Origin of the sequence: Mycobacterium paraffinicum, from assembly GCF_025822865.1 — a bacterium.
Classification (GTDB): Bacteria; Actinomycetota; Actinomycetes; order Mycobacteriales; family Mycobacteriaceae; genus Mycobacterium; species Mycobacterium paraffinicum.
Window position 1 is genome coordinate 56670 of record NZ_JACKUR010000025.1, and the last position, 57671, is coordinate 114340.

Consider the following 57671-nt stretch of genomic DNA (forward strand, 5'->3'; position numbering starts at 1 on the left):
TGAAGGCCGCCGGGAACACCGTGGCGCTGTTGACCACGTCCGACATGCATGCCGCGCACCGCTCCGACGTGACGATCGGCCTGCTGCGGCCCGGGCATTCCCCGCCCTGGGGCGCCGACGTGATCGCGCAGGACCTGACCGGCGCCTGGCGGTTGTTGCACGCGCTGCCCGCCGCGCGCGCCGCCACCGACAACGCCGTCCGGTTGTCCGCGTCGGCTTCGGCGATCGGCGCGTTGATGCTGATTCCCGGTGTGCCCGGGCGAAGTTCGGCATCGGTCAACGTCGGCATGTTCGCCAGCCTGTGGTTCGGGTACCGGGCGGCTATCAAGACGCTGCGCGATCCGCTGCCGGAGCCCGAAACCAGCCACGACTGGCACGCGTTGCCGGTTGCCGAGGTGCAGCGGCTGCTGCCCCGCCCAACGGAGGAGGTGGACCGCGAGGAGACGGCCGCCTGGTGGCAGCAGGTGCCACCGGTTCGCGCGCTGCACGACGCGAGCGTGGCGTCGTGGGGAGTCGTCCGCGATTTCGCCGAGGAGATGCGCGGTGACCTCGCGGACCCCATCACCCCGCTGCTGGCCACCGGCGCGGCGGCCAGCGCGCTGCTCGGCTCGCCGCTGGATGCCGTGCTGGTGGGCAGCGTGCTGTTGGTGAACGCCGCCCTGTCGGCCGAGCAGCAGCTGCACGCGGAGAGCACCCTGAATCGCCTGCTGGCGGTGCAGGATCCGCCGGCGAGGCGGCGGGTGGGTGCGCTGGACGCGCACCGCCGCGAGAAGGTGCCGACCAAGCGGCTGCGGCTGGGCGACATCATCGAAGTCCATGCCGACGAGGTGGTGCCGGCGGACGCCCGACTGCTGCACGCCTCGAACGTGGAGGTCGACGAGTCGACGCTGACCGGCGAATCGCTGCCGGTGGCCAAGCAGACCGATCCCACGCCGGGCGCCCCACTGGCCGAACGGACCTGCATGCTCTACGCCGGCACGACGGTGGTCGCGGGCACGGCGGTGGCCGTGGTCACCGCCGTGGGATCGCAGTCGGAGATGCGCAGGGCGCTGGCGATGGCTCCGCGGAAGATGCAGGAGATCGGGCTGCAGCGACAGTTGCGGCACATCACCCGCCGGGCCCTGCCGTTCAGCGTGGCCGGCGGGGGCCTGGTCGGACTGCTCAGCATGGCGCGGGGCACCGGGTTGCGCGAGGCGGTGTCGAGCGCGGTCACGCTGATCGTCGCCGCCATCCCGGAGGGCCTGCCGCTGGTGGCGACGCTGGCCCAGCTGGCCGCCGCGCGCCGGCTCACCGGCGAGTCGGTGCTGATCCGCAACCCGCACTCGGTGGAAGCCCTGGCCCGGCTGAACGTGGTGTGCTTCGACAAGACCGGGACGCTGAGCGAGAACCGGCTGAAGGTCAAGGCGGTGCGCCCGATGACGGGCTACACCCCCGGTGCGCTGCTGGATGCGGCGTTGAGCACCAGCTACGCCAGGCACACCCACCGTGTCGACCACGCCACCGACGATGCGATCCACCGCGCGGCAGAAGACCCCGCCCTGCGCGGCGACGGCTCCGGGCCGCAGCGGCTGACCCGGGACGCCTTCCTGCCGTTCCAATCGGGACGCCCGTTCGCCGCCGCGCTCGTCGGCACCCGGCTGACCATCAAGGGCTCACCCGAGGTGCTCGCGTCGGCGCTCCTGCACGACGACCACCCCTTGGCGCAACAGGTCGACGAGATGGCGGCCAATGGGTTACGGGTGCTGGCGGTGGCCGAGCGTCAGCTCAGCGCGAGTGAAGCCGCTTCCGCGGCAAAGGATCCCGACCGCCTGGAGGCCCTGTGTGGCTCCGGCCTCACCCCGGTCGGCCTGCTCGGACTGGCGGACACCCCGCGGGCCGCCGCCCCCGCGGTGCTGAAGGAACTCGGCGAGCGTGGCATCGGCGTCCGGCTGATCACCGGCGATCACCCGGCGACCGCGGCGGCGATCGCCCAGGAGCTGGGGATCGACGTCACCGCCGACCAGGTGATCACCGGCAGCGATTGGGAGGCGCTGTCCGCCGACCAACGGGCCGACGCGGCGGCGTCGCGGGTGGTGTTCGCGCGGATGACGCCGGAACACAAGATCGACGTGGTGCAGACCCTCGAGCGGTCCGGGCTGGTGACGGCGATGGTCGGCGACGGCGTCAACGACGCCGCGGCGATCCGGGCGGCCAGCGTGGGCATCGGCGTGGCGGCGCGCGGCAGCGATGCGGCCCGCACCGCGGCGGACGTGGTGCTGCTCGATGAACGGATCGAGGCGCTGCTCGACGCGCTGGACGAGGGCGAGCAGCTGTGGCGGCGGGTGCAGTCGGCGGTGTCGATGCTGTTGGGCGGCAACCTCGGTGAGGTGTGCTTCGCCCTGATCACCACCGTCCTGACCGGACGTTCGGTGCTCAACGCCCGCCAGATGCTCCTGGTCAACATGCTGACCGACGCGCTGCCGGCCGCCGCCCTGGCCGTCAGCCCCCAGACGGGCACCGCCGACGTCGACCGCGACGAGGCGGCGATGTGGCGGGCGATCGGAATCCGCGGTGCGGCCACCACGATCGGCGCCACGGCCGGCTGGGCGATGGCCGGCGTGACCGGCCCACCGCGCCGCGCGGCGACGGTCGCGCTGGTTGCGTTGGTGGGTGCGCAGCTCACCCAGACGCTGGTCGACTCGCGTGCCCCGCTGGTGGTGCTGACCTCGGTCGGCTCGCTGGGCGCGCTCGCGGTGGTGGTCAGCACCCCGGGACTCAGCCAGCTGTTCGGCTGCACGCCGCTGGACCCGCTCGCCTGGGGTCAGGGGTTGCTGGCCGCGGCGGCGGCCAGCGGCCTGTCCGCGGTCGCACCCGACCTGATGTTGCGCGCGTCACACAGCGTGCAGCGGCGCTGGCTCGGCGTCGAGCCGGCGACCGAACCCGAAAGGGCACAAAGTCCCACCCCTTCGGTGCGGCCGACCCTGCCGGGTCCCGGGCGCGCCGACCACGATTGAGGCGTGCACATGCAAAATCGCTTACAGCTCAAGCCCTATCGGTCCGTATCGGAGCACATCGACGGTGCCTGGTGGCCGCGAACGACGAACCTGCTCGACGAGTTGCCGGGCCTGCTGACCGCGGTGTCCGAGCGGCTGGGCCCGGTCGTGATGGTGGGCTATCGCCGCAACGGCTGGCAGGACACCCCCGCGCTGGTGCAGATCGGCGGCCACACGGTCGAACTGCTGGCCTTCACCAGCGACGAGCCGTCCAGCGTCATCCTGATCGGGGAGAACGGCCACCACCTCACCCTGCACGTCATCCGCCCGGATGCCGGCGAAGAGGTGGCCCGTCAGGCGCTGGAGCAGGCGCGGGTGCCCGCCGACGACGGGGTTCCGTCGCGCAGCCGGTCAACCGTGGCGCGATCCGTGGCCGACGTTGCCGACAAGCTGGCCCGCCATGGGGGGCTCGGCGACGAGCAACGGACCGCGCAGATCAAGCGCTGGTCCGAGGAGGCCGCCGAGCAGTTCGTCGACGCGCCCGTCCAGACGTTCGTGCCGATCCTCGTCGAACACATCGTTCGCAACCGCATGATGGAGTCCCGCAGAGAAGCCCCGTCGGTGCTGCCGGCGAGCCACGCCTGAGCGGCTGAGCGCGTTCGGTGGATGCCGCGCTGATCGACCCCGACCCCGCGCTCCTCGACGCCACCGCCGTCGTCGAAAAGCTGTGTACCGACGCCGAACTCGGGCTGACCGCCGAGGAAGCCGCCCGCCGGCTCGCCGTCGTCGGCGCGAACGATATCGAGAGCGTTCCGCCGCCACCGGCCTACCGGAAGCTGCTGGCGCAGTTTCGCAGCCCCCTGATCTACCTGCTGCTCGCCGCGCTGGTCGCCTCCCTCGCGGTCTGGGTTGTCGAGGGGGCCGGCGGCTGGCCCGTCGACGCGGTGGTGATCGCGGTGATCCTCGTCCTGAACGCGCTTCTGGGCTACGCGCAGGAGACCCGTGCGGAGCGCGCGGTCAGCGCGTTGGCGCGGATGGCCGCTACCTCGGCGACCGTGCTGCGCGGTGGCGCGCGGCGCACCGTTCCCGCGAGCGAGGTGGTGCCCGGCGACGTGCTGCTGCTCGCCGAGGGCGACGCCGTGGCGGCCGACGCGCGGCTGCTCTCGGCCGCGGGGCTGGAGGTCTCCGAGGCCGCGCTGACCGGCCTGAGTGAGCCGGTGCTCAAGGACGCCCGGACGCTGGCGGAGCCATCGGCGCTCGGGGACAGAGCGGACATGGTGTTCAAGGGCACCGCGGTCAGCACGGGCGTCGGGCGGGCGGTGGTGACGGCCACGGGCATGGCGACCCAGACCGGGCAGATCGCCGGCCTGGTACGCATCGCCGACCATGAGCCGACACCGTTGCAGCGTGAGGTCGCCCGGGCCAGCCGGCTGCTGGGGATCGCGGTGCTGGTGATCGCCGTCGTCGTGATCGCGACGATTCTCCTGGTCTTCGGCATGCGGACCGCCCACGACGTGGTGACGGCGGCGCTGCTGGGCGTATCGCTGGCCGTGGCGGCCGTGCCGGAAGGGCTGCCCGCCATCATGTCGGTCGTACTCGCGCTGGGCATGCGGCGGATGGCGGCGCAGAACGCCGTCGTCAAACAGCTGTCGTCCGCCGAGACCCTGGGGTCGGCGTCGGTGGTGTGCTCGGGCAAGACGGGCACCCTCACCACCGGGGAGCTGACGATCGTGCGGGTCGTCACCCCCCTCGGGGAGGTAAGAGTCACCGGTGCCGGATACCGGCCCGAGGGGCACCTCGAGCGTGGCGGGGCGGCGCTGGACGAGGGCGACGGCCTGTGGCGGCAGGCCGCGCTGGTGGTCGACGGGGGCGCCGCGGCCGCCCACGCCACCCTCGAAGCGGACGACGGGCGGTGGACGATCCGGGGCGACCCCGTCGAAGCGGCCTTCCTGGTGGCCCACAAGAAGCTCGGCGGCGGGCCCCGCCCCACTCCGGCGGACGTGACGACGGGTGACCCCGACGAGGTGCTCGGCCACTGCACGCACCTGCGGGCCGGTGATCGGGTGGCTCCGCTCGACGACGCGACACGGGCCACGATTCGAAGCGCAGCCGAGCGGCTCAGGCTCGATGCCCTGCACGCCATGGCGGTCGCCTGCCGGTCCGATGGACACCTGGTCTACCTGGGCATGGTGGGCATCACCGACCCGCCCCGACCGGAGGCGGCGGCGGCGATCGCCGAGGCCCGGCGGGCCGGGGTGAGGGTCGTGATGATCACCGGCGACCATCCCCAAGCCGCGGCGCGCATCGCCCGGAAGTTGGGTATCGAAGATCGCGAGTCGGCCGTGTCCGGCACTCAACTGGCGACCCTGGATGACGAGCAGCTGCGCGAAACGGTGCGGCTGCACTCGCAGTACACCCAGGTGAGTCCTGCGGACAAGCAGCGCATCATCGACGCGCTGCAGGCCGAGCATGAGATCGTCGCGGTGACCGGCGAGGGGATCAACGACGCGCCCGCGCTGAAGGCGGCCGACATCGGCATCGCGATGGACCGAAGCGGCACCGAGGTCGCCAGGGAGGCTGCGGACATGATTCTCGCCGACGACAACTTCGCGACCATCGTCCAGGCCATTCGCGAGGGCCGGGGCATCTTCTCGAACATCAAGAAAACCCTGCGCTACCTGCTCTCCTCCAACATGGGCGAAATCTTCACCGTCTTCTTCGGCGTCGTGCTGGCCGGCGCGATCGGCCTGTCGCAGGGCCACACCGTCGCGCTGCCGCTGTTGGCCACGCAGATTCTGTGGATCAACCTGCTGACCGACGGCGCGCCGGCCCTGGCGCTGGGCGTCGACCCACACGCCGACGAGGTCATGAACCTGCCACCGCGCTCGGCGTCGGACCGGGTCATCGACGGCCGGATGTGGAACAACATCGTCGTGATCGGCGCGGCCGTGGCGGCCGCCACCCTCGTCACGATCCACCTGTACGCGCCCGGCGGGCCCCTGCCGTCGTCCCTGGACACCGCCCGCACCGCGGGCTTCACCGTGCTGGTGATCGCGCAGCTGATCAACACCATCAACGCCCGTTCCGAGACGCGGACCGCGTTCCACCGGTTTTTCGCCAACCGCTGGCTGTGGGCGGCGATCGGGTTATCGGCGCTGCTGCAGGTGGCCGTCGTTCAGCTGCCGGTCCTCAACACCGCCTTCACCACCACGCCGCTGTCCCCGAGCCAATGGCTGGTGTGCGTGGCCATGGCCAGCTCGGTCCTGTGGGTCAGCGAGATCCGCAAGCTCATCTTGCGCCACCGGACATCACGGTCGTGATCGCCTCCATGTCCGCCCGGCTCGGCAGTCCCCAGTCGGGCTGGTAGCCCAACAATTCGTTGACCCGCACCGTTTTCATGTCGATGTCGAGAAGTTCGATGGCTTCCAGCGGCACCAGCGCCGGGTGGACGTAGCCGCAGGTGCGGGCCAGCTGCAGCAGCTCGAAGCGCAGGGTGGCGAGGTAGTTGGCGCAGCGTACCGACTTCAGGTCCGGGTCGAGGCCGTGCTGCAGCCAAGGCGACTGGGTGGCCACGCCCGAGGGGCAGCGGCCGGTGTGGCAGCGCTGGGCCTGAATGCAGCCGATGGAGAACATGGCGGTTCGGCCGACGTTGATCATGTCGCAGCCGGTGGCCAGCGCCAGCAGCGCGTTCTCCGGGATGCCCAGCTTGCCCGACCCGACGAAGACCACGTCGTGGTGCAGCCCGTGCTCGGCGAAGGCCCGGTAGACCCGGGGCTGCGCCCATTTGAACGGCAGGGCGACGTGGTCGCTGAACACCAGCGGGGCGGCCCCGGTGCCGCCCTCGCCGCCGTCGACGGTCACGAAGTCGACGCCCGTCCCGGTGCGGGCCATGCGCGCGGCCAGGCCACACCAGAACCGTTCCTCCCCGACCGCCGACTTGATGCCGACCGGCAGGCCCGTCTCGGCGGCGATGGTCTCCACCAGCTCCAACAGCCCGTCGACGTCACGGAACGCGGAATGGCCGGCGGGGCTCCTGCAGTCCACCCCGACCGGAACACCGCGGATGGCGGCGATCTCGGCGGTGACCTTGGCGCCCGGCAGCACGCCGCCCAGGCCCGGCTTGGCGCCCTGGCTGAGCTTGATCTCGATGGCGCGGATCGCCGGCGTGGCCGCCACCCGATCGATCAGCCGGGGCAGGCTGAAGCGGCCGTCGTCGTCGCGGCAACCGAAGTAGCCGGTGCCGATCTGCCAGACCAGGTCGCCGCCACCCAGGTGATACGGCGACACCCCGCCCTCGCCGGTGGTGTGCAAGGCGCCGGCGATGGCCGCGCCCTTGTTCAGAGCGGTGACGGCCGCACCGCCGAGCGCGCCGAAGCTCATCCCGGAGATGTTGACCACCGACGACGGGCGGAAGGCTTTGGCGCGCCCCCGCGCGCCGCCGAGCACCTTGGCCGCCGGCAACGGCACCGCCGGGTCGGGGTGCTCGGGTTCGCCCACCGGCGCCGCGACGGGGAACGCCGCGTGCTTGATGATCGGATAGTTGTGCACCCGTTCCAGGTCGTTGTCGGTGCCGAAGCCGAAGTACCGATTGGCCAGCTTCGACGACGTGTACACCCAGCGGCGCTGGTCGCGGCTGAACGGCCGCTCCGCGTCGTTGTCCGTGACGATGTACTGGCGCAGTTCCGGGCCCACGGCTTCCAGCAGGAACCGCAGGTGCCCGATGATCGGGAAGTTGCGCAGGATGGTGTGACGGCGCTGCAGAAGATCCCACCCCGTCAGTCCGGCCAGGCTCCCGCCGACCAACGCGGCCACCGCCCGGGATTTCAAGAATCGAAATCCGTGTAGACGCCCAGCAGGTCGCGCGCCGACACGATGCCGACCAGCGCGCCGTCGCGCTCCACCAGGACGTGCCGGATGTAGCGGTCCATCATCCGGGCGGCGACCTGGTCGACCGACGCTTCGGTGTCACACCACACCAGTTTGGTGCTGGCCACGTCGGAGACCGGTGCGGTGGCGAGGTTTCGCCCGGCGGCTACCGCCCGCACGATGTCGCGCTCGCTCACCAGCGCGACCGGCCGTGCCTCGTCGCCGATCACGACGGCTCCCACATCGCAGGTCACCATGGCCCTGGCGGCGTCGGCGATCGTGGCGTCGGCCGGGACGCGGGCCACGGGGTCACCGGTGATGGTGGAGATCGGGATGGACCCCGGCGTAGATATCTCAGTCACGTCTCCATGCTCGCCAGAGGGCGGCCGGCCTTCTAGTGACCTGAGTCCTCAATCCGCGTCCATCCGGCCCTAGCCCATTTGGGAACGCGGGACCACGCTGGGACGCATGGGCGCTATGGCACGCCGGGGTTGGTCGCGGCCCGCTCAGTGGGTCGAGCCGATCCTTGCCGCGGTGACCGTCGTCGCGTTGGCGGCCGGGGGGATCGCCTGGCTTGCCGGGGCGCCGCGGGTCGCCGACGGCTGCTGGATCGCGGGCACGGTGGTGGCGGTGGTCCCCGCGGTGGTGTGGGTGCTGGCCGCACTGCGGCGGGGCCGATTCGGGGTCGATCTGATCGCCGTGTTGTCGCTGGTCGGCACGTTGCTGGTGGGCGAGTATCTCGCGGGCGCGCTGATCGCGGTCATGCTGGCCGGCGGGCGGGCGCTGGAGGCCGCGGCCGAACGCCGCGCGTCCCACGATCTGCGCGCGCTGCTGGAACACGCGCCGCGATTCGCCCGCCGCCGCGTCGGGTCGGCGGTGGACGTGATCGCGCTGGACGAGGTGGCGGTCAACGATCTGCTCGTGGTGGGCCCGGGCGAAGTGGTGCCCGTGGACGGGCGCATTTCCGGCGTGGTCGCGGTGCTGGACGAATCGGTCCTGACCGGCGAACCGCTGCAGGTGGAGCGCGGCGTGGGCGAGCCGGTGCGCAGCGGGGTTGTCAACGCGGGCAGCGCCTTTGAGATTCACGCCACCGCCACCGCCGCCGACAGCACCTACGCGCAGATCGTCCGCCTGGCCGCGGAGGCCGGGGCGGAGAACGCGCCGGTGGTGCGGCTGGCCGACCGGTACGCGGCATGGTTCTTGCCGTTGACGCTGCTGGTGGCCGGGGCGGCCTGGCTCGCCGGCGGGTCACCGGTGCGGGCGGTGGCGGTGCTGGTGGTGGCGACGCCATGCCCGCTGTTGCTCGCGGCGCCGGTCGCGATCGTGTCCGGGCTGTCGCGGGCGTCGCGGCGCGGCGTGGTCATCCGCAGCGGTGGCGCTCTGGAAAACCTCGGCCACGCAACGACTTTGGTGATGGACAAAACCGGCACCCTGACCATGGGGTGTCCCGTCGTCATCGACGTCGCGGCCGCGCCCGGCCGCGATGCGCTCGAGATCCTGCGGGTGGCCGCCTCGGTGGATCAGATGTCTCCACACGTGCTGGCCGAGGCGATCGTCACCGCGGCGCGGGCCCGCGGCCTGCCGCTGTCGCTACCCACCGAGGTGGTCGAGGAACCGGGCCGGGGCGTCACCGCCACCCTGGACGGACGGCGGGTCCATGTCGGCAAACTCTCGCACGACACCGCGACCGCGGAATGGGCCCGCGCGGTGGTCAATCGCGCCCTGCTGGACGGCGCCGCGATCGCCTGGGTCTGCGCGGACGGGCGGCCGACTGGCGCGGTATTGCTGCGTGACCCGTTGCGCCGCCATGCGCCGCGAACGCTGCGCCGGTTACGCGAAGCCGGGCTGAACCGACTGGTCATGCTGACCGGAGACCGCGCCGAACCCGCCCGCGAGGTCGCCGTCGTGCTGGGCTTGGACGAGGTGTACGCGGAACAGAGCCCGGCCGACAAGGTGGCCGCCGTGCGCACCGAGCGGGAGCGTGCGGTGACCGTGATGGTCGGCGACGGGGTCAACGACGCACCCGCGCTGGCAGCGGCCACGGTCGGCGTGGCGATGGGCGCCCGCGGTGCCACCGCGTCCTCGGAGGCCGCCGGCATCGTGTTGACCACCGATCGGCTGGAGCGGCTCGCCGACGCGATGGACATCGCCCGCTGGTCGCGACGCATCGCCGTGCAGAGCGCGGTCGTCGGCATGGTCCTGTCGCTGGCGGCGATGGCCGTCGCCGCCATCGGTTGGCTCCCACCGGCCGTCGGCGCACTGGTGCAGGAAGGCATCGACGTCGCCGTGATCCTCAACGCGCTGCGCGCCCTGCGCGGCAACCCGGACATCGAGGTCGACCTCCCTGCGTCGACCGAGCAGATGTTGCGCCGCTTCGACGCCGAACACGACGAGCTGCGCGACGCCGTGGACCTGCTGCGCGACGCCGCCGACCAGTTGGCCGCCGCGCCCGACCAGTCGGCGCTGGAGGCGATCAGCCGCGCGCACGCCGTGCTCACCGAGCGCATCATCCCGCACGAGCAGGCCGAGGAGACGCAGCTCTATCCCGCGCTGGCCCATCCGCTGGGCACCACCGAAGCGACCGCCCCCATGAGCCGCACCCACGCCGAGATCCAACGGCTCTCCGACCGGATCGGCGCACATCTGGCCTTGGCCCAGAGCAGCGGGACGATCGGCGCTGACCAGCTCGACGACCTGCTCGCCTGCCTATACGGGTTGCATGCCCTGCTACGCCTGCATTTCCTGCAGGAGGAGGAAAGCTATTTCACCCTCGCCGAGGACGAACCCGGCGAGCGAAAGCCAGATGGCCGGGATGCCTTGGCGGACAAGCTATCCCGCTGAAGGCGGCCGTTTCATGACGGTGCCGGGCAGCTCCGCGCCGATTTCGATGTCCTCGTAGTCGCGCCCGTCGCCCCGGCCACCCTTGCCACCCACCGGCGGCCGCATCGGCGCCACCGGCACGGCGGGGGTCTGCCCCGCCCCCGGCGGAAGCGGGGAGATCGCCGAGGCGAGCTGCACCGGCGGCTGCGCGCCGGGCAGCATCCCCACCGTCGCGGGCGGCATGCTCAGCTTGCCCACCAGCACGGAAACGCCCAGCGCGCCCCGGGGCGCCAGCGCCCCGGAACCGAGGGCGTTCATCAGGCTGGCATCCGCCGACGCCAGGGCGGCCCCGCCCTCTGCCAGCCCCTGGCCGATGTCGGCGCTGACACCTGAAAGCGCCTGGGCCGCATTGAGCTGCGCCAGGTAGCTGAGCAGGTTGACGGGGAAGCCGCCGGCGATGAACTGCCAGCCCCATGTGCTGTTGTAGAAGAACCAGCCCGACTGGGGATCGAAGGGAGTGACGCCGAGCGCGTCGATGATCGACGCCGTATCGGTCGAAGCCAGCGCGTTGGCGGCGGGCACCAGCGAGGCCTGGGTGGAGACGCCAGAGGGGTTGGCGACGGGCGGCGGCGCCGAGAGTGGCGAGAGCTTGACCGCGTTCAGCGAGGTCGCGCCGTAGCGATACATCGCCGCCGAGTTGTTGACCCACATGGCGTTGTACTCGGCTTCGGTCTCGGCGATGGCCGGAGCGTTGACACCGAAGAAGTTGGTGGCCAGCAACATCGCCAACCGCGCCCGGTTGGCGGCGACGACGGAGGGATGCACCACCGTCCAATGGGTCAATTCGAATGCGGCCGTGACGGTTTCGACCGATGCGGCGATTTGCTGGCATTGCGCCGCGGTGGTCCGCAACCAGGCCAGGTAGGGCTGGAAGGCCTGGGCCATCGCCACCGAGGACGGACCCTGCCACGTCCCCGCCAGCGACGCCAGCTCCGCGGTATAGCTGCTTGCCGCCGCCTCCAGTTCGGCGCTGAGCTCCTGCCACGCGCCGGCCGCTTCGATCATCGACCAGGCGCCGGGTCCGGAGTGGATCAGCGCCGAAGTGATCTCGGGCGGCAGCAGCCCGAAATCAATCACGTCTCGCCCAACCGAACGCGATGGGCACGACCACTTTGCTTGCGCGACAGAGTATTTGCGCCGCGATGAACCTATCCGGCGGCGAGAAGCGACTTCCGGAGTGGGGAGGCGTCATCGGCTCTCATCCCCCGCTTGGCGGTCGGTGAATCACCTTCTTCGGGAGTTCCGCCCCGTATTCAAGGTCCTCAAACTTCTGTTGCTTGCGCTTGCGCCAACCGCTGCCCGCCGAGTTGGTGGCCGGCGCCATCATCGGCATGAGCGGCATGCCGGTGAGCCCGGCGTCGGCGGGCAGGGGCGACACTGACGATGCGAGTTGCACCGGAGTCTGCGTCGCCGGCAGCAGGCCCACCACTGCGGGCGGGGCGGTCAGCTTGCCCAGCGAAACACCAACCCCCATCGCCCCTGCGGCCGCGCCGCCGGGTGCGGCTTGCAGGGCACTGGCCAGCCTGGTCACCGACGACGCCAGCGCCCCCTCGCCCTCCGAGAGCCCCAGCCCGATGTCGCTGCCCACGCCTTGCAGCGCCTGGGCCGAGGTGTTCTGCGCCAGGTAGCTGAGCAGGTTGATCGGGAACCCGGAGGAGATGAACTGGTTGCCCCAGGTGCTCCAATAACTGAACCAGCCGGCGTTGGGGTCGAACGGGGTGACGCCGAGCGAGTCGATGATGTTGCCCGTGCTCGAGGCCGAGCTGAGCAAGGAAGCATTAGACACCGCGGCGTTTTGGTTGAGCGTGCCCGTCGGGTTCGAGATGGCGAGCGGCGAATTGAATTGCGACAACGACGTGGTCGCTTGTGACGACGCCGCCTGATATCGCGTCATCGCCGCGGAATTGTTCGCCCACATGGTCTGGTATTCGTCCTGGGTCGCGGCGATCGCCGCGGTGTTCTGCCCGAACCGGTTGGTGGCCAGCAACTGCGCCAGCCGCGTCCGGTTGGCGGCGACGACGGAGGGGTGCACCACCGCCGAGCGGACGGCGGTGAATGCCACCGCGGCGGACTCTGCCGAGGTGGCCATTTGCTGGGCCTGCTGCGCGGTGGTGCGCAGCCAGATGAGGTAGGGCTGTACGGCCTGGAGCATCGCCATCGACGACGGGCCGTCCCACGAATCGATCAACGACGACAACGCGGACGCATACACGGCAACCGAATTTTCCAACTCGACGCCCAGGTTCTGCCAAGCGCCAGCGGCCTCGATCAGCGAACCCGCCCCGGGACCGGAATGGATGAGCGTCGAGGTGACCTCGGGTGGCGCGAATAAGTCCATCACATCTCACATTGTCTACGCCGGGTACGCGGCCGGAAAATTTCGATGACCAAATTGCAAAGAGACCGGAAACATTGAACATTCACCCCCCAAAGGTGCCGCCCGCATCCTTCCCGTCGAGTTCCGGACCGTGAGAACGATATACCGGCGACCTTAGGGTAGCCAAAGTATTAGCCGGCGTCGGCACTTCGAAGAGGGGCCCGGAAGATTGCGCTACAGGCCGGGCAAGCAGATGGGTGCTCCGTAGCAAGGCGGCGGACCTAGCGGCCGGCGGGGCGCGTCGCCCTCCCACACGAACTGGCCGACGTTGCCCATCCCGCCGACGGGGACCCAGTACCAGTGGTGGCAGACGCCCATATCCCACCGGACATCGGGCATCGGCAACGGTTGTCCCGGGCACCAGTCGTGCGGGACGGTGAAGTTGTCCAGGGGCAATGGGCCGATCACTTGCGGGGCGACACCGCGCTCCGCCTGGGCCGTGCCCGCGGCCAGGCCGAGACCGGCCACCGCCACGCCGCCGGACAGCAGCGCCCGGGTGATGGCCTTCCTGACCTTGTATTTCTTCGACATCGCTTCGCGCCTTCCTCGACGCTGTGGGATCAGTATCCGCTCGCGCCGCCGGAAACAGCAGACAATGACCGGATCGCTACCGATCCCAGGAAGAGCTTCGCGGGAGCGAATGGCGCCTGTTCGCCGTCGCTTCCAGGTAAGGCCGATGATGGCTCGTCAAAACGGTGGCGGATCGTCATCGCCGTCGGGTGGAGCCGGCCCGCGGTAGCTCATCGACTCGGCGCGCCGGAGGGTGCGGGCGTCGCGGTTGTGTCGACGCTCGACGGCGATCCGAGTGGCGCGGTCGTGGGCGCGGGTGCGGCGGCGCTTGGGCATCATCGCGGTGCGCTGACCGCAGTAGTCGGGCGGCGGGGGATCGACCTCGGGGGCCGCGATCATCCCGGTGGACCGGCACAGGCTGGGAAACAGCAGCGCACTGCCCGGGGTGGTGACGTAGTGCGCCCCGCGGGAGAGGTCAAGATCAGGGTGCCGTCGGCCAATTGCTTTTCGGTCCAGCCCCAGAACGTTTTCACCAAATGATGGGTGCGGCAGTAGCACTTGAGCTTGCTCGCATGGGTGCACCCACCGACGCTGTAGGGAATGGTGTGGTCGATGTCGCAAGCCACCGCCGGGCAATCACAGCCCGGCCAGCGGCAGGTCAAATCCCGGCACCGCACGAAATCGGCCAACGCTTGGGATGGCACATAGCCCGGCTCGGGCGGCGCGTCGCCGGGGTGCACCAGCGGCACCAGCTTGGCCGCGGCGGCCAAGTCGGCCACCAGCTCGGGTGGGATCAACCCCTCGGCGCCCAGCTGGCAGCCCGGCGCCTCACGAGTGCCGTCGACGGTGGCTTGCTCGGCGATGACGTGAATCACCACCGCACCGGTCGCCGGGCGGGTGCCCACGGCGCAGTCGGGCCGCCCGCAGCGGCAGCCCAGCCTGTCGGCCCCCGCGGCCAGCACCCCCAGCGCATCGGCGCGGCGCTGCTCGCGGGTGCGCGGATCGTGCTCACACACCGTGGCCGCCAGCGCATCCAGCCGCGCATCCAGGATGGCAGCATCCGGGCTGCACACCACACCCTCGATGCGGGCCAACCCCTCGCCCATGTCACCGATCCACACCTCGCGCCCGGCCGCGCGCTCGCGGCGCCGCCGCACCGCATCCGCATCAGCCTTCGCGACGATCCGGTCCACCTGGGCGCCCAACCGCGCCGGGGTCATCGACGGCCAGCGCGCCACCGTGGCCGCCAATTGCGCATCCACGGCCGCCACCACGCTGGGATCGGTGATCAGATCGGTGCGATACACCAGCGTCTGCACCATCCGAAGATCGATATCCCCAGCGGCGAAGACCCCGGCCACCCGGGGCAGCAGCTCGCGCAGCGCCCGCGCATAGCGCACCCGGCTGGCCGCCAACCCCTGGCTGATCCGCAACTCCGCGGCCACCTCGGCAGCCACCGCCGCCTCGGTATCCACCGCCCATTCCTCACACTCCGCACACCGCGACAACCGGTAGGCGAACAACTCCCCGATCGCCGCCAACTGCCCGGCCGCCGCCCGATTCTCCGCCCGCGCCAAACCCGACACCCGCTCGAGCAGCGCCGCCGACTCGTGCGTCGCCGACGGGAGCGCCGCTCGAAGAGCTCATCCAACGCGGAGATCGCCTCGGTCGACGGCGCCCTTGAATCGAACATAGGTTCGATTATGCCACCCGGCTACGACAACCTCATGGCCTCCAGCCCGTCCGCGGCCGTCGCGGAAATCGTGCTCCGCACCATGAAGCGCGGCTCCCCCGCCGGCCACGGCCGGCCGCGATGCAGGATCGCGCGGTTATCCCACATAACCACGTCGCCCTCGCGCCACGAGTGCACGAATCGGGTCTCACGGGCAGTCGCTGCCTCGGTCAGGCCGGCGATCAGCTCTCGCGCCGCTGCTGGCGCCATGTCCTCGATCGCGTACGCGTGCGAGGCCAAATAAAGCGCCTTGCGGCCATTAACCGGGTTCCGCCACACCAGACGCCAGCATTGCGGCGGCAGCGCCGCGCGCTCGGCCGGGCCGGCCAGGTCGGGCGCGATCTTGCCGCGCGAGTAGGCGTACTCGTGCCAGGCGAAGCACTCTTCCAGCCGCCGTTGCAAAGCGGCATCGAGGCGCTCGAAGGCGAGCCGGGTAGAGACGTACTCGGTCTCACCGCCATGCCCCGGAATGACGCGCGACGACAACACCGAAGCGAGCGCCGGCACGCGCTTGAACGAGCTGTCGGTATGCCAAAGCTGGTTGGCCTTGTTCTCTAGGGCAAGTCGGTGGCCTTCGGGCACCACGTTGCCCGCCTCGTCGAGGGTCTTGAGGATGACGAGATTGCTGCCATGACCCTCCGAACCGACCTTGGTGACCTCCAGCGGCCCGAAGCGGCGGGAAAAGGCAAGCTGCGCTTCATCGGTGACGTCCTGATCGCGGAACACCAGGACCGAATGCTCCTCGAACGCCGCCCGTACCGCCGCATACGCGGCCTCCGATACCGCGACGTCCTGAATGCTGACTCCACATATCTCCGCTGCGAAGCCCGGGCCCGACGGCACGATTTCCATCGGCGCCTCCGAAGCGTTCGAGGTTTCAGTACGACTGTCCACCTAGAGCGCGCGCCCGGCAAGCCATCGGCATGACGGACCGAGCGAAACTACGGTCCCGATCGCCGGCTGACGAATTCGCGGCGGGCACCCGTCACCGGATCGTCGAACTCGAGGCGCTGCGCCAGCAGCCGCAGCGGCGTGCTGAAGTCGTCGGCCGGCACGTCAAGGATGTTGGGGTACAACGGGTCTCCGTCGATCGGCACGCCGAGGGCGGCCATGTGGACGCGCAGCTGGTGGGTGCGCCCGGTGCGCGGGGTCAGCCGGTACAGGCCGTCCGGGGAAACGAGTTCCACCAGTGTCTCCGCGTTGGGCGCCCCGGGTTCGCAGACGGCCTGCAAAACTCCGCGCCGCTTGACGATCCGGCTGCGCACCACGCGCGGCAACACCAATGCCGGATCCACGCGGGCGCGCGCCAGATACGTCTTGCGCACCAGCCCCCGCGAGAACATGGTCTGGTATGGGCCGCGCACCTCGCGGCGGGCGGTGAACAGCAGCACCCCCGCGGTCAACCGGTCCAGCCGGTGGGCGGGACTCAGCTCGGGCAGGCCCAGCTCCCGGCGCAGCCGCACCAGCGCCGTCTGCGCCACGTGCCTGCCGCGGGGCATGGTGGCCAGAAAGTGCGGCTTGTCGACGACCACGATGTCGGCGTCGCGATGAAGTACCGGGATGCCGAACGGCACCGGAACTTCGTGAGGCAGCTCCCGGTACAGAAACACGCTGGCACCGGCGGGCAGCGCCGTGGCCTCGTCGACCACCGCGCCGTCGGCGTCGACCACCTCCCCGGCCAGCACTTTCGACCGCGCGGGCGCGCCGAACCGCTCGGTCAGCTCGGCCAGGACCGGTCCGCCGCGCAGCCGCACCCGCGCCGGGCCGAGCCCGTCGCGCACCGGCAGCGGCGCCGGCCTCACCACACGCTCAATTCAAAGGCACCGGCTCGAGGATCTCGGCGCGCGCCTCCGGGGCACTCGCCCGCAGCTCGTCCGCCGACACGTCGTCGGGCTGGGCCTGCGACAAGATCTCGGCCTCCACCCGCGCGGAGTAGTTCGCCACCTCACGCTCGACGTCCGCCGCACTCCAGCCCAGTACGGGGGCGACCACGTCGGCGACCTCGCGGGCGCAGTCCACGCCGCGGTGCGAGTACTCGATGGAGATGCGCATCCGGCGGGCCAGGATGTCCTCGAGGTGCAGCGCCCCCTCGGCGGTGACGGCGTACAGGGCCTCCACCTTCAGGTAGCCCGGCGCCTCCTTGATCGGGCTGAGCAGGTCGGCGTTTCCCGCCGCCAGACCCAGCACGTCGCCGATCAGCGAACCGTAGCGATCCAGCAGATGCCGCACCCGGTACGGATGCAAACCTTGCAGCCCCGCAACGTGTTCGGCCTGATTCACCAGGGCGAAGTAACCGTCGGCGCCCAGCAGGCTGACCTTTTCGGTGATCGAGGGCGCCACGCGGGCCGGGACGAACTGGGCCGCGGCGTCGATCGCATCGGCGGCCATCACCCGATAGGTGGTGTACTTGCCGCCGGCGATGGCCACCAATCCCGGCGCGGGCACCGCCACCGCGTGCTCGCGCGACAGTTTGGAGGTCTCCTCGCTCTCCCCGGCCAGGAGCGGCCGCAGCCCGGCGTACACGCCGTCGATGTCGGCGTGGGTGAGCGGGATGGCCAGCACGGTGTTGACCGTCTGCAGGATGTAGTCGATGTCGGCCTTGGTGGCCGCGGGGTGGGCCAGGTCCAGGTTCCAGTCGGTGTCGGTCGTGCCGATGATCCAGTGCGTGCCCCACGGGATGACGAACATCACCGATTTCTCGGTGCGCAGGATGATGGCGACGTCGCTGACGATGCGGTCGCGCGGCACCACCACGTGCACGCCCTTGGACGCGCGCACCTGAAATCGCCCACGCTGCTTGGACAACGCCTGAATCTCGTCGGTCCACACCCCGGTCGCATTGACCACGACGTGGCCGCGGACTTCGGTGACGGCGCCGTTCTCGGAGTCGCGGACCCGCACGCCGGTCACCCGGTCGCCCTCGCGCAGCATCGCGACCACCTGGGTGGAGGTCCGCACCACCGCGCCGTAGTGGGCGGCGGTGCGCGCGACGGTCATGGTGTGCCGGGCGTCGTCAACGACGGTGTCGTAGTAGCGGATTCCACCGATCAAGGACGTCCGCTTTAAGCCAGGACTCAACCGCAACGCGCCGGCCCGGGTCAGATGCCGTTGCGCCGGAACGGATTTCGCGCCGCCCATCCGGTCGTAAAGGAAGATGCCCGCGGCGACGTAGGGCCGCTCCCACACTCGATTGGTCAGTGGAAACAAGAACGGCATCGGCTTGACCAGATGCGGCGCCAAGGTGGTCAGCGACAGCTCCCGCTCGTAAAGCGCCTCGCGCACCAGCCCGAACTCCAATTGTTCGAGATAACGCAACCCGCCGTGAAACATCTTCGACGACCGGCTCGAGGTGCCCGACGCGAAATCGCGCGCCTCGACCAGCGCCACCTTGAGCCCGCGGGTGGCGGCGTCCAGCGCGCAACCGGAGCCCACCACGCCGCCGCCGATGACGACGACGTCGAACTGCTCGGCGCCGAGTCGCTCCCACGCCAGCGCGCGCTGCTGAGGTCCCAACGTGGATGCCGCCCAGGTCTGTGTGCTTTGGGGCGCCTGTATCGGGTTGCTCACGGCAGAGGACTCCTCACCGGGAAACTCCTGTCGGTTACTCGCCAGTAGGACGGTGTCGGACCAAGGCTAGTCGAGATCGTCGTGCGCCATCAGCCGACGAGCGGCCTCGGTGATCGAACCGGACAGCGAGGGGTAAACGGCGAGCGTCTGCGCCAGCTCGGTGACCGTGATGCGGTTTTGGACGGCCACGGCGATCGGCAGGATCAGTTCCGAGGCGATCGGGGCCACCACCACGCCGCCGATCACCACGCCGGTGGATTTCCGGCAGAACATCTTCACGAAACCCTGTCGCAGCCCGGACATCTTGGCCCGCGCGTTGGTGCGCAGCGGCAGCATGATCGTGCGGGCCGACACCGAACCGTCGTCGATCATCGTTTGCGGCACCCCGACGGCGGCGATCTCCGGCCGGGTGAACACCGTCGCGGCGACCGTCCGCAACCGGATCGGGCTGACGCCCTCGCCGAGCGCGTGATACATCGCGATGCGGCCCTGCATGGCGGCCACCGAGGCCAGCGGCAGCAGGCCGGTGCAGTCGCCGGCGGCGTAGATGCCGGGCACCGAGGTCCGCGATACCCGGTCCACGGTCAGGTAGCCGCCGCGGCCCAGCTCGATGCCGACGCGGTCCAGGCCGAGGCCGCCGGTGTTGGGGACCGACCCGATGGTCATCAGGGCGTGGCTGCCCTCGACGGTGCGCCCGTCGGCCAGGGTGACCAGCACGCCGGCGTCGGTGCGCGTCACCGACTGGGCGCGGGCGTTCTTGACCAGCTCGACGCCGCGCTCGGAGAACGCCTCTTCCAGGACCAACGCGGCGTCGGCGTCCTCGTAGGGCAGCACCCGATCCCGGCTGGCGACCACCGTCACCGGGACGCCCAGCTCGGTGTAGGCGTGCACGAACTCGGCGCCGGTGACGCCCGATCCGACCACGATGAGGTGTTCGGGCAGCGCCTCCAGGTTGTAGAGCTGCCGCCACGTCAGGATCCGCTCGCCGTCGGGCTGCGCGGACGGCAGTACCCGCGGGCTGGCCCCCGTCGCGATCAGCACGACGTCGGCCTCGTACTCGCTGGCGGTGCCGTCCGGGGCGGTCGCCTTGATGCGGTGGCAGGCCAGCCCCGGCGTGGGGTCGATCAGCTCACCGTGCCCGGCGACCACGTGCACGCCCATGCCGAGCAGCTGTTCGGTGATATCGGCCGACTGCTCGGTGGCGAGTTGTTTGACCCGGGCATGGATCTGCGGCAGCGAGATCTTGGCGTCGTCGATGTCGATGTCGAAGCCGAGCCGCGGCGCCCTGCGCAACTCGGTGCGCAGCCAGGTCGACGCGATGAACGTCTTGGACGGCACGCAGTCGTCCAGCACGGCGGCGCCGCCGATCCCGTCGGTGTCGATCACCGTGACGTGGGTGGTGTCGGGGTGTGAGGTGGCGGCCACCAGCGCGGCTTCGTAACCGGCCGGGCCTCCACCGAGGATCACGATGCGGGTCGCCACAGCCCCAACCTAGCGGGGTGACCCGCCAGCCCGCAGGTGGAGGCGCGGCCGCGAAGCGCTTCGGAGAAGACCGCTCGCGCCCGTGACGTCTAAGCTTTCCCCGTGCCGCTCTACGCCGCCTACGGGTCGAACATGGATCCTGAGCAGATGCTCAAGCGCGCACCCCATTCGCCGATGGCCGGAACGGGCTGGTTGCACGGGTGGCGCTTGACGTTCGGGGGCGAGGACATCGGCTGGGAAGGCGCGCTGGCCACCGTCGTCGAAGATCCGAATTCCAAGGTGTTCGTCGTCCTGTACGACATGACCCCGGCCGACGAGAACAACCTCGACCGGTGGGAGGGCTCCGAGTTCGGGGTGCACAAGAAGATCCGCTGCCGGGTGGAGCGCATCTCGTCGGACACCAGCACCGACCCCGTGCTGGCGTGGCTGTATGTGCTCGACGCCTGGGAGGGCGGGCTGCCGTCCGCGCGCTACCTGGGCGTGATGGCCGATGCGGCCGAAATCGCCGGAGCGCCAGCCGATTACGTGCACAACCTGCGAACTCGACCGGCCCACAACATCGGCCCGGGAACGGGCTCCTAAGGCCCGTGTCGATTCTGTCCACACCAGTCGTCGCCGACGCGCTGGCCCGCACGTTCGCGGCCATCGTGAACCCCGCCCCCAAGGCCGCCGTGCGCTTTCCGGAATTCCGGAGCCAGACCTCTGAGGTCTCCATCCCCACCCGGCACGGCGCGGCGTCGGCAACCGTCTACCACCCTCCGGCCGGCACGGCGAACCCGCCCGTCTACGTCAACGTGCACGGTGGCGGCTTCGTGGTCGGGCACCCCGAACAGGACGATCCGTGGTGCCGGTACCTCGCCGCGAACGCGGGCGTGGTGGTGGTCAACCCGGACTATGTGCTGGCGCCGCGTCACCGCTTTCCCGCAGCGCCCCATCAGGTCTACGACATCGTGTGCTGGGCGGCCGCCCCCGCCCGCGACTGGGACGGCGGCCGGCTCTGTGTCGGCGGCCAGAGCGCCGGCGGCAACCTCAGCGCCGCCGCGGCACGGCTGGCGCTGGAGAACGGCGGACCCCGCATCGCGCTGCAGGTGCTGCATTACGCGCCGCTTGACCTCGTGACGCCCACCCGCGACAAGCCGTCCAGCGCCGGCGACCGGGCGGTCATGAAACCGTGGATGGGTGAGGTGTTCGACACCGCTTACGTACCCGACCCGGCACAGCGGCGCGACCGTCTCGCCTCTCCCGCCTGGGGTGACAACGCAGACGGAATCGCGGGCATCGCACCGGCACTGGTCGTGACGGCCGAACACGATCGGCTTCGCGACGAGTCCCGCAGATACGCCGAAAAGCTCGCCGCCGCAGGGGCATTGGCGGAGTACCACGAGGTGGCCGGCGTCGACCACGGCTACAACATCATGAGCGCGGCGGCCGACCTCACCCGGCGAACGTACGCACACATCGTCGGCCACGTCGTGCATGCCACGAGCTAGGGCAGCGCGAACGCGGCCGCCTGCTCGACGATGTTGACCATCACGCGCAGCCCGATCGCCAGGGCGCGCTCGTCGAGGTCGAACGTCGGCTGGTGCAAATCCAGCTGCGGTCCCTGGCCCGGCCACACGCCCAGGCGCGCCATCGCGCCGGGAATCTCCTCGAGGTACCAGGAGAAGTCCTCGCCCCCGCCGGACTGACGGGTGTCGGCCAGCGCGTCCGGGCCGATGGCCTCGATCGCGTGGGTGAGGATGCGGGTCGAGACGTCCTCGTTGACCACCGGCGGCACGCCGCGCCGGTATTGCAGCGTGTGGTCGATCCCCAGCGGCGCCAGCAGCGCCGACACCGTCTCGCGGATGATCTCCTCGAGGCCTACCCAGGTCTGCCGGCTGGCGGTGCGGACCGTGCCGCCCAGCACCCCGCTCTGCGGAATGGCGTTGGCGGCCACCCCGGCGTTGACCGCGCCCCACACCAGGACGGTGCCGTTGCGCGGGTCGATGCGGCGCGACAACACGCCGGGCAGCCCGGTGATCAGCGTGCCGAGCCCGTAGACCAGGTCGGCGGTCAGGTGCGGACGGGACGTGTGGCCGCCCGGGGAATGCAGGGTGATCTCGATCTGGTCGGCCGCCGAAGTGATGGGTCCGTGCCGGACCGCGACCTGGCCGACCTCGAGCCGGGGGTCGCAGTGCAGGGCGAAGATCCGCGACACCCCGGTGATCGCGCCCGCGGCGATGGCGTCGATCGCGCCGCCGGGCATCAGCTCCTCGGCGGCCTGGAAGATCAGCCGCACCCCGACCGGCAGCTCCGGCACCGACGCCAGGGTCAGCGCGGTGCCGAGCAGGATCGCGGTGTGGGCGTCATGGCCGCAGGCGTGCGCGACGTTGGGCATGGTGGACGTGTAGGGCGCGCCGGTCCGCTCGGCCATGGGCAGCGCGTCCATGTCGGCCCGCAGGGCGATGCGCGGTTCGTGTTCGGGCCCCAGATCGCAGACCAGTCCCGTCCCGCCCGGTAGCACCTTGGGATTGAGCCCCGCGTCGGCCAGCCGCTCGGCGACGAACTGGGTGGTGGCGTACTCCTGGCGGCCCAGCTCGGGGTAGCGGTGGATGTGCCGGCGCCATTCGACCAGGTCGTCGTGGTGTGCGGCCAGCCAGGAGGTGGCGGCGTCGGCGAGGCTCATGCGTGCGCCCGCCGTTCCCGCGCGGCCAGCACGCGGTCACGTTCGGCCGGCGTCTGGGCCAGCTGAACCACCGTGCGGGCCAGCATGATCGCGCCCTCGACGACGGCCCGGTCGGCGCTGGGGCTCGCGGCGGCCGTGGCGAAGGCGCGCTGGTGCACCATGGCGCCGCCGGCGTCGACCCCGACGATCGGATGGATCCCCGGCAGCACATGCGTCACGTTGCCCATGTCGGTGCTGCCCATGGGCAGCGCCGCTTCGAACTCGCGGGCCACCGGCTCGCGCCCGAGCCGGCGCATCTCGTCGCGGAAGACGTCGGCCAGCCACTCGTCGGGCCTGAGTTCGTCGTAGGGGGGTGCCGGGTTGTCGATCTCGTACTCGCAACCGGTGGCCAGCGCACCCGCGGCAAAGCACGCGTACATCCTGCCCTCCAGCTGTCTCAACGAATCTGACTCGACCGCCCGCATGGCATACAGCAGCGTCGCGTGGCCGGGGATGACGTTGACCGCCTGGCCGCCGTCGGTGACGATGCCGTGCACCAGTTGGCCGGGCGCCAGCTGCTGGCGCAACAGCCCAACGGCCACCTGCGCGACGGTCACGGCGTCGGCGGCGTTGATCCCCTGATGCGGCGCGACCGCGGCGTGAGATTCCTTGCCACGGTAGTGCACGGTCGCTTCCGAAAGCGCCAGCGAACGCGCCGCCGCGATGTCGGCGGGCCCGGGGTGCAGCATCACCGCCGCCGCGACGTCGTCGAACACCCCGGCCTGCAAGAGCAGCGCCTTGCCGCCGCCCGCCTCCTCGGCGGGGGTGCCGATCAGAGCCACCCGCAGGCCCAGGTCGTCGGCCACCTCGGCCAGCGCCAGCGCGGTGCCCACCGCCGATGCGGCGATGATGTTGTGGCCGCAGGCGTGGCCGATCTCGGGCAGCGCGTCGTATTCGGCGCACACCCCGATGGTCAGCGGCCCGCTGCCGAAGTCGGCGCGAAAGGCGGTGTCCAGGCCGCCCGCGGCCGCGGTGATCTCGAAACCGCGTTCGGCGACCAGCGCCTGGGCCTTGGCGCAGCTGCGATGCTCGGCGAACGCCAGCTCGGGCTCGGCGTGGATGGCGTGGGACAGCTCAACCAGGTCGGCGCCCCGTCGCCGCACGACATCCTCGACGTTGTCCAATGCGGTGGTGGGCATTCTCGCAGTATCCCACCGCGACCGTCCCGGCCTCGGTTACACCAGTCCGGCGATGAATCCCGCCGCCTGTCCGGGGTAGGGCGGGACACCGTAATCGTGGTGGGCCTCCCGGTCCCGGCCGCCGACCACGCACACCGGATCACCGGCAACGCAGATGTCGATGGCGCGGCCGGCGAACTGGCCCGTGGTGGAAAGGGGCGTGTTGAACCGGTTGCCGGGATTGCCGAACACCGCCACCGCCGCCACCTTGTTGGCCAGGCCCGGATCCAGCGCGGGAGCCGACCCGAAGTTGCCGATGCGCTCGCCCAGCGGCGGGACCCCCGCCAGCATCGAGACCGCGGCGGCGCCCTGCGAGAAACCGCCGAGCACCAGCTTCGTCTTCGGGCATTGGTCGACCATCTCCGCGATGTGGTCGCGGGCGTCGTTGGCGCCGTCGGCGGTCTGCAGGAAGTTATAGCTGGCCGGGTAGTTCACCGCGTACGCGTCGACGCTGCGCGAGCCGAGGGCGGGCTGCAGCGCGGCGAGCAGCGCGTCTCCGGCGACCCCGAGCCCGGGCGGCTCCGCGGTGCCGCGGGCGAAGATGAGCTGAACGTCGGAGCATCCGTCGGCCCGCGCCGTCGGCACCCCCGCGATCGAAAACAGCGACACCGCAACGGCGACGGCCATGCCGATCCCCTGCCACCTACGAAGTTTCATGCGGCAGATTTTCACATATGCCGGCGCGGGCCGTCGCGGCGCTAAGCTCCCCGACTGTGAGCGACCCCGCGTCCGACCCCACCGAACTGGCGCGACTGGCGGCGCAGGCCATCGGGGAACGCACCGGCGTGCCCGAGCACGACGTCGCCATCGTGCTCGGATCGGGATGGCGCCCGGCCGTCGCCGCGCTCGGCTCCCCGACCGCCGAGCTGCCCCAGGCCGACGTGCCCGGATTCGCGCCGCCCACCGCGGTCGGGCACACCGGCGAGCTGATCTCCACGCGCATCGGCGAGCGCCGGGTGCTGGTGCTGGTCGGTCGCGTGCACGCCTACGAGGGCCACGACCTGTGCCACGTCGTACACCCGGTGCGGGCGGCCTGCGCGGCGGGGGCACGCATCGTCGTGCTCACCAACGCGGCCGGCGGCCTGCGGCCCGACCTGGCGGTGGGCCAGCCGGTGCTGATCAGCGACCACCTCAACCTGACCGCGCGTTCGCCGTTGGTCGGCCCGCAGTTCGTGGACCTGACCGACGCCTACTCGCCGCGGCTGCGGGACCTGGCCCGCCGGGTGGACCCGGGACTGGCCGAGGGCGTCTACGCCGGCCTGCCCGGGCCGCACTACGAGACGCCCGCCGAGGTGCGGATGCTGCGGGCGCTGGGCGCCGACCTGGTCGGCATGTCGACCGTGCACGAGACGATCGCGGCCCGGGCGGCGGGCGCCGAGGTGCTGGGGGTGTCGCTGGTCACCAACGCGGCCGCCGGGATCAGCGGCGAGCCGCTGAGCCACGCGGAAGTGCTCGCCGCCGGCGCCGCGTCCGCCAGCCGAATGGGCGCGCTGCTGGCCGACGTCGTAGCCCGGTTCTGAGATGACGCCCGAGGAGTGGCGGCGGTCCCCGGCCCCCGGCCACGCCGGGCTTGCGACCGCCGCGGCGCAGTGGATCGCACACGATCCCGACCCGGCGACGGCCGCCGAGCTCGCGGCGTGCGGTCCCGACGAGCTCGCCGCGCGCTTTGCCCACCCGCTCACATTCGGCACCGCCGGCCTGCGCGGTCCGGTGCGCGGCGGTCCCGACGCCATGAACGTGGCGGTGGTGTCGCGCGCCACCTGGGCGGTGGCGCGGGTGCTCGACGGGCGCGGCCTGGCCGGCTCGCCGGTGATCGTCGGGCGTGACTCCCGACACGGCTCCGCCGTTTTCGCTACCGTCGCCGCCGAAGTTCTTGCCGCCCAGGGTTTCTCGGTGCTGCTACTGCCCGGGCCGGTGCCGACGCCGGTGGTCGCGTTCGCCGTGCGCCACACCGGCGCCGCCGCGGGGATACAGATCACCGCCTCGCACAACCCGCCGACCGACAACGGCTACAAGGTCTACACGGACGGCGGCATCCAGATCGTCTCCCCCACCGACCGCGAGATCGAGGCCGCGATCGCCGCCGCTCCCCCGGCCGACGAAATCCGCCGAGTTCCGGTGCAACCCGCCGTCACCGATCTGGTCGAGCGCTACATCGCGCGGGCCGCCGCGGTGCGGCGCGGCACCGGTTCGGTGCGGGTCGCCCTGACCCCGCTGCACGGGGTGGGCGGCGCCGCGGTCGTGGAAGCGTTGCAGCGCGCCGGCTTCGGGCAGGTGCACACCGTGGGAGCGCAGTTCGCACCGGACCCCGACTTTCCCACCGTCGCCTTCCCCAATCCCGAGGAGCCTGGCGCCACGGACGCGCTGCTCACCTTGGCCGCGGAGGTCGCCGCCGACGTCGCGATCGCGCTGGACCCCGACGCCGACCGATGCGCGGTCGGTGTCCCGGCCGGTTCGGGCTGGCGCATGCTATCTGGGGACGAAACCGGTTGGCTGCTGGGCGATTACATCTTGTCGCGGGTCGCCGATCCCCGAGCTGCGGTGGTGGCCAGCACCGTGGTGTCGTCACGGATGCTGGCGGCCATCGCGCGCCGGTACGGGGCCACCCACGTCGAAACCCTCACCGGCTTCAAGTGGCTGGCGCGCGCAGACGCCGACCTGCCGGGCGGCACGCTGGTGTACGCCTACGAGGAGGCGATCGGGCACTGCGTCGACCCGGACGCCGTGCGCGACAAGGACGGCATCAGCGCCGCGGTGCTGGTGTGCGACCTGGTGGCCGCGCTCAAAGACCGGGGCCGTTCGGTTTCCGGCGCGCTCGACGAGCTCGCCCGGCGGTACGGCGTGCACGACGTCGCGGCGGTGTCGCGCCGCGTCGCCGACGCCGCCGAGGCCGCCGAGCTGATGCGGCGGCTGCGCGAGACGCCACCGGAAACGCTGGCCGGGTTCACGGCGACGGTTACCGACATCGCCGACGCGCTGATCGTCACCGGCGGCGACGACGACGCGTCGGTCAGGCTGGTCGTGCGGCCTTCCGGGACGGAGCCGAAGATGAAGTGCTACATCGAGGTTCGCTGCGCGGTGACCGGCGAGCTGGACGATGCCCGGCAGCGGGCCAGGGCGGTGCGCGACGAGCTGGTGTCCACGGCGCAGGGCTGGTGAGTTACCGCGGCCCGTATTGACGGTCGCCCGCGTCGCCGAGACCCGGCACGATGTAGGCGTTCTCGTTGAGCCCGTCGTCGACGGCCACGGTGAACAGCCGCGCCTCGGGCGCCTTCTTCTCAAGCGCGGCAACGCCTTCGGGCGCGGCTACCGCGCACAACACCGTGATGTCGGTCGCACCGCGCTCCAGCAGCAGGCCGACGGTGTACTGCAACGACCCGCCGGTGGCCAGCATCGGATCCATGACGAACACCGGCAGGCCGGCCAGCTCGTCGGGTAGCGACTCGAAATACCCAGTCGCCCGATGGGTTTCCTCGTCGCGGGCCACGCCGACGAATCCGACCCGGGCTTGCGGCAGGAGCGCGAGCGCCTGGTCCACCATGCCCAGTCCGGCCCGCAGCACCGCCACCAGCAGGGGCGGTTTGGCCAGCCGCACTCCCTGCGTCTCGGCCAGCGGCGTGCGGACCGGAAAGGTCTCTCTGGGCGCGTCCCGGGTGGCCTCGTAGATCAGCATCGCGGTCAGATCCCGCAACGCCGCCCGAAATCCCTCGTTGTCGGTGCGTTCGTCGCGCATCGTCGTCAGCCGGGCGACCGCCAGCGGGTGATCGACAACGCGCACCTCCACGGTGTTCGACCTTATATAACGATCCGGCCGCATTTCGCTAACGCCCCGCTGAAGCCGCCCGCGTCGCCACCGGCGGCGCGCCGGGTGGGCCCATATGCTCCCGTAGTGCTGAGCGGAATCGCGGGTTCAACAGGGTTGACGGGCAGGGCATTTCGAGTCCTTGGGCTGCTCGGCGCGGTGACCTTGATCGCGTTGGCGGCCAGCCCGCTGACTCCGCGGATAGGCCTGGTGGCAGCGACGATTCCGCAACCCGCGCACATCGTGATCGTGGTGGAGGAGAACCGCTCGGAAAACGGCATCATCGGCAACAAGTCGGCACCTTTCATCACCGCGCTGGCCGCGGGTGGGGCCAACATGGTTCAGTCGTTCGCCGAAACCCACCCCAGCGAGCCGAATTACCTGGCGCTGTTCGCCGGCAACACCTTCGGGGTGACCACGGACCAGTGCCCGGTCAACGGCGGCGCCGCGCCCAACCTGGGCTCCGAATTGCTGGCCGCGGGCTACACATTCGTCGGCTTCGCCGAAGGCCTGCCCGCGGTCGGCTCGCCGGCGTGCGGCGCCGGCAAGTACGCGCGCAAACACGTGCCCTGGGCCAACTTCACCAACGTGCCGCCGGCGAACTCGCTGCCGTTCTCCGCGTTCCCGATGGGCAACTACGCCAGCCTGCCCACGGTGTCGTTCGTCATACCCAACAACGACAACAACATGCACGACGGCTCCATCGCCCAGGCGGACGCCTGGCTGAACCGCCAGCTGTCGGGCTACGCCAATTGGGCGGCGGCCAACAACAGCGTGCTGATCGTGACGTTCGACGAGGACGACGGCGGGACGCGAAACCAGATCCCCACGATCTTTTACGGCGCCCACGTCCGTCCCGGCAATTACAGCGAACAGATCAACCACTACAACGTGCTGTCCACGATCGAGCAGATGTACGGTCTGCCCAAAACCGGATACGCGGCCAGCGCGCCACCGATCACCGATATCTGGGGCTAGGTCCGGGCTAGCCGCTCCCGACAGCAGGCCCCCTCCCCGGCCGTCGCTATTGTGTGCCGCATGGCTGCTGACCTCGTGCCCATCCGCCTGAGCCTCTCCGATGGTGACCGCTACACCGTGTGGGCGCCCCGCTGGCGGGACGCCGGCGACGAATGGGAGGCATTCCTGGGCAAGGACGAAGACCTGTACGTCTTCTCCTCCGTCGCCGACCTGGTCGCGTTCGTGCGTTCCGACACCGACAACGACCTGGTCGACCACCCGGCGTGGAAGGACCTGACCGCGGCGCACGCGCACAAGTTCTCACCGGCCGCCGACAAGCAGTTCGATCTGGTCGCGGTCGAGGAGCTGGTGTCGGAGAAGCCGACCGAGGAGTCGGTGACCGGGCTCGCCCGCACGCTGGCGCTCGTCTCGTCAATCGGCTCGGTGTGCGAGCTCGCGGCGGTGTCGAAGTTCTTCAACGGCAACCCCACGTTGGGCACCGTGTCGGGCGGGATCGACCACTTCAGCGGCAAGGCCGGCCTCAAACGCTGGAACGCGCTCGGCGAGATCATCGGGCGCAGCTGGGACGACGTGCTCAGCGCGATCGAGGACATCGTCACCACCCCCGAGGTGGACACCAAGCTGTCGGCCAAGGCCGCCGACGAGCTGGAAGAAGAGCCCGAGGAAGAAGAGGCAGACGAGACCGAGGCCGTCACCGAGGCCGACGAGGACGCCGACGACGAGGCCGACGAGGCCGTGGAGGCCGATGACGAGGAACCCCGCGCGGCCGCTGACACCGTGATCCTGGGCAGCGACGAGGATTTCTGGCAGCAGGTGGGCATCGATCCGATTCGGATCATGACGAGTTCGGGCACCTTCTTCACCCTGCGGTGCTACCTCGACGACCGCCCGATCTTCCTGGGCCGCAACGGCCGCATCAGCGTGTTCACCTCCGAGCGGGCGCTGGCCCGCTACCTCGCCGACGAGCACGACCACGACCTGGCCGACCTGAGCACCTACGACGACATCCGCACCGCGGCCACCGACGGTTCGCTGGAAGTCAAGGTCACCGAGGACAACATCTACGTGCTCAGCGGGCTGGCCGACGACATCGCGGACGGACCGGACGCCGTGGACCGCGACCAGCTGGACCTGGCCGTCGAACTGCTCCGCGACATCGGCGACTACTCGGAGGAGGGCACGGTCGACAAGGCGCTGGAGACGGGCCGCCCGCTGGGCAAGCTGGTGGCCTACGTGCTCGAGCCCGGCTCGGTCGGCAAGCCCTCGGCGCCGTACGCCGCGGCGGTGCGGGAGTGGGAGAACCTGGAGCAATTCGTCGACGGGCGGCTCAGGCGCGAATAGCCCCCGTTTGACGGGCCCCTGAGTCTCCTCTTTACTGGCGGGTGTCGCTTCCCGGGATCGGCCCGTTACCGCTGTACGGCTTTCAACGCCCGGGCATGCTGTTGTTCGGTTTGCTCCCGCTGGCGCTGCTCGCGGTCTACGTCCTGGTCCAGGCCCGCCGCCGGCGCCGGCTGCGCCGGTTCACCGAGGCGAGCGTGCCGCAGTCGCCGACGCGGCACATTCCGATCGCCGTCTCGCTGATCAGCCTGGCCCTGCTGACCATCGCGCTGGCCACCCCGACCCACGACATGCGCATCCCGCGCAACCGGGCCGTCATCGTGCTGGTCATCGACATGTCGCAGTCCATGCGGGCAACCGACGTCCCACCGAACCGGCTCAAGGCCGCCGAGGAGGCGGCCAGCCAGTTCGCCAGCCAGCTGACGCCCGGCATCAACCTCGGGCTGGTGGGCTTCGCGGGCACGCCGTACCTGCTGGTGCCGCCGACCCCGCAGCACCAGGCGACCATCGACGCCCTGAAGAAACTCGACTTCGCCGACAGCACGGCCACCGGCGAGGCCATTTTCACCGCCCTGCACGCGGTGAGCGCCACCGCGATCACCGGGGGCGACACCCCGCCGCCGGCGCGCATCGTGCTGCTCTCCGACGGCAAGGAGAACAAGCCGTCCAACCCCAGCGATCCGCATGACGGCGTCTACACCGCGGCGCGGCTGGCCCGTGACGAAGGGGTGCCCATCTCGACGATCTCGTTCGGCACCAAGACCGGCGAGATCGAGATGGACGGGCAACGGGTCGCCGTCCCGGTGGCGACGGACCAGATGAAGATGATCGCCAAGCTGTCCGGCGGGCAGTCGTACACCGCCAGCAACGTCGCCGAGCTCTCCAAGAGCTACAACGCGATCGAGAAGGACATCGGCTATCGCACGGTGCCGGGGCCGGGCAGCGCCGGGTGGTTGCGCCTGGGCGTCATCACCGCCCTGATCGCGACGGCGCTGGCGCTGCTGATCAACCGGCGGCTCCCGGTCTGATCGCTCAGGAGGGCAGCCGGCGGTTCAGGAACAGGCCGGCCAGGATGGCACCGGCCATCGCGACGGCGCCCAACAGCATCCACGCCAGGCTGGCGTCGCCCTTGACGGTCTCGTAGCCGATCTGGCGCTGCAGGGTCGCATAGACGTTCTTCAGCGACTCGAGACTGTCGGCGTGGAACGACTGGCCGTCGGTGATCTCGCAGATCTTCTGCAGTGTCTGGTCGTCGACGGGAACCGGGATGGTGGCGCCCTCGTACTCGACCGTGCCGTACGGCGTCCCGAAGGAGATCGTCGAGATCTGCACACCCTCGGCCTTGGCGGCCCGGGCGGCGGTGAACGCCCCCTGCGGGGCGTTGGGGTCCAGCGGCACGTTCTCGGCGCCGTCGGACTCCAGCACGATGCGCGCCGGCGGCGGGCCGTCGCCGCCACCCATCACCGAGCCGACCGTCGCGATGGCCTGCAGCGCGGTGAAGAGGCCTTCACCCGTCGCGGTCTTGGGGGCCGGCTTCAGGTTGTCGATCGCCGCCTTCACGGCCGCACGGTTGGTGGTCGGGGAGACCAGCAGCGAGGCGTTGGCCGCGAACTCCACCAGCCCCAGGTTGATGGCCGGCGTCAGCTCGTCGGCGAATTGCTTGCCGGCCTCCTTGGCGGCGGTCAGCCGGTCGGGCGGGACGTCGGTGGAGGCCATGGACTCCGACACGTCGATGACCAGCATGACGACCGCGCGGTTGAGCGGGATCCGGACGTCGGAGGTCGGCCCGGCCATCGCGGTGGTCAGCAGCACCAGCGACACGGCCAGCAGGATGGTCGGCACGTGCCGCCACCGGCTGGGGTGCGCCGGCGCGACGCGCTCGAGCACCTCCATGTTCGCGAACCGCAGCACCCGCCGGCGGCGGGCGAACTGCAGCACGACGTAGAGGCCCAGGATCAGCAGAACGAGCAGCAGGAACAGGAAGAACCACGCGTTCTGGAAGCCGGTGACCGAGACGGGGCCCAGCAGGGGCAGCTTCATGTGCAGCCACACTATGCGCGAACTGTGGACCGCGCACGGCCCGCCGGGTCAGCCGGCGACGAGGTCGCGGCGCTGCGTGAACTTGATGTCGAGGCTGCGAAGGTGGGTCTGCAGCCCGGCGTCCTGGATCGGGATCAGGTGTGCGGGCTGGTCGGTCTCGTTGTAGTGGGCGTGCCACATGCCCGGCGGGGTGGTGAAGGCGCAGCCGGCCCGCCAGTCCACCCGCATCGGGTCGACGATGTCGCCGTGCTCGTCGAGACGGGTGCCCAGCAGCGTGTAGCAGCCGCTGGCCGGCGCGTCGAGGATCAGGTCGAGGGCGACCGACTGGTGCCGGTGCGGGCGCTGCACCTGGTTCGGGGGCAGCACGCCGAACATGGCCCACAGGACATGCGTGATGGTCAGCGTCTGTTCCTGGTTGGAGTTGGCCAGCAGCACGCTGACCCGGCTCTTCTCGTTGGCACCGGGGCGCGACGCGATCTCCTCCAGCTTGGCCACCGCATCCGAACGGCGAAACTTGGTCGCCCGGAACCGCGGCTGGGTGGCTTCGGCGCCGAGGTATCGCATCAGCGGCTCGTCGTGCACCCAGTAGATGGCCGTGTCGGCGGCCGCGTAGAACACCGAGCGGGTGCCCGCGGGGAGGGTGAGGAAGTCGCCCTTCTCCCATCCGACCAGGTGGCCGTTGACCGCGGCGAAGCCGCGCCCGTAGAGCACGTAGTACAGCTGCGAGGTGGCGTTGGGGCTGGTTTCGACCTGCTCGCCCGGCCGGATGCGCACGAAGTTGGCCAGCAGCGCGGGGCTGGTCGCCGCGCCGGTCTCGATCTGCAGCTCCTTGGACAGATCCAGCGGGATCACCCCGGTGGGCCGATCGGTGTAGACATCCGGATCGAACCGGGTAACCGGAACCTGCGGGACGTGTCCCGAGCCGATGGGGTTGGCGGCCTTGGAGTATTCGAAATACTCGGCGTCGGAGGCCCAGTCCTGGAAGCGACCCTCGAAGCCGTACTCGGCCACGTTGATCATCGGCGCGGGAATCGTCGGATCCAGGTTTGGGGTCAGGGCTGTTTCGGTGACGGACATTCGCGTCTCCTTCGGGCTGCTCTCGCTACTGGGGTGCGTCTTATGTCTTTCTCGTATCTATCTTGTATCTCAGTTGCCGGTTTGTCAAATGCCGGCGGCGTGTGACGCGGTACGGCCCGGCCGGCAGGCCGCCGGGTGTACCGTCACCACACGCTGGGATACGACTTAGCTACCGGAAGGCTGCCGTGGCAACGACTGACCCGCGGCCGGGCACGGCCAAGGACCGCGCGCTGGATTACGTCAAGACGCAGGTCCTCACCGGCGCGTTCCCGGGCGGGGAGCTGATCAGCGAGGGTGACGTGGCCGCCGCGCTGGGGATGTCACGCACCCCGGTGCGCGAGGCGTTCCTGCGGCTGGAGGCCGAGGGGTTGCTGCGCCTGTACCCGCAGCGCGGCGCCCTGGTGGTGCCCGTTTCGCCCGACGAGGTCCGGTCGGTGATGGAGGCGCGACTGCTCCTGGAGCAGTTCGCCGCCACCAAACTGGTGGGCCGCGGGCCCGCCGCGTGGGCCGCGGTTTTCGAGCGGCTCTCGGGCGAGTTGCAACGGCAGCGTGCCGCCGTCGACCGCACCGACTGGGCCGAGTTTCTCGACGCCGACCGCGCCTTCCACGCGGTCACGCTGGCCGAGTCGGGGAACGCCATCTTGTCGGGTTTCTATGGGTCCCTGCGGGATCGGCAGATGAGGATGATCGGCGAATCGGCGCTTCGCGACCCCGACCGGGTGACGACGATCCTCGACGAGCACCGCGATATCGCCGAGGCGCTGCGCGACGGCGACGCCCAGCGGGCGCTGCGTGCGGTGCAGATCCACCTGGCCGGCACGGTGCGCGCCATCGGGCTCGCCGCCGACCTGAACTGACTTCCACACGAATTGTGTTAGAAGTCCGTGTTTTCGGGGAAATCCTTCTCGCAGATGGCGCCCACCCCGAGTGCCGTTACGACAGGAGCTGAAATGGTCGGATCCATCATCCTCGCCATCATCGTGGGCGCGATCGTCGGTGTGGTCGCCCGCCTGGTGATGCCGGGTAAGCAGAACGTCGGCATGATCATGACCGTCGTGATCGGCGCCGTAGGCGGTTTGATCGGCTCGGCGGTCGCCAGCCAGTTCGGATACCACAACGCCAACGGTGGCATCGCGTGGGTTCCGTTCTTCATCGGAGTCGGCGCCGCCATCGTCCTCATCGCGCTCTACGAGGCGCTGACCGGTCGTCGCACCGGCACGCGCCTCACCCGCTGAGCCGAAAGCTGCGCCGCTCGCCTGTGTTTCGGGCGAGCGGCGTCAGCCTGCGATCAGCACTGCGTAACGCGGTTTGATCACGTCGTCGATGATCGCCAGCCGCTCGTCGAACGGGAGGAATGCCGACTTCATCGCATTGATGGTGAACCGCTCGAGGTCGCTCCAGCCGTAACCGAAAGCCTCGACCAGTCGGCACATTTCGAGGCTCATCGTGGTATCGCTCATCAGCCGGTTGTCGGTGTTCACGGTCACCCGGAACCGGGTGCGGGCCAACAGGTCGAACGGATGGTCCGCGATGCTTTTCACGGCGCCGGTCTGCACGTTGGAGCTCGGGCACAGCTCCAACGGAATTCGCTTGTCCCGCAGAATCGATGCCAGCCGGCCGAGCCGAACCCGGCCGTCGTCGAGGACGTCGATATCGTCGACGATGCGCACCCCGTGGCCCAAGCGGTCGGCGCCGCAGAACGCGATCGCCTCGTGGATGGACGGCAGCCCGAACGCCTCGCCCGCGTGAATGGTGAAGCGCGCGTTGTGGTCTCGCATGTACTCGAAGGCATCCAGGTGCCGCGTCGGCGGGTTCCCGGCCTCGGCGCCGGCGATGTCAAATCCGACAACTCCCTTGTCCCGGAACCGGATTGCCAGCGCGGCGATCTCCCGGGACACCGCTGCGTGCCGCATGGCCGTTACCAGCAGCCGCACCACGATCGGCCGGCCCGCGGCGGCGCAGGCCCTCTCGCCGTCGGCGAAGCCGGCCAACACGGCGTCGACGATCTCGTCGAACGACAGCCCACGGTCGATGTGCAGCTCGGGCGCGAACCGGATCTCGGCGTAGACGACCGAGTCGGCGGCCAGGTCCTCCACGCATTCGTGGGCGACGCGATGCAGAGCGTCGGAGGTTTGCATCACCGCAACGGTGTGCGAGAACGGCTCCAGGTAGCGCTCCAGCGAGCCGCTGTGCGACTGGGTGCGAAACCAGGTGGCCAGCTCGTCGACGTCGGTGGTGGGCAGCCCGTCGTAGCCGGTCTGGCCGGCGATCTCGACCACGGTCGACGGGCGAAGCCCCCCGTCGAGGTGATCGTGCAGCAGCGCCTTGGGCGCCTTCTTGATCTGCTCGAGTCCCAGGGGGGTGGTCACTTGACGATCCGATCGATGATCAGCGGGCGCGAGACCGGTGGCGTGTCGCCGACGCTGTAGCCGCCGTCCAGTTCGGCCAGCGCCGCGGCGAAGCGCTCCGGGGTGTCGGTGTAGAGGGTGAACAGCGGCGCGCCGCCCGCGACCGGTTCGCCGGGGCGGCGGTGGATCCGGATGCCGGCGCCGGCCTGCACCCGTTCGCCCGGACGGGACCTGCCCGCACCGAGCCGCCAAGCCGCCAGCCCCACTGCCATCGCGTCGATATCGCCCATTGTGCCGCCCCGGGCGGCGGTCACGGTGTCGGAATGCGCACCGATCGGCAACGGAACCGACAAATCGCCGCCCTGGGCGGCGACGAGCCGACGGAACCGATCCATCGCGGTGCCGTCGCGCAGCGTCTCGGCGGGGTCGCGGCCGTCGACCCCGGCCAGCTCGAGCATCTCGGCGGCCAGCCGCAACGTCAGCTCGACCACGTCGGGCGGCCCGCCTCCGGCCAGCACATCCAGTGCCTCGGCGACCTCGAGGGCGTTGCCCACGGTCGCGCCCAGCGGGGCGTTCATGTCGGTCAACAGCGCGCGGGTGGGCACCCGGTGCGCCGCACCCAGCTCGACCATGGTGTGGGCCAGCTCGCGGCACCGGTCCGCGGACCCCAGCAGCGCCCCCGCACCGACCTTCACATCGAGCACCAGCGCCCCGGTCCCCTCGGCCAGCTTCTTGCTCATCACCGAGCTGGCGATCAGTGGCAGCGACTCGACGGTGGCGGTGACGTCGCGCAGGGCGTACAGCTTGGCGTCGGCCGGCGCCAGCTCCCCGGCCGCGAAGATGGCGGCGCCCACGTCGGTGAGTTGGTCGCGCACCCGCCGGTTCGACAGGGCGGCGGTGAACCCGGCGATGGACTCGAGCTTGTCCAGGGTGCCGCCGGTGTGCCCGAGCCCCCGCCCCGACGCCTGCGGCACCGCGGCGCCGCAGGCGGCCACGACGGCCACCAGGGGCAGGGTGATCTTGTCCCCCACGCCGCCCGTGGAGTGCTTGTCCACGGTGGGCCTACCCAGGTCGCGAAAGTCGAGCCGTTCGCCGGACGCCAACATCGCCGCGGTCCAGCTGGCGGTCTCGCCGCGGTCCATGCCGCGCAGGAAGATCGCCATCAGCAGCGCCGACATCTGCTCCTCGGCGACCCGGCCGTGGGTGTAGGCGTCGATGACCCATGCGATGGCGGCCTCCGAGAGCCGGCCGCCGTCGCGCTTGGTTCGGATCACCGTCGGCGCGTCGGAGTTCAAGTCGGTCAACGGGGTTCCCGCGGCAGGTCGGCGCTGAAAGCGTCGGGCAGGAGCTCGCCGAGGCTTCGCGGCCCGGCCGGATGGTCGACCAGCAGGTCGGGGCCGCCGTGCTCCAGCAGCAGCTGGCGGCATCGCCCGCACGGCATCAGCGGGGCCCCCTGCCCGTCGACGCAGGCCAGCGCGATCAGCCGGCCGCCGCCGGTCGCGTGCAGGGCGCACACCACACCGCATTCGGCACAGAGACCAAGGCCATATGAGATGTTCTCCACATTGCAACCGGTGACCACGCGCCCGTCGTCAACCAGCGCGGCCGCCCCCACCGGGAACCGGGAGTACGGCGCGTAGGCCCCTGCGGCAGCATTGGTTGCCTTGTGGCGCAACATCTTCCAATCGACATCAGGCATATCGCAACCCCGCTCAGCTCTTGCTACGTCAGACGGTCAGCCTAGCTCTGACACGCCACTTCGCTCGGCCGACTGTGCGGCGCAGGCGGTCCCCCGGCCGGGTTAGGCTGAACTGCCCCTATGTCAGAAGGCGGTGAGGACAGGGTGACCACACAGGCGACAACCGCGGATCCGGGAAAAGAATCTGCGCCCTCGCGCAAGCGGCGTCCACCCCGGACCCTGTATCGGGGCGACCCGGGCATGTGGTCGTGGGTGTTGCATCGCATCAGCGGCGCGACCATCTTCTTCTTCCTGTTCGTCCACGTGCTGGACGCCGCGATGCTGCGGGTCAGCCCGCAGACCTACAACGCGGTGATCCACGACTATCAGACCCCGGTCGTCGGCCTGATGGAGTACGGGCTGGTGGCCGCGGTGGCATTCCACGGGCTGAACGGCATCCGCGTCATCCTCATCGACTTCTGGTCCGAGGGCACCCGTTACCAGAAGCTGATGTTCTGGATCGTCGGCGTCGTCTTCCTGCTGCTCATGGTTCCGGCCGGCGTGGTGACCGGCATCCACATCGCCGAGCACCTCCGATGAGCGCCCCCGACCTGCAGCTGGGCCGGGGCCAGGTCGCCCCGGTGCACCAGCGCAGCCACGACCGGCCGGCCAGCCTGGACAACCCGCGCTCGCCGCGCCGCCGGGCCGGCATCCCCAACTTCGAGAAGTTCGCGTGGCTGTTCATGCGGTTCTCTGGAGTCGCGCTGATCATCCTGGCCGTCGGACACCTGTTCGTCATGCTGATGTGGGACAACGGCGTTTACCGCATCGACTTCAACTACGTGGCTGCGCGCTGGGCCTCGCCGTTCTGGCAATTCTGGGATCTGGCGCTGTTGTGGCTGGCGCAGCTGCACGGCGGCAACGGCCTGCGCACCATCATCGACGACTACAGCCGCAAGGACAGCACCCGCTTCTGGCTCAACAGCCTGCTGCTGCTGTCGATGGGTTTCACGTTGGTGCTCGGCACCTATGTGCTGGTGACATTCGACCCGAATATCGGAGGCTGACCGGTGATCCAGCAACACCGCTACGACGTGGTGATCGTCGGCGCCGGCGGCGCCGGCATGCGCGCGGCGGTGGAAGCCGGCCCACGCGTGCGGACCGCGGTGCTGACCAAGCTCTACCCCACCCGCAGCCACACCGGCGCCGCCCAGGGTGGGATGTGCGCGGCGCTGGCCAATGTCGAGGACGACAACTGGGAATGGCACACCTTCGACACCGTCAAGGGCGGCGACTACCTCGCCGACCAGGACGCGGTGGAGATCATGTGCAAGGAAGCCATCGACGCGGTGCTCGACCTCGAGAAGATGGGGATGCCGTTCAACCGCACCCCCGAGGGCCGCATCGACCAGCGCCGCTTCGGCGGGCACACCCGCGAACACGGCAAGGCCCCGGTGCGCCGGGCGTGTTACGCCGCCGACCGCACCGGCCACATGATCCTGCAGACCCTCTACCAGAACTGCGTTAAGCACGACGTGCAGTTCTTCAACGAGTTCTATGCGCTGGACCTGGTTTTGACGGAAACGCCGCGGGGCCCGGTGGCCACCGGCGTGGTGGCCTACGAGTTGGCCACCGGCGAGGTCCACGTCTTTCACGCCAAGGCCGTGGTCCTCGCGACCGGCGGGTCGGGCCGGATGTACAAGACCACCTCCAACGCACACACGCTCACCGGCGACGGCATCGGGATCGTGTTCCGCAAGGGACTTCCGTTGGAGGACATGGAGTTTCACCAGTTCCACCCGACCGGCCTGGCCGGGCTGGGCATCCTGATCTCCGAAGCCGTGCGCGGTGAGGGCGGCCGGCTGCTCAACGGCGAGGGCGAGCGGTTCATGGAGCGCTACGCGCCGACGATCATCGACCTGGCGCCGCGCGACATCGTCGCCCGCTCGATGGTTTTGGAGGTGCTGGAGGGCCGCGGCGCCGGCCCGCACAAGGACTACGTCTACATCGACGTCCGCCACCTCGGCGAGGACGTGCTCGAGGCCAAGCTGCCCGACATCACCGAGTTCGCCCGCACCTACCTGGGCGTGGACCCGGTGCACGAGCTGGTCCCGGTCTACCCGACGTGCCACTACGTGATGGGCGGCATCCCCACCACCGTCACCGGACAGGTGTTGCGGGACAACACTTCTACGGTGCCGGGCCTGTATGCGGCCGGCGAATGCGCGTGCGTGTCGGTGCACGGCGCCAACCGGCTGGGCACCAACTCGCTGCTGGACATCAACGTCTTCGGCCGCCGCGCCGGCATCGCGGCCGCGGATTTCGCCGACGGGCACGACTTCGTCGACATGCCGCCCAACCCGGAGGCGATGGTGGTCGGCTGGGTCGGCGACATCCTGAACGAGCACGGCAACGAACGCGTGGCCGACATCCGCGGCGCACTGCAGCAGTCGATGGACAACAACGCCGCCGTGTTCCGCACCGAGGAGACGCTGAAGCAGGCACTGACCGACATCCACGCGCTCAAGGAGCGCTATTCCCGAATCACCGTGCACGACAAGGGAAAGCGCTTCAACAGCGACCTGCTGGAGGCCATCGAGCTGGGTTTCCTGCTGGAGCTTGCCGAGGTCACGGTGGTGGGCGCGCTGAACCGCAAGGAGTCCCGGGGCGGGCATGCCCGGGAGGACTACCCGAACCGCGACGACGTCAACTACATGCGCCACACGATGGCCTACAAGCAGGGCACCGACCTGCTGAGCGACATCGCGCTGGACTTCAAACCCGTCGTGCAGACCCGCTACGAACCGAAGGAACGGAAGTACTGATGACTGCAGGCGAGTCTGCCGAACCCCGCCTCGAGCCGCCACTTCCGCCCATCCCCGAGGGGGCGGTGATGGTGACGTTGAAGATCGCGCGATTCAACCCCGACAATCCCGATTCGTTCGCGGAAACCGGTGGCTGGCAAAGCTTTCGGGTGCCGTGCCTGCCCAGCGACCGGCTGCTCAACCTGCTGATCTACATCAAGAGCTACCTGGACGGCACGCTGACCTTCCGGCGTTCCTGCGCCCACGGGGTGTGCGGCTCGGACGCCATGCGGATCAACGGCGTGAACCGGCTGGCCTGCAAGGTGCTGATGCGCGACCTGTTGCCCGAGAAGAAGGGCAAGCAACTGACCATCACGGTGGAACCGATCCGTGGCCTGCCGGTCGAGAAGGACCTGATCGTCAACATGGAGCCGTTCTTCGACGCCTACCGCGCGGTCAAGCCGTACCTGGTCACCAGCGGGAATCCGCCGACGCGGGAACGCATTCAGAGCCCCACCGACCGCGCCCGCTACGACGACACCACCAAGTGCATCCTGTGCGCGGCCTGCACCACCAGCTGCCCGGTGTTCTGGCACGAGGGCAGCTACTACGGCCCGGCGGCGATCGTCAACGCGCACCGCTTCATCTTCGACAGCCGCGACGAGGCCGCCGCCGAGCGCCTCGACATCCTCAACGAGGTGGACGGCGTGTGGCGGTGCCGCACCACGTTCAACTGCACCGAGTGCTGCCCGCGTGGCATCCAGATCACCAAGGCGATCCAGGAGGTCAAGCGCGCGCTGATGTTCACCCGCTGACCGGCCCCGGGGGTCAACAAAGTTCGTGATGACTACTTCGGTTGCCCCCCAACCGTTTAGCCTGATACATCGCGGCATCCGAGGCGGTGACCAACTCGCCCAGAAGGGCCTGCGGCTCGGCCGCGGTGTCGTCCAGGCGGGCGCAGGCGGTGCCGATGCTGGCGGTTACCCCCGCCGTCGAGGCCGCGATGGCCCGGCACATCCGCGCTGCCAGGGACTCGGCGTTGCAGCCCGCCGACGTGCCGGCCAACAGAAACTCCTCGCCGCCGCTTCGCGCCACCACCGCCTGGTTGTCCGCGGCGGCCAACAGCGCTTTCGCCACTTGGACCAGCGCGTGGTCGCCGGCGGCGTGGCCACACCTGTCGTTGAGGGCTTTGAAATTGTCGAGGTCGATGAGCATGACCACGAGGTGGGAGTCGATGCCCCGGCGCGCCAGGATCATCCCCAGCGCCTCGTGCTGGAATGCGCGCCTGTTGAGCAGGCCGGTCAGCGGGTCGCGGTCCGCGGTCAGCAGATCGCCCGACAGGGCGCGCACCAGGATCCGGATCGCCAGCGGAAGGGCGATGTTGACCTCGATCACCAGCCACAGATCCACCCCGGCCAGGCTGGGGTGGCCGGTTCCGGCCAGCGACAACGCCTCCCAGGAGCCGACGGCGGCGGCGACCGCGAAGTTGTAGAGCACGAAGCCCGTGGTGTGGAAGAACGCCATGTAGGCGCCGAAGGTGGCGAAGGCGATGCAGCCGATCAGGGCGGCCAGCGGGTTGGGGTGCGCCAGGCACGCCAGGGCGACGGCGGTGTTGCAGGTCATGGCGAAGACGACCGACTGGCGGCGGGTGGGCCAGCGCCATACCCACAACAACACCCCCGCCACACCGCCGGCGACGGCAGCCCACATCATCGCCACCGGAACCGGCCCGCGGGGCCCGTCCGAGCCGGCGAGCAGAGCGAGAAGGCACAGCACCATCGACGCGGCGATCAACGCCATCACGGCCCGGGTGGCGCCGCTCAGGCCCCGCGAAGCGAGGTAACCGGAAAGCCAGTCATACTGATCGGCCCGCCACCATGGGCTGAACAGCGCGGTCATCGTCGGCCCCCATCGCCAACCACTGGTCATCGATGCCGAGTGGCTAGCCGCATGCTACGACTCTCGGGCGGTCGACGAGGCGCAATCCGCCCGTCACACTTTCGCGGCCTGTCTCGTCTGTAGGGGTATGACACAGAAGACCCGCATCGAGCCCCTGTCCCCCCAGCGCGCCGGGCTGCTGACCCGCGCGATGTACCGGATCGCCGCGCGGCGCTACGGCCAGGTTCCCGAACCGTTCACGGTGGCCGCCCACCATCGCAAGCTGATGGTCGCCGGCGCCGTGCACGAGACGATGATCGACCGCGCGTCCAAGGTGCTGCCGGTCAGCGTGCGTGAGCTGGCGGTGTTGTGGACCGCGCGCAGCGTCGGCTGCTCCTGGTGCGTCGACTTCGGGTCGATGCTGCAGCGCCTGGACGGCCTCGACGTCGAGCGGCTCAAAGAGATCGACAATTACGCCACCTCAACGGCTTTCACCGACGACGAGCGTGCCGCGATCCGCTACGCCGACGCGATGACGACCGACCCGCACACCGTCACCGACGAGCAGGTCGCCGACCTGAGGGCCCGGTTCGGCGATGCGGGCGTGATCGAGCTGACCTATCAGATCGGCGTGGAGAACATGCGGGCCCGGATGAACACCGCGCTGGGCATCACCGAGCAGGGCTTCAACTCCGGGGACGCCTGCCGCGTGCCCTGGGCTAGCGAGACCGCAGCGGAGAGCCGGTGAACTTGTCCGGGTTGGCGATATCCCAGAGCGCGCAAACCTTTCCGTCGCGCACCGTCAGCGCGGTGATCCGCGGCAGCATCTCGCGGTAGCCGTCGGAGGCGGGGCAGCCGGCTGTGTAGACGCCCAGTTCGCCGTTGACCAGCCCCAGCTGATACGAGGTGAACATCGCCGGTCCGTAGCGCTGCGCCAGGCCCAGCATGAACCGGACAACCTTGTCCGGGCCGTGAATGGTCTGAACGGCCGTGGGCGCCTTGCCATTCGAATCGCCGGTGAAGGTGACGTCGGGATGCAGCAGCGAGACCACGGTGTCCAGGTCGCCGGCGGCCATGGCGGCCAGCAGCCGGCCGACCACCTCGTCGTGCGACGGGTCGGGCTTTGGCGGCGGTTCCGCCGTGACGGCCTTGCGGGCCCGCGACGCCAGCTGCCGGGCGCCGGCCTCGCTGGTGCCCAGCACGCCGGCCACTTCGGCAAAGGGCACCGCGAAGCCGTCGTGCAGCACGAAGGCGACCCGCTGGTCGGGCGAGAGGCGTTCGAGCACCACCATCGCCGCGAACCGGGCGTCCTCGCGGGTCACCACGGCGGCCAGCGGATCAGCGGGGTCGAGCCCGGTCACCACCGGCTCCGGCAGCCAGTTGCCGGTGTAGGTCTCGCGCCGGTGCGCGGCCGAACGCAGCTTGTCCAGGCCCAGCCGGCTCACCACCGTGGTCAGCCATGCCCGCGGGTCGGTGATGGTGGCCTCCTGCCCGTCGAAGCGCAGCCAGGCTTCCTGAACGATGTCCTCGGCGTCGGCCACCGTGCCGGTGAGCCGGTAGGCGACCGCCATCAGGTGCGGCCGCAAAGATTCGAAGAGTGAGACCTGTTCGGTCCCGGTCATATCCCGAGCCTAGCGCGGCTAGTCTCGCAGACACCATGACAGAACACCTGTGGCTGCACTTCGCCCGGCACGGCTCCGGCATCACGCCGCCGGTCATCGTCCGCGGTGACGGCGTGACCATCTTCGACGACCGCGGCAAGAGCTACCTCGACGCGCTGTCCGGGCTGTTCACCGTGCAGGTCGGCCACGGCCGCACCGAACTCGCCGAGGTCGCCGCGCGGCAGGCGAGCACGCTCGCGTATTTCCCGCTGTGGGGTTACGCCCACCCGACCGCGGTCGAGCTCGCCGAGCGCCTGGCGCGCTACGCTCCGGGCGACCTGAACCGAGTGTTCTTCACCACCGGCGGCACCGAGGCCGTCGAGACCGCGTGGAAGCTGGCCAAGCAGTACTTCAAGCTGACCGGCAAACCCGGTAAGCACAAGGTGATTTCGCGGTCGATCGCCTACCACGGCACCACCCAGGGCGCCCTCGCGATCACCGGCCTGCCGTCATACAAGGCGCCGTTCGAACCGGTGACGCCCGGCGGATTCCGGGTGCCCAACACGAACTTCTATCGGGCGCCCGACCCGTTCGCCAACGACCCCAAGGCATTTGGGCGATGGGCCGCCGACCGGATCGCCGAGGCGATCGAGTTCGAGGGCCCGGCGACCGTCGCCGCGGTGTTCCTGGAACCGGTGCAGAACGCGGGCGGCGCCATCCCCCCTCCCCCGGGCTATTTCGAACGGGTGCGGCAGATCTGCGATGAGTACGACGTGCTGCTGGTCTCCGACGAGGTGATCTGCGCGTTCGGCCGGATCGGGTCGATGTTCGCCTGCTCATCGGAGATCGGAGACTTCGGCTACGTGCCCGACATGATCACCTGCGCCAAGGGGTTGACGTCGGGCTACTCGCCGCTGGGCGCGATGATCGCCAGCGAGCGACTGTTCGAGCCGTTCAACGACGGAACCACCGTCTTTCCGCACGGCTATACCTTTGGCGGACATCCGGTTTCGACGGCCGTGGGCCTGGCCAACCTAGACATCTTCGAGCGCGAGGTCCTCAACGACCGCGTCAAGCAGAACGCGTCCGCGTTCCGCGCCACCCTGGAGCGGCTCTACGACCTGCCCATCGTCGGCGACGTGCGCGGCGAGGGCTACTTCTACGGCATCGAGCTGGTCAAGGACAAGGCGACCAAGGAAACGTTCAGCGCGCAGGAGTGCGAACGGGTGCTGCACGGCTATGTGTCGCCGGCGCTCTTCGAAGCGGGCCTGTATTGCCGCGCCGACGACCGTGGCGATCCCGTCGTTCAGGTGGCCCCGCCGCTGATCAGCGGCCAGGCCGAGTTCGACACCATCGAATCGGTACTGCGCGGCGTGCTCGCGGAGGCGTCCAACAAGATTTAGCGGCGCTTCACCGCGTCGGCCGCAACCAGCACCTCCCGGGAATGCGCCGCCGTCGGGTTGGTCACCATCCGAGTCACCGCGTTGCAGAGCCAGGTGAGCGCCTCCCGCAGGCCGGCGTCGGAGGTGGCGTCACGATGCTGCTGCAGTTCGGTCAGCACGCCTTCCAGGCCGGAGCGGCGGACCTGCGTGGACTTCTCGACTTCCTTGATCAGCTGTTGCAACGACCGCGGAGCGTCGCGGTTCCGCCGCAACCGGGACCAGAGACGATCGGTGTGAATGGCGGGCCCTCGGATCTCGGCGGGAAGATTCGTTGCTGTCACGCTGACGGCATGCCCAGCGTAGTGGCTCGGCGGCGTTCTCGCGCGGCCCCGGCTCTCGCAACTTCCGTATCACCAGTCACAGCGCGGCTCCCTCGAATCGGGCCCACAATCGCCTAGTCTGCACAAGCAATGAACTTCCTACGCCCCGCATCGTGCCTGGCAGCGGCCGCTTTCCTGATCGCCGCCCCGGTGCCGCTGGCCGCGCCCGCGGCCTTACCCGCCGCCCATGCCGAGCCCGGCGCCGCCGGACCCAACGCCGCACCCGCGAACTGCCCCTTCAAGGTGAACACCCCACCCGCGGTGGATTCGTCGGAAGTTCCCCAGGCCGGCGACCCGCCGATCCCGCTGGCGGTGCCCGCCAAGCCGGTCGGCGGCGAGGCGCTGGCCGGCTGCGGCATCGTCGCCGCCCCCGATACGCCGGCGCTGCCCACCGACGTCTCCGCCGACGCGTGGCTGGTGGCGGACCTGGACAGCGGCGCGGTGATCGCGGCCAAGGACCCGCACGGCCGGCACCGCCCCGCCAGCATCATCAAGGTGCTGGTCGCGATGGCCGCCATCAATGCGCTCAACCTGAACAAGGCGGTACCCGGCACCGCCGACGACGCGGCCGCCGAGGGCACCAAGGTCGGCGTCGAAGAAGGCGGGGTGTTCACCGTCAACCAGCTGCTGCACGGCCTGCTGATGCACTCCGGCAACGACGCCGCGCACGCGCTCGCCATGCAGCTCGGCGGCATGCAGCAAGCGGTGGAGAAGATCAATGTGCTGGCCGCCAAGCTCGGCGGCAAGGACACCCGGGTGGCGACACCGTCCGGGCTGGACGGGCCCGGCATGAGCACGTCGGCCTACGACGTTGGCCTGTTTTACCGCTACGCCTGGCAGAACCCGACTTTCGCCGACATCGTCGCGACGCGGACGTTCGACTTCCCCGGCCACGGCGACCATCCCGGCTACGAACTGGAAAACGACAACCAGCTGCTCTACAAGTACCCGGGCGCCCTGGGCGGCAAGACCGGTTACACCGACGACGCCGGCCAGACGTTCGTGGGCGCGGCCAACCACAACGGGCGCCGCCTGATGGCCGTGCTGCTGCACGGGACGCGGCAGCCCATCGCCCCGTGGGAGCAGGCGGCGCACCTGCTGGACTACGGTTTCAGCACACCGCAGGGCACCCAGGTCGGCAACCTGATCGAGCCCGACCCCTCGCTGGCGCCCGCCAAACGCGACAGCGCGGCCGACCGGCAGGGCAATGGCGCGCAGGCCGCGGGGCTCATCCCGTCGGCGGATGCGCTGCCGGTCCGGGTGGGCGTCGCCGTCATCGGGACCATCATCGTGTTTAGCTTGATCCTGGTCGCGCGGTCCATGAACCGCAGGCCGCAGCATCAGCACCGTTGACCGTAGAAGTTTGCTGTGGCACCGTCTTGCGGATGAGCGAAGCCTTGTATGAGGACTCCGGCCTCCGGCTCGACGAGGACGGAATCACGATCCGGCGCTACTACTTCCCATTGGCCAGCCCGAAGCGGATCCCGTACAGCGAGATCCAGGGCGTCAAAACCGAGCAGATGACCTGGAGCAGCGGCAAGGGCCGGATCTGGGGAGCGGGCGACCCGCGCTACTGGTTCCCGCTGGACGTCCACCGGGCCCGCAAGCAGACGCTCCTGGTGCTCCACCTCGGGCGCCGGGTGCGGCCATGCATCAGCCCCGACGACCCCGAGCGGGTCATCGAGTTGCTGCGCGATCGGCTGCGGACCGGTAAGGCCCGTAGCGATTAGCTGAAAGCGCCGACGGTGAGTGCGTCGATCAGGGCGGCCGCAACACTAAACTCACCCAGATGACCACCGCCCGGCGCGGCCTACTGGTCGCGTCGACCGCCGCGAGCGTGGGCCTCATCTACGGCTACGACCTGTCCATCATCGCCGGCGCGCAGCTCTACGTCACCGAGGACTTCGGGTTGTCCACCCGGCAACAGGAACTGCTGACGTCCATGGTGGTGATCGGCCAGATCGCCGGGGCGCTCGGCGCGGGCGTGCTGGCCAACGCGATCGGGCGCAAGAAGTCGGTGGTGCTGCTGCTGGTCGCCTACGCGGCGTTCGCCCTGCTGGGCGCGCTGTCGGTTTCCCTGCCGATGCTGTTGACGGCCCGGCTCCTGCTGGGCCTGACGCTGGGCGTGGCGGTGGTGGTCGTGCCGGTCTACGTCGCGGAATCGGCCCCGACGGCAGTGCGCGGGTCGCTGCTGACCGCCTATCAGCTGGCCATCGTCAGCGGGCTGATCGTCGGCTACCTGACCGGATATCTACTGGCCGGGACCCACAGCTGGCGCTGGATGCTGGGGCTGGCCACGGTGCCCGCGATGTTGTTGCTGCCGTTGCTGATTCGCGCGCCCGACACGGCCCGGTGGTACGTGCTGAAGGGCCGGCCCGACGAGGCCCGCCGGGCGCTGCTGCGCGTCGAGCCCGACGCCCGGGTCGACGAGGAACTCGCCGAGATCGGCCGCGCGCTGAGCGAGGGCAGCAGCGGCGGCTGGTCCGAGATGCTGCGCCCGCCGTATGCGCGGGCCACCGCCTTCGTGATCACGCTCGGCTTCCTGATCCAGATCACCGGCATCAACGCGATCATCTATTACAGCCCACGGATATTCCAAGCGATGGGCTTCGCGGGCAACTTCGCGCTGCTGGCGCTGCCGGCCCTGGTCCAGGTCGCCGGGTTGGCCGCCGTGGGCGCATCGCTGCTGCTCGTCGACCGGGTGGGCCGGCGGCCAATCCTGTTGTCCGGCATCGCCATGATGATCGCCGCCGACGTCGTGCTGATGGGCGTGTTCGGCCGGGGCATCGGCGGCGCGGCGCTCGGCTTCGCCGGCATACTGCTGTTCATCATCGGCTACACCATGGGGTTCGGGTCCCTGGGCTGGGTGTACGCCAGCGAGAGCTTCCCGTCCCGGTTGCGGTCGATCGGGTCGAGCACGATGCTCACCTCCAACCTGGTGGCCAACGCGATCATCGCCGCCGTGTTCCTCACCATGCTGCATTCCCTCGGTGGCGCAGGCACTTTCGCGGTGTTCGCCGCCCTGGCGGTAGTCGCGTTCGTCGTCGTCTACCGGTTTGCGCCCGAGACCAAGGGACGCCAGCTGGAGGAAATCCGGCACTTCTGGGAGAACGGCGGCCGATGGTAGTGATCGCCGCCGGCACCATGGTGCTCGACGGGCAGGTCCGCCGGCCGGGCTGGCTGGAAACGGACGGCGGGCGAATCGCGGCCTGTGGCGCGGGCGCCCCGCCCCGCCCGGCCGGCACGGACTTCCCCGACGGCACCGTGGTGCCCGGGTTCATCGACATGCACGTGCACGGCGGCGGCGGCGCCTCCTACACCGACCGCGGCGGCATCACCGGGGCGGCCGAATTCCATCTGCGGCACGGCACCACGACGACGCTCGCCAGCCTGGTGACCGCCTCGCCCGCGGAGTTGCTCGCCGGCGTGCGCGCGCTCGCCGAGGCCGCCCGGCACGGCACCGTCGCCGGCATTCACCTGGAGGGGCCGTGGCTCTCCCGGGCCCGCTGCGGGGCGCACGACCCGGCCCAGCTGCGCGACCCGGACCCGGCCGAGATCGACGCCGTACTCGACGCCGGCGGCGGCGCGATCCGGATGGTCACCCTGGCGCCCGAGCTGCCCGGGGCCGACGACGCGATCCGGCGCTTTCTCGGCGCTGGAGTGGTTGTGGCGGTGGGGCATACGGACGCCACCTATGAGCAGACCGAACACGCCATCGCACTCGGCGCCACGGTCGGCACCCACCTGTGCAACGCGATGCCGCCGCTGCACCACCGCGAGCCCGGGCCCGTGCTCGCCCTGCTGCGCCACCCGGGAGTCACCGTCGAACTGATCGCCGACGGCGTGCACGTGCACCCGGCCGTCGTGCGCGCGGTGACCGGGGCGGCCGGGCCCGAGCGGGTCGCCGTTGTCACCGACGCCATCGCCGCGGCCGGCCAGGGCGACGGGGCGTTCCGCCTCGGCGCGGTTGCCGTCGACGTGGTCTCCGGCGTGGCGCGGGTTGCCGGGACGTCGACGATCGCGGGCAGCACCGCGACCATGGATCGGCTGTTTCGCGCCGTGCATGCCGATGCGGGACTGGCCGTCGCGGCGCAGACGACCTCGGCGACGCCGGCGCACGCGCTCGGCCTGGAGCGGGTGGGCAGCCTGCGCGCCGGCTATGAAGCCAATCTTGTTGTGCTGGATCGGGATCTGCGGGTCAGCGCGGTCATGGTTCGCGGCGACTGGCGGGTGGGCGGCTAGCGCAGCCGCCGGGTGACGCGCGACAGGGCCAGTGCCCCAACGGCTCCCATCGCCATCGCGGTCAGCGTCTTCCGCGTGCTGATCCCCTCGTCCAGCTGCACGCGCGGGGCGATGATCGCCGGCGCGGGCGGTGCGACGTGGCGGGTGCGCGGGTGATCGGATGCCGTCGCCGCCCACGCCGTGCAGAACAGCACGAGATACGAGGTGATGTAGGCGAACACCATCAGACCCAGCACCGGGCCGAACGTGGCGCCCGCGGGGCTGCGCAACACCACCCGCAGATAGATGGAACCCACCTGCTTGAACGCTTCGAACCCGACCGCCGCCATCAGCGCGCCGCGCGCCGAGTCGGCCAGGCTGACCTTCTCGCGCGGCAGCCGGGCGATCATCCAGGTGAACAACATCCAGGAGATGGCCGTCGAGATCACGATCGACAACAGCCAAAAGAGCCAGTCCAATACCGAAAGCTGCGGAACTCCAAGCCATTTCAACAGGGCGGCTAGAGGTGCGTCATGGCCCACGGTGGTCAGGCCGACGGTGGCGATGATCACCGCGAACGTTCCCAGCATGGCCAACAGATCGGAAAGCTTGTTGCGCACGAAGCCCGGCGACTCGATGCGCTCGTCCCACCACATCTCCGTCACCGCCTGGCGCAGATGCGAAATCCAGCCCAGACCCGCCCAGACCGCGGTGGCCAGGCCGATGACACCCACCGACGCCCGCGCGGCGATCGCCGAGTTCATCAAGTCGAGCAGCTGATCGCCCAGCGCGCCGGTCACCTGGGACCGGATGTGGTCGTCGATCGTCTTCAGCAGCTCGGGCCGCCGGACCAGGATGAACCCGAAGGCCGCGAAACCGACCATCAGCAAAGGGAATAGCGCGAAGATCGTGTAGTAGGTGAGGCCGGCCGCGAAGAACCCGCCGTTGCGGTCGTCGAAGCGCTGGTAGGCGCGCAGGACGTGGTCCAGCCAGCCGTACCGGGCCCGCAGCCGGTCGAGGGCACCTGCCTTGGCCGGCTCGCTCATGGTGAACTCATCCTCCTTGCGGAAGGAAACCTAACCGATCGTAGACCCGCCGAACGGTTTCGCCGGCCACATCCTCGGCCCGGTGGGCCCCGGCCGCCAAGATCCCCTCCAATTCGGCTGGGTCAGCCAGCAATTCGTCGACGCGGGCCTTGATCGGGCTGACGAACTCGACGACCGCCTCGGCGGTCTCCTTCTTCAGGTCGCCGTAACCCCGTCCGGCGTAACCCTCCACAAGCTTGTCGATGCCGACGCCGGTGACCGCGGACTGGATGGTCAGCAGGTTGGACACGCCCGGCTTGGCATCGGTGTCGAAGCGGATCTCGCGCTCGCTGTCGGTGACCGCCGAGCGAATCTTCTTCGCGGACGCGGCGGGATCGTCGAGCAGGTTGATCAAGCCGGCGTCGGTGGCCGCCGACTTGCTCATCTTCGACGTCGGGTCCTGCAGGTCGTAGATCTTGGCGGTGGCCTTGGGGATCAGCAGGTCGGGAACCACGAACGTGTCGGGGAACCGGCTGTTGAACCGCTGCGCCACGTCGCGCGCCAGCTCGAGATGCTGGCGCTGGTCCTCGCCCACCGGCACCAGCTCGGCGTCGTAGGCCAGGACGTCGGCCGCCTGCAACACCGGATAGGTGAACAGGCCCACGGTGGTGGAGTCGCCGCCCTGGCGGGCCGATTTGTCTTTGAACTGCGTCATCCGCGAGGCCTGCCCGAAGCCGGTGAAGCAGCCCAGCACCCAGGCCAGCTGGGAGTGCGCGGGCACGTGGCTCTGCACGAAGATCGTGCTGCGGGCGGGGTCGATGCCCAGCGCCAGGTATTGGGCGGCCGTGGCCAGGGTCCGGCGGCGCAGCGCGTCGGGATCCTGCGGGATCGTGATGGCGTGCAGGTCGACCACGCAGAAGAAGGGCTCGTGATCGTCCTGCAGCGCGACCCACTGGGTGATGGCGCCCAAGGCGTTCCCCAGGTGAAGCGAATCGGAGGTGGGCTGCACGCCGGAGAAAATCCGGCGGGATCCGGTAGCGGTGCTCATGATGCACCGATCTTTTCACGCGGCCCGCTTCGGCCCAGCGCCCGGCCAGCCGGGCCCCCGCCTTCCAGAGTGCGGCCAGCCGGGCGCTCGCGCTGTGCTCGCTTGCGGTACCGGCGGTACCGCCTTTAGTGTCGGCGGTATGGGGAGCAAGAGGACGAACAGCAACACGGGGACGCGGCCGCCGATCCACCTCGGTTCGGGACAGCCGGTTCTATTGCTGCACCCGTTCCTGCTGTCCCAGGCGGTCTGGGAGGATGTCGCCCGGCGGTTGGCCGACACCGGGCGGTATGAGGTTTTCGCCCCGACGATGGCCGGCCACAATGGCGGGCCGCCGGCGGGGACCTGGTTCCTGTCCTCGGCGGTGCTGGCCGACCACGTGGAGCACCAGATGGACGAGCTGGGCTGGGACACCGCCCACATCGTCGGCAACTCGCTGGGCGGCTGGGTCGCGTTCGAGCTCGAGCGGCGCGGGCGGGCGCGCAGCGTCATGGGCATCGCCCCGGCCGGCGGGTGGACGCGCTGGAGCCCGGCCAAGTTCGAGGTGATCGCCAAGTTCATCCTGGGCATTCCGCTGCTGGTGCTGGCCTGGCTGTTCGGCCCGAAGGTGATGCGCCTGCCGTTCAGCCGCCAGCTGGCCACCTACGCGATCAGCGCAACGCCGGAGGGGGTCAGCGACTCGCAACTGCTCGGCTGCATCGACGACGTCGCCCACTGCCCGGCCTACTTCCAGCTGCTGGTCAAGTCGCTGCTGCTGCACGGCCTGCAGGAGCTGGCCGACAACGCCGTCCCGGCGCACCTGGTGATCTGCGAGAAGGACCGGATCGTGCCCGCACCCAGGTTCAGCCGGCATTTCACCACCCATTTGCCCGACGACCACCAGGTCACCGAGCTCGACGGCGTGGGGCACATTCCGATGTTCGAGGCGCCGGAGCGCGTGGCCGAACTGATCACCGAGTTCCTCGACGAGTGCACCACCGCAAGCCGGGGCGCCAACCCGTCGGCTAGTTAGCCAGCTTCTTTTCCAGGTTCTCGGCGATCGAGTTGAGGAACTCCTCGCTCTGCTGCCATTCCTGGTCGGGGCCGATGAGGATGGCCAGGTCCTTGGTCATCTTCCCGCTCTCCACCGTCTCGACCACCACGTTTTCCAGCGTCTGGGCGAACTCGATCACCTCCGGGGTGTGGTCGAGCTTGCCGCGGTGCTGCAGCCCACGCGTCCAGGCGAAGATCGAGGCGATCGGGTTCGTCGACGTCGGCTTGCCGGCCTGGTACTGCCGGAAGTGCCGGGTGACGGTGCCGTGGGCGGCCTCGGCCTCGACCGTCTTGCCGTCGGCGGTCATTAGCACCGACGTCATCAGCCCCAACGATCCGTAGCCCTGCGCGACCAGGTCGGACTGGACGTCGCCGTCGTAGTTCTTGCAGGCCCACACGTAGCCGCCCTCCCACTTGAGGCACGCGGCCACCATGTCGTCGATCAGCCGGTGCTCGTAGGTCAGCCCCTCGGCCTCGAACTTGTCCTTGAACTCCTCGTCGTAGATGCGCTGGAACTCGTCCTTGAACATGCCGTCGTAGGCCTTGAGGATGGTGTTCTTGGTGGACAGGTACACCGGCCACTTGGCGTTCAGGCCGTAGGCCAGCGAGGCGCGCGCGAAATCCCGGACGGATTCCTTGAAGTTGTACATCCCCATCACGACACCGCCGTCTTCGGGGATAGACACCACCTCGTGCACCATCGGCTTGCCGCCGTCCGACGGTGTGAACGTGATCGAGACGGTGCCCGGCTTGTCGACCTTGAAGTTCGTCGCCCGGTACTGGTCGCCGAACGCGTGGCGGCCGATGACGATCGGCTTGGTCCAGCCGGGCACCAGGCGCGGCACGTTGGAGATCACGATCGGCTCGCGGAAGATGGTGCCGCCCAAGATGTTGCGGATCGTGCCGTTGGGTGACAGCCACATCTTCTTCAGGTTGAATTCGGAGACGCGGGCCTCGTCGGGGGTGATGGTGGCGCACTTGACGCCCACCCCATGCCTCTTGATGGCGTACGCGGCGTCGATCGTCACCTGGTCGTTGGTGCGGTCGCGGTTTTCGATGCCCAGGTCGTAGTAGTCCAGGTGGATGTCGAGATGCGGCAGGATCAGCAGGTCCTTGATGAACTTCCAGATGACGCGGGTCATCTCGTCACCGTCGAGCTCGACGATGGGCCCCTTGACTTTGATCTTGTGTTCGCCTGACATCTCGAGCCCGACTTTCTCTTTGCGGCCCTTAACCCTACGAGCCTTGCGAAGCGGCTAGCGCCTCATTGAACGTCTTGCTCGGCCGCATCACCGCAGTCGTCTTCTCGCTGTCCGGGTAGTAGTAGCCACCGATGTCGACCGACTCGCCCTGCGCCTCGGCGAGCTCGGCCACGATGGTGTCCTCGTTGTCGCCCAACGACTTGGCCAGCGCGGCGAAATGCTCGCGCAGCTCTTCGTCGTCGGATTGCGCAAGTTCTTGGGCCCAGTACAGCGCCAAATAGAACTGGCTGCCGCGGTTGTCGAGTTCGCCGGCCTTGCGCGACGGGCTCTTGTTGTTCTCCAGCAGCTTGCCGATCGCCGCGTCCAGCGTCTTGCTCAGTATCTTGGCGCGCCCGTTGTCGGTCTTGATCCCGATGTCTTCGAAACACGCTCCGAGAGCGAGGAATTCACCGAGGGAATCCCAGCGCAGATGATTCTCCTCGAGCAGTTGGTGGACGTGCTTGGGCGCCGAACCGCCCGCTCCCGTTTCGTACATTCCGCCGCCGGCCATCAACGGCACGATGGACAGCATCTTGGCGCTGGTGCCCAGCTCCAGAATCGGGAACAGGTCGGTGAGGTAATCGCGCAGAATGTTTCCGGTCGCGGCGATGGTGTCCTGCCCGCGCATCGCGCGCTCCAGCGTGTACCTCATCGCCCACACCTGCGGCATGATCTGGATCTCCAGGCCCTCGGTGTCGTGCTCCTTGAGGTATTCCTTGACCTTCTTGCGCAGCTCGACCTCGTGCGGCCGTTCGGTGTCAAGCCAGAACACCACCGTCATGCCCGAGTTCCGCGCCCGGTTGACGGCCAGCTTGACCCAGTCGCGAATCGCTTCGTCGGTGACGATGGGCATCCGCCAGATGTCCCCGGCCTCGACGTTCTGGGTGAGCAGGACTTCCCCGGTGTCGAGGTCGACGATGTCGGCGACACCGTCCTCGGGAACTTCGAACGTCTTGTCGTGCGAGCCGTACTCCTCGGCCTGCTGCGCCATCAGGCCGACGTTGGGCACGGTGCCCATCGTCGTCGGATCGAACTGTCCGTGGGTCTTACAGAAGTTGATGATCTCCTGGTAGATGCGGGAGAAGGTCGACTCCGGGTTGACGGCCTTGGTGTCCTTCTGCCGCCCGTCGGCGCCCCACATCTTGCCGCCCGCGCGGATCATCGCCGGCATCGACGCGTCCACGATCACGTCGCTGGGCGAATGGAAGTTGGTGATGCCCTTGGCCGAATCGACCATCGCCAGCTCCGGGCGGTGCTCATGGCAGGCGTGCAGGTCGCGGATGATCTCCTCGTGCAGTGACGCGGGCAGCGACTCGATCTTGTTGTACAGATCGACCAACCCGTTGTTGACGTCGACCCCGAGCTCGTCGAAGAGCTCCTGATGCTTGGCGAAGGCGTCCTTGTAGAAGACCTTGACGGCGTGGCCGAAGACGATGGGGTGCGAGACCTTCATCATCGTCGCCTTGACGTGCAGCGAGAACATCACGCCGGTCTCGTAGGCGTCCTGCATCTGTTCTTCGTAGAACTCGACGAGGGCCTTCTTGCTCATGAACATGCTGTCGATGACGTCGCCTTCGCGCAGCTCGACCTTGGGCTTGAGCTCGAGGGTCTTCCCGCCCTTGGTCTGCAGCACCATCTTCACGTTGCGCGCGCGGTCCAGCGTCATCGACTTCTCACCGTGGTAGAAGTCGCCGTGCCGCATGGTCGCGACATGGGTGCGCGACGCGGGCGACCACTCCCCCATGCTGTGCGGATGCCTGCGCGCGTACTCCTTGACGGCCTTCGGCGCGCGCCGGTCCGAGTTGCCTTCCCGCAGAACCGGGTTGACCGCGCTGCCCAGACATTTGCCGTAGCGGGCGCGGATTTCCCTCTCCTCGTCGGTCTTCGGACTCTGCGGGAAGTCCGGAATCTTGAAGCCTTTGCCCTGCAGCTCCTTGACGGCGGCGATCAGCTGGGGCACCGAGGCGCTGATGTTCGGCAGCTTGATGATGTTGGTGTCGGCGAGCTTGGTCAGCTTGCCCAGCTCCCCCAGGTTGTCCGGAACCCGCTGCTCTTCGGTCAGGTGTTCTCCGAACTCGGCGAGGATCCGGGCGGCAACGGAGATATCGCTGGTCTTGATCTGGATGCCCGCCGGCTCCGCGAAGGCGCGCACGATCGGGAGGAACGCGTAGGTCGCCAGCAACGGCGCCTCGTCGGTCAGTGTGTAGATGACGGTCGGCTGTTCGGCGCTCACGGTCCCTCTCCCGGCGTGGCAAATCTTCGAATATCGGTCAGATCTCTGGGGGGCTCAGCGTTCTTCCTGCCACGTTATCAAGGGTGTTTGGCCAGGTGTCGACCCGCCATTGGCACGAAGTCGGCACAGTAAGCTAATCTTCGTATTGGTCATGAGTGCCAGCATCAAGCCCCGGCTTGCTGGCCGGCAACCCTCCAACCGCGGTGGGGTGCCCCGGGTGATGACCAGGTCTAGTAGCCACAGGCTGCGCGGCAAGCGCGGGTCCGCCATAACGGACCCCTGACTAGAGGGGAAGACGTGATGTGCACATATCCAGCTCCTTCGGATCGGCCCATGTGTCGAATCGTGTCGCGCTGCTAACCCGCAACCCCGATACCCGATTCGCCGATCTCGAAGCAGAAAGCAAACTCACGTGAGCCCCGACAACAGCACCACCAGCAACGACGACGCCGACCCGACCGCCCGCTGGTCGTTCGAGACCAAGCAGGTGCACGCCGGTCAGCAACCGGACCCGGCGACCAACGCCCGCGCCCTGCCGATCTACCAGACCACGTCCTACACGTTCGACGACACCACCCACGCCGCCGCGCTGTTCGGGTTGGAAGTTCCGGGCAACATCTACACCCGGATCGGCAACCCGACCACCGACGTCGTCGAGCAACGCATCGCCGCGCTCGAGGGCGGTGTGGCCGCGCTCTTCCTGAGCTCCGGGCAGGCCGCTGAGACCTTCGCCATGCTGAACCTCGCGTGTGCCGGGGATCACATCGTCTCCAGCCCGCGGCTCTACGGCGGCACGTACAACCTGTTCCACTATTCGCTGGCCAAGCTCGGCATCGAGGTCAGCTTCGTCGACGACCCCGACGACCTGGACTCCTGGCAGGCCGCCGTGCGACCGAACACCAAGGCGTTCTTCGGCGAGACCATCTCGAATCCGCAGATCGACGTGCTGGACATCCCCGGGGTGGCCGGCGTCGCCCACGCCAACGGGATACCGCTGATCGTCGACAACACCATCGCCACGCCCTACCTGATCCAGCCGTTCAAGCACGGCGCGGACATCGTGGTGCACTCGGCCACCAAGTACCTCGGCGGGCACGGCTCGGCGATCGCCGGTGTCATCGTCGACGGCGGCACCTTCGACTGGACGCAGGGCCGCTTCCCCGGATTCACCACACCCGACCCGAGCTATCACGGCGTGGTGTTCGCCGAGCTCGGCCCGCCGGCGTATGCGCTGAAGGCGCGTGTGCAACTGCTGCGCGACCTCGGTTCCGCCGCTTCGCCGTTCAACGCCTTTCTGGTG

At 69.6% G+C, this 57671-nt stretch carries 49 protein-coding genes, 2 pseudogenes and 1 riboswitch (2 of these 52 cut by a window edge); of the genes and pseudogenes, 25 read left to right on the plus strand and 26 right to left on the minus strand.

Annotation, left to right across the window (positions count from 1 at the left end; all coding sequences use genetic code 11):
* The 3 genes in view from H7J89_RS14770 to H7J89_RS14780 are tightly spaced (at most 17 nt apart) and all read left to right on the plus strand, a layout consistent with a single transcriptional unit that may run on beyond the window.
* On the plus strand, positions 1 to 2993 hold the 3' portion of the coding sequence (locus H7J89_RS14770; protein ID WP_264044844.1) for a cation-translocating P-type ATPase. 1444 nt of this gene lie to the left of the window's left edge; 2993 of the gene's 4437 nt are visible here — the last part of the coding sequence; its start codon lies beyond the left edge, outside the window; its stop codon occupies positions 2991 to 2993.
* Between the two features lie 9 nt (positions 2994 to 3002).
* A complete protein-coding gene (locus tag H7J89_RS14775) occupies positions 3003 to 3617 on the plus strand; it encodes a DUF5994 family protein (RefSeq protein WP_264044434.1) in 615 nt (204 codons plus the stop codon).
* 17 nt (positions 3618 to 3634) lie between these two features.
* Positions 3635 to 6292, plus strand: coding sequence for a cation-translocating P-type ATPase (locus H7J89_RS14780; protein ID WP_264044435.1), 2658 nt, complete (start codon positions 3635 to 3637; stop codon positions 6290 to 6292).
* Here H7J89_RS14780 and H7J89_RS14785 read toward each other — a convergent pair.
* Both H7J89_RS14785 and H7J89_RS14790 read right to left on the minus strand, forming a co-directional pair.
* Positions 6261 to 7799: an FMN-binding glutamate synthase family protein gene (locus H7J89_RS14785; protein WP_264044436.1), complete on the minus strand. Its 1539-nt coding sequence runs from the start codon at positions 7797 to 7799 to the stop codon at positions 6261 to 6263. The genes H7J89_RS14780 and H7J89_RS14785 overlap by 32 nt on opposite strands.
* Entirely contained in the window at positions 7796 to 8200 is a 405-nt protein-coding gene (locus tag H7J89_RS14790; protein WP_264044437.1) for a CBS domain-containing protein, read from the minus strand. Before H7J89_RS14790 ends, H7J89_RS14785 begins: the two co-directional genes overlap by 4 nt.
* A 115-nt stretch (positions 8201 to 8315) precedes the next feature.
* Here H7J89_RS14790 and H7J89_RS14795 point away from each other — a divergent pair, with 115 nt between their 5' ends.
* Entirely contained in the window at positions 8316 to 10679 is a 2364-nt protein-coding gene (locus H7J89_RS14795) for a heavy metal translocating P-type ATPase (protein WP_264044845.1), read from the plus strand.
* Here H7J89_RS14795 and H7J89_RS14800 read toward each other — a convergent pair.
* The 8 genes and pseudogenes from H7J89_RS14800 to H7J89_RS14835 form a co-directional block, all read right to left on the minus strand.
* The gene (locus H7J89_RS14800) at positions 10668 to 11792 is read right to left on the minus strand and encodes a PPE family protein (protein ID WP_264044846.1); all 1125 of its coding nucleotides are present in this window, start codon (positions 11790 to 11792) and stop codon (positions 10668 to 10670) included. The genes H7J89_RS14795 and H7J89_RS14800 overlap by 12 nt on opposite strands.
* A gap of 124 nt (positions 11793 to 11916) precedes the next feature.
* Positions 11917 to 13056, minus strand: a complete 1140-nt coding sequence (locus H7J89_RS14805) for a PPE family protein (protein WP_264044438.1) — start codon at positions 13054 to 13056, stop codon at positions 11917 to 11919.
* Positions 13057 to 13269: 213 nt separating this feature from the next.
* The gene (locus tag H7J89_RS14810; protein ID WP_264044439.1) at positions 13270 to 13626 is read right to left on the minus strand and encodes a hypothetical protein; all 357 of its coding nucleotides are present in this window, start codon (positions 13624 to 13626) and stop codon (positions 13270 to 13272) included.
* A 156-nt stretch (positions 13627 to 13782) separates the two neighbouring features.
* A pseudogene (locus H7J89_RS14815) lies at positions 13783 to 15298 on the minus strand (HNH endonuclease signature motif containing protein).
* A 21-nt stretch (positions 15299 to 15319) separates the two neighbouring features.
* A complete protein-coding gene (locus H7J89_RS14820) occupies positions 15320 to 16189 on the minus strand; it encodes a TauD/TfdA dioxygenase family protein (RefSeq protein ID WP_264044440.1) in 870 nt (289 codons plus the stop codon).
* An 89-nt stretch (positions 16190 to 16278) separates the two neighbouring features.
* Positions 16279 to 17139, minus strand: coding sequence for a pseudouridine synthase (locus tag H7J89_RS14825; RefSeq protein ID WP_264044847.1), 861 nt, complete (start codon positions 17137 to 17139; stop codon positions 16279 to 16281).
* Between the two features lie 7 nt (positions 17140 to 17146).
* Positions 17147 to 18904, minus strand: a complete 1758-nt coding sequence (locus tag H7J89_RS14830; protein WP_264044441.1) for a glycerol-3-phosphate dehydrogenase/oxidase — start codon at positions 18902 to 18904, stop codon at positions 17147 to 17149.
* A 66-nt stretch (positions 18905 to 18970) separates the two neighbouring features.
* Positions 18971 to 20386, minus strand: coding sequence for an NAD(P)H-quinone dehydrogenase (locus H7J89_RS14835; protein ID WP_264044442.1), 1416 nt, complete (start codon positions 20384 to 20386; stop codon positions 18971 to 18973).
* Positions 20387 to 20488: 102 nt separating this feature from the next.
* Here H7J89_RS14835 and H7J89_RS14840 point away from each other — a divergent pair, with 102 nt between their 5' ends.
* Positions 20489 to 20968: a gamma-glutamylcyclotransferase family protein gene (locus tag H7J89_RS14840; RefSeq protein WP_067742751.1), complete on the plus strand. Its 480-nt coding sequence runs from the start codon at positions 20489 to 20491 to the stop codon at positions 20966 to 20968.
* Positions 20969 to 21057: 89 nt separating this feature from the next.
* On the plus strand, positions 21058 to 21876 hold the full coding sequence (locus H7J89_RS14845; RefSeq protein WP_264044848.1) for an alpha/beta hydrolase: 819 nt from the start codon (positions 21058 to 21060) through the stop codon (positions 21874 to 21876).
* Here the strand turns inward: H7J89_RS14845 and H7J89_RS14850 are convergent.
* From H7J89_RS14850 to H7J89_RS14860, 3 genes are read right to left on the minus strand one after another with little or no spacing between them, the layout of a single operon-like run.
* Positions 21873 to 23051 carry an amidohydrolase gene (locus H7J89_RS14850; protein WP_264044443.1) on the minus strand — a complete coding sequence of 393 codons (1179 nt, stop codon included), beginning with the start codon at positions 23049 to 23051 and terminating at the stop codon, positions 21873 to 21875. The genes H7J89_RS14845 and H7J89_RS14850 overlap by 4 nt on opposite strands.
* The gene (locus H7J89_RS14855) at positions 23048 to 24229 is read right to left on the minus strand and encodes a M20 family metallopeptidase (RefSeq protein WP_264044444.1); all 1182 of its coding nucleotides are present in this window, start codon (positions 24227 to 24229) and stop codon (positions 23048 to 23050) included. The genes H7J89_RS14850 and H7J89_RS14855 overlap by 4 nt, the downstream gene beginning before the upstream one ends.
* Positions 24230 to 24265: 36 nt before the next feature.
* Positions 24266 to 24895: a cutinase family protein gene (locus H7J89_RS14860; protein ID WP_264044849.1), complete on the minus strand. Its 630-nt coding sequence runs from the start codon at positions 24893 to 24895 to the stop codon at positions 24266 to 24268.
* Positions 24896 to 24981: 86 nt separating this feature from the next.
* Between H7J89_RS14860 and H7J89_RS14865 the strand changes: the two genes are divergently transcribed.
* Both H7J89_RS14865 and H7J89_RS14870 read left to right on the plus strand, forming a co-directional pair.
* A complete protein-coding gene (locus H7J89_RS14865) occupies positions 24982 to 25788 on the plus strand; it encodes a purine-nucleoside phosphorylase (RefSeq protein WP_264044445.1) in 807 nt (268 codons plus the stop codon).
* Between the two features lies 1 nt (position 25789).
* Positions 25790 to 27427, plus strand: coding sequence for a phospho-sugar mutase (locus tag H7J89_RS14870; protein WP_264044446.1), 1638 nt, complete (start codon positions 25790 to 25792; stop codon positions 27425 to 27427).
* A gap of 1 nt (position 27428) precedes the next feature.
* Here the strand turns inward: H7J89_RS14870 and upp are convergent, their stop codons facing one another.
* Positions 27429 to 28052 carry a uracil phosphoribosyltransferase gene (gene upp / locus H7J89_RS14875; protein ID WP_264044447.1) on the minus strand — a complete coding sequence of 208 codons (624 nt, stop codon included), beginning with the start codon at positions 28050 to 28052 and terminating at the stop codon, positions 27429 to 27431.
* Positions 28053 to 28217: 165 nt separating this feature from the next.
* Here upp and H7J89_RS14880 point away from each other — a divergent pair, with 165 nt between their 5' ends.
* The 3 genes from H7J89_RS14880 to H7J89_RS14890 are packed head-to-tail and all read left to right on the plus strand — an operon-like array spanning position 28218 to position 31414.
* A complete protein-coding gene (locus tag H7J89_RS14880) occupies positions 28218 to 29048 on the plus strand; it encodes an alkaline phosphatase family protein (protein WP_276042182.1) in 831 nt (276 codons plus the stop codon).
* 60 nt (positions 29049 to 29108) lie between these two features.
* A complete protein-coding gene (gene satS / locus H7J89_RS14885; RefSeq protein ID WP_264044448.1) occupies positions 29109 to 30389 on the plus strand; it encodes a protein export chaperone SatS in 1281 nt (426 codons plus the stop codon).
* Between the two features lie 41 nt (positions 30390 to 30430).
* Positions 30431 to 31414, plus strand: coding sequence for a VWA domain-containing protein (locus H7J89_RS14890; protein ID WP_264044449.1), 984 nt, complete (start codon positions 30431 to 30433; stop codon positions 31412 to 31414).
* Between the two features lie 4 nt (positions 31415 to 31418).
* Here H7J89_RS14890 and H7J89_RS14895 read toward each other — a convergent pair whose 3' ends face one another.
* Positions 31419 to 32426, minus strand: coding sequence for a VWA domain-containing protein (locus H7J89_RS14895; RefSeq protein WP_264044450.1), 1008 nt, complete (start codon positions 32424 to 32426; stop codon positions 31419 to 31421).
* A 48-nt stretch (positions 32427 to 32474) separates the two neighbouring features.
* Positions 32475 to 33503, minus strand: a complete 1029-nt coding sequence (locus H7J89_RS14900) for a cupin (protein WP_264044451.1) — start codon at positions 33501 to 33503, stop codon at positions 32475 to 32477.
* Between the two features lie 185 nt (positions 33504 to 33688).
* On the opposite strand from H7J89_RS14900, the gene H7J89_RS14905 reads away from it, so the two are divergent.
* Positions 33689 to 34360: a GntR family transcriptional regulator gene (locus H7J89_RS14905; RefSeq protein WP_264044452.1), complete on the plus strand. Its 672-nt coding sequence runs from the start codon at positions 33689 to 33691 to the stop codon at positions 34358 to 34360.
* A gap of 93 nt (positions 34361 to 34453) precedes the next feature.
* Positions 34454 to 34738 (plus strand): GlsB/YeaQ/YmgE family stress response membrane protein, encoded by a 285-nt coding sequence (locus H7J89_RS14910; RefSeq protein WP_066945373.1) that lies wholly within the window; start codon positions 34454 to 34456, stop codon positions 34736 to 34738.
* Positions 34739 to 34780: 42 nt separating this feature from the next.
* Here the strand turns inward: H7J89_RS14910 and H7J89_RS14915 are convergent, their stop codons facing one another.
* From H7J89_RS14915 to H7J89_RS14925, 3 genes are read right to left on the minus strand one after another with little or no spacing between them, the layout of a single operon-like run.
* Entirely contained in the window at positions 34781 to 35872 is a 1092-nt protein-coding gene (locus H7J89_RS14915) for an adenosine deaminase (protein ID WP_264044453.1), read from the minus strand.
* Positions 35869 to 37155: a thymidine phosphorylase gene (locus H7J89_RS14920; RefSeq protein WP_264044454.1), complete on the minus strand. Its 1287-nt coding sequence runs from the start codon at positions 37153 to 37155 to the stop codon at positions 35869 to 35871. The genes H7J89_RS14915 and H7J89_RS14920 overlap by 4 nt, the downstream gene beginning before the upstream one ends.
* Positions 37152 to 37550 (minus strand): cytidine deaminase, encoded by a 399-nt coding sequence (locus H7J89_RS14925; protein ID WP_264044455.1) that lies wholly within the window; start codon positions 37548 to 37550, stop codon positions 37152 to 37154. Before H7J89_RS14925 ends, H7J89_RS14920 begins: the two co-directional genes overlap by 4 nt.
* Positions 37551 to 37790: 240 nt before the next feature.
* Between H7J89_RS14925 and sdhC the strand changes: the two genes are divergently transcribed.
* Genes sdhC through H7J89_RS14945 form a run of 4 tightly spaced genes read left to right on the plus strand, consistent with a single transcriptional unit; the run spans position 37791 to position 41148 of the window.
* On the plus strand, positions 37791 to 38129 hold the full coding sequence (gene sdhC / locus H7J89_RS14930) for a succinate dehydrogenase, cytochrome b556 subunit (protein WP_065444828.1): 339 nt from the start codon (positions 37791 to 37793) through the stop codon (positions 38127 to 38129).
* Positions 38126 to 38596: a succinate dehydrogenase hydrophobic membrane anchor subunit gene (locus tag H7J89_RS14935; RefSeq protein ID WP_264044456.1), complete on the plus strand. Its 471-nt coding sequence runs from the start codon at positions 38126 to 38128 to the stop codon at positions 38594 to 38596. The genes sdhC and H7J89_RS14935 overlap by 4 nt, the downstream gene beginning before the upstream one ends.
* A 3-nt stretch (positions 38597 to 38599) precedes the next feature.
* Positions 38600 to 40354 (plus strand): succinate dehydrogenase flavoprotein subunit, encoded by a 1755-nt coding sequence (gene sdhA / locus H7J89_RS14940; protein WP_264044457.1) that lies wholly within the window; start codon positions 38600 to 38602, stop codon positions 40352 to 40354.
* Positions 40354 to 41148: a succinate dehydrogenase iron-sulfur subunit gene (locus H7J89_RS14945; protein ID WP_264044458.1), complete on the plus strand. Its 795-nt coding sequence runs from the start codon at positions 40354 to 40356 to the stop codon at positions 41146 to 41148. Before sdhA ends, H7J89_RS14945 begins: the two co-directional genes overlap by 1 nt.
* Positions 41149 to 41161: 13 nt before the next feature.
* Here H7J89_RS14945 and H7J89_RS14950 read toward each other — a convergent pair whose 3' ends face one another.
* On the minus strand, positions 41162 to 42262 hold the full coding sequence (locus H7J89_RS14950) for a GGDEF domain-containing protein (RefSeq protein ID WP_264044459.1): 1101 nt from the start codon (positions 42260 to 42262) through the stop codon (positions 41162 to 41164).
* Between the two features lie 97 nt (positions 42263 to 42359).
* On the opposite strand from H7J89_RS14950, the pseudogene H7J89_RS14955 reads away from it, so the two are divergent.
* A pseudogene (locus H7J89_RS14955) lies at positions 42360 to 42959 on the plus strand (carboxymuconolactone decarboxylase family protein); the annotation flags it as partial.
* Here the strand turns inward: H7J89_RS14955 and H7J89_RS14960 are convergent.
* On the minus strand, positions 42931 to 43833 hold the full coding sequence (locus tag H7J89_RS14960; RefSeq protein ID WP_264044460.1) for a sigma-70 family RNA polymerase sigma factor: 903 nt from the start codon (positions 43831 to 43833) through the stop codon (positions 42931 to 42933). The pseudogene H7J89_RS14955 and the gene H7J89_RS14960 overlap by 29 nt on opposite strands.
* Before the next feature lie 35 nt (positions 43834 to 43868).
* On the opposite strand from H7J89_RS14960, the gene H7J89_RS14965 reads away from it, so the two are divergent.
* A complete protein-coding gene (locus tag H7J89_RS14965; protein ID WP_264044461.1) occupies positions 43869 to 45215 on the plus strand; it encodes an aspartate aminotransferase family protein in 1347 nt (448 codons plus the stop codon).
* On the opposite strand, the gene H7J89_RS14970 is transcribed toward H7J89_RS14965, so the two are convergent.
* Positions 45212 to 45535, minus strand: a complete 324-nt coding sequence (locus tag H7J89_RS14970) for a hypothetical protein (RefSeq protein ID WP_264044462.1) — start codon at positions 45533 to 45535, stop codon at positions 45212 to 45214. The two genes, H7J89_RS14965 and H7J89_RS14970, sit on opposite strands and share 4 nt — an antisense overlap.
* 129 nt (positions 45536 to 45664) lie before the next feature.
* Between H7J89_RS14970 and dacB1 the strand changes: the two genes are divergently transcribed.
* From dacB1 to nagA, 4 genes are read left to right on the plus strand one after another with little or no spacing between them, the layout of a single operon-like run.
* Complete coding sequence (gene dacB1 / locus H7J89_RS14975; protein WP_264044463.1) at positions 45665 to 46927, plus strand: D-alanyl-D-alanine carboxypeptidase DacB1; 1263 nt, start codon at positions 45665 to 45667, stop codon at positions 46925 to 46927.
* Between the two features lie 32 nt (positions 46928 to 46959).
* Positions 46960 to 47304, plus strand: a complete 345-nt coding sequence (locus tag H7J89_RS14980; RefSeq protein ID WP_264044464.1) for a PH domain-containing protein — start codon at positions 46960 to 46962, stop codon at positions 47302 to 47304.
* Between the two features lie 59 nt (positions 47305 to 47363).
* Positions 47364 to 48701: a sugar porter family MFS transporter gene (locus tag H7J89_RS14985; protein WP_264044465.1), complete on the plus strand. Its 1338-nt coding sequence runs from the start codon at positions 47364 to 47366 to the stop codon at positions 48699 to 48701.
* The gene (gene nagA, locus H7J89_RS14990) at positions 48695 to 49816 is read left to right on the plus strand and encodes an N-acetylglucosamine-6-phosphate deacetylase (RefSeq protein WP_264044466.1); all 1122 of its coding nucleotides are present in this window, start codon (positions 48695 to 48697) and stop codon (positions 49814 to 49816) included. The genes H7J89_RS14985 and nagA overlap by 7 nt, the downstream gene beginning before the upstream one ends.
* Here nagA and yhjD read toward each other — a convergent pair.
* Both yhjD and trpS read right to left on the minus strand, forming a co-directional pair.
* Positions 49813 to 50841, minus strand: coding sequence for an inner membrane protein YhjD (yhjD, locus tag H7J89_RS14995; protein WP_264044467.1), 1029 nt, complete (start codon positions 50839 to 50841; stop codon positions 49813 to 49815). The two genes, nagA and yhjD, sit on opposite strands and share 4 nt — an antisense overlap.
* 7 nt (positions 50842 to 50848) lie before the next feature.
* On the minus strand, positions 50849 to 51868 hold the full coding sequence (gene trpS, locus H7J89_RS15000; RefSeq protein WP_264044468.1) for a tryptophan--tRNA ligase: 1020 nt from the start codon (positions 51866 to 51868) through the stop codon (positions 50849 to 50851).
* A gap of 139 nt (positions 51869 to 52007) precedes the next feature.
* Between trpS and ephH the strand changes: the two genes are divergently transcribed.
* A complete protein-coding gene (ephH, locus tag H7J89_RS15005; protein ID WP_264044469.1) occupies positions 52008 to 52877 on the plus strand; it encodes an epoxide hydrolase EphH in 870 nt (289 codons plus the stop codon).
* On the opposite strand, the gene H7J89_RS15010 is transcribed toward ephH, so the two are convergent.
* Both H7J89_RS15010 and H7J89_RS15015 read right to left on the minus strand, forming a co-directional pair.
* Positions 52870 to 54099 (minus strand): NADP-dependent isocitrate dehydrogenase, encoded by a 1230-nt coding sequence (locus tag H7J89_RS15010; RefSeq protein WP_264044470.1) that lies wholly within the window; start codon positions 54097 to 54099, stop codon positions 52870 to 52872. The two genes, ephH and H7J89_RS15010, sit on opposite strands and share 8 nt — an antisense overlap.
* Before the next feature lie 34 nt (positions 54100 to 54133).
* Positions 54134 to 56371, minus strand: a complete 2238-nt coding sequence (locus tag H7J89_RS15015; RefSeq protein ID WP_264044471.1) for an NADP-dependent isocitrate dehydrogenase — start codon at positions 56369 to 56371, stop codon at positions 54134 to 54136.
* Positions 56372 to 56518: 147 nt separating this feature from the next.
* A riboswitch (SAM riboswitch) is annotated at positions 56519 to 56635 on the plus strand.
* Between the two features lie 148 nt (positions 56636 to 56783).
* On the opposite strand from H7J89_RS15015, the gene H7J89_RS15020 reads away from it, so the two are divergent.
* Positions 56784 to 57671: the 5' portion of a bifunctional o-acetylhomoserine/o-acetylserine sulfhydrylase gene (locus H7J89_RS15020; protein ID WP_264044472.1), read on the plus strand. Its footprint extends 492 nt past the window's final position; only the first 888 of its 1380 coding nucleotides appear in the window; it begins with the start codon at positions 56784 to 56786; the stop codon falls past the right edge of the window.

Excerpts from the sequence above, each read along its gene's own strand:
- H7J89_RS14775 (WP_264044434.1), top strand. The coding sequence starts at position 3,003 with ATGCAAAATCGCTTACAGCTCAAGCCCTATCGGTCCGTATCGGAGCAC.
- H7J89_RS14795 (WP_264044845.1), top strand. The coding sequence starts at position 8,316 with ATGGCACGCCGGGGTTGGTCGCGGCCCGCTCAGTGGGTCGAGCCGATC.
- H7J89_RS14805 (WP_264044438.1), bottom strand. The coding sequence starts at position 13,056 with ATGGACTTATTCGCGCCACCCGAGGTCACCTCGACGCTCATCCATTCC.
- H7J89_RS14810 (WP_264044439.1), bottom strand. The coding sequence starts at position 13,626 with ATGTCGAAGAAATACAAGGTCAGGAAGGCCATCACCCGGGCGCTGCTG.
- H7J89_RS14820 (WP_264044440.1), bottom strand. The coding sequence starts at position 16,189 with ATGGAAATCGTGCCGTCGGGCCCGGGCTTCGCAGCGGAGATATGTGGA.
- H7J89_RS14850 (WP_264044443.1), bottom strand. The coding sequence starts at position 23,051 with ATGAGCCTCGCCGACGCCGCCACCTCCTGGCTGGCCGCACACCACGAC.
- H7J89_RS14855 (WP_264044444.1), bottom strand. The coding sequence starts at position 24,229 with ATGCCCACCACCGCATTGGACAACGTCGAGGATGTCGTGCGGCGACGG.
- H7J89_RS14860 (WP_264044849.1), bottom strand. The coding sequence starts at position 24,895 with ATGGCCGTCGCCGTTGCGGTGTCGCTGTTTTCGATCGCGGGGGTGCCG.
- H7J89_RS14870 (WP_264044446.1), top strand. The coding sequence starts at position 25,790 with ATGACGCCCGAGGAGTGGCGGCGGTCCCCGGCCCCCGGCCACGCCGGG.
- satS (WP_264044448.1), top strand. The coding sequence starts at position 29,109 with ATGGCTGCTGACCTCGTGCCCATCCGCCTGAGCCTCTCCGATGGTGAC.
- H7J89_RS14895 (WP_264044450.1), bottom strand. The coding sequence starts at position 32,426 with ATGAAGCTGCCCCTGCTGGGCCCCGTCTCGGTCACCGGCTTCCAGAAC.
- H7J89_RS14900 (WP_264044451.1), bottom strand. The coding sequence starts at position 33,503 with ATGTCCGTCACCGAAACAGCCCTGACCCCAAACCTGGATCCGACGATT.
- H7J89_RS14910 (WP_066945373.1), top strand. The coding sequence starts at position 34,454 with ATGGTCGGATCCATCATCCTCGCCATCATCGTGGGCGCGATCGTCGGT.
- H7J89_RS14925 (WP_264044455.1), bottom strand. The coding sequence starts at position 37,550 with ATGCCTGATGTCGATTGGAAGATGTTGCGCCACAAGGCAACCAATGCT.
- sdhC (WP_065444828.1), top strand. The coding sequence starts at position 37,791 with ATGTGGTCGTGGGTGTTGCATCGCATCAGCGGCGCGACCATCTTCTTC.
- H7J89_RS14935 (WP_264044456.1), top strand. The coding sequence starts at position 38,126 with ATGAGCGCCCCCGACCTGCAGCTGGGCCGGGGCCAGGTCGCCCCGGTG.
- H7J89_RS14945 (WP_264044458.1), top strand. The coding sequence starts at position 40,354 with ATGACTGCAGGCGAGTCTGCCGAACCCCGCCTCGAGCCGCCACTTCCG.
- H7J89_RS14950 (WP_264044459.1), bottom strand. The coding sequence starts at position 42,262 with ATGACCAGTGGTTGGCGATGGGGGCCGACGATGACCGCGCTGTTCAGC.
- H7J89_RS14960 (WP_264044460.1), bottom strand. The coding sequence starts at position 43,833 with ATGACCGGGACCGAACAGGTCTCACTCTTCGAATCTTTGCGGCCGCAC.
- H7J89_RS14965 (WP_264044461.1), top strand. The coding sequence starts at position 43,869 with ATGACAGAACACCTGTGGCTGCACTTCGCCCGGCACGGCTCCGGCATC.
- dacB1 (WP_264044463.1), top strand. The coding sequence starts at position 45,665 with ATGAACTTCCTACGCCCCGCATCGTGCCTGGCAGCGGCCGCTTTCCTG.
- H7J89_RS14980 (WP_264044464.1), top strand. The coding sequence starts at position 46,960 with ATGAGCGAAGCCTTGTATGAGGACTCCGGCCTCCGGCTCGACGAGGAC.
- H7J89_RS14985 (WP_264044465.1), top strand. The coding sequence starts at position 47,364 with ATGACCACCGCCCGGCGCGGCCTACTGGTCGCGTCGACCGCCGCGAGC.
- nagA (WP_264044466.1), top strand. The coding sequence starts at position 48,695 with ATGGTAGTGATCGCCGCCGGCACCATGGTGCTCGACGGGCAGGTCCGC.
- yhjD (WP_264044467.1), bottom strand. The coding sequence starts at position 50,841 with ATGAGCGAGCCGGCCAAGGCAGGTGCCCTCGACCGGCTGCGGGCCCGG.
- trpS (WP_264044468.1), bottom strand. The coding sequence starts at position 51,868 with ATGAGCACCGCTACCGGATCCCGCCGGATTTTCTCCGGCGTGCAGCCC.
- ephH (WP_264044469.1), top strand. The coding sequence starts at position 52,008 with ATGGGGAGCAAGAGGACGAACAGCAACACGGGGACGCGGCCGCCGATC.
- H7J89_RS15010 (WP_264044470.1), bottom strand. The coding sequence starts at position 54,099 with ATGTCAGGCGAACACAAGATCAAAGTCAAGGGGCCCATCGTCGAGCTC.